This window comes from Microbacter sp. GSS18 (assembly GCA_029319145.1).
In the GTDB taxonomy this organism is placed as follows: domain Bacteria; phylum Actinomycetota; class Actinomycetes; order Actinomycetales; family Microbacteriaceae; genus Microbacterium.
In genome coordinates this window covers 282,734-339,948 of the sequence record CP119753.1, presented here as the reverse complement: position 1 = coordinate 339,948, position 57,215 = coordinate 282,734, and the positions used below count along the sequence as shown (strand labels likewise).

Annotated in this window: 55 protein-coding genes and 2 tRNA genes (2 of these 57 running past the window's edge); 20 read left to right on the top strand and 37 right to left on the bottom strand. The window is 71.2% G+C overall.

What is annotated here, in order from left to right:
- Together P0L94_01585 and P0L94_01580 are read left to right on the top strand one after the other, a co-directional pair.
- A protein-coding gene (locus tag P0L94_01585; GenBank protein ID WES64774.1) for an EamA family transporter crosses the window boundary here: on the top strand, positions 1-725 show its 3' portion. Its footprint begins 199 nt before the window's first position; the window shows 725 of its 924 coding nt (coding positions 200-924); its start codon lies off the left edge, out of view; its stop codon occupies positions 723-725.
- Between the two features lie 23 nt (positions 726-748).
- Positions 749-1,216 (top strand): GNAT family N-acetyltransferase, encoded by a 468-nt coding sequence (locus tag P0L94_01580; protein ID WES64773.1) that lies wholly within the window; start codon positions 749-751, stop codon positions 1,214-1,216.
- A 9-nt stretch (positions 1,217-1,225) separates the two neighbouring features.
- On the opposite strand, the gene ispD is transcribed toward P0L94_01580, so the two are convergent.
- On the bottom strand, positions 1,226-2,434 hold the full coding sequence (ispD, locus tag P0L94_01575) for a 2-C-methyl-D-erythritol 4-phosphate cytidylyltransferase (protein WES64772.1): 1,209 nt from the start codon (positions 2,432-2,434) through the stop codon (positions 1,226-1,228).
- Between the two features lie 22 nt (positions 2,435-2,456).
- Complete coding sequence (locus P0L94_01570) at positions 2,457-2,939, bottom strand: CarD family transcriptional regulator (GenBank protein WES64771.1); 483 nt, start codon at positions 2,937-2,939, stop codon at positions 2,457-2,459.
- Positions 2,940-3,060: 121 nt separating this feature from the next.
- Here P0L94_01570 and P0L94_01565 point away from each other — a divergent pair, with 121 nt between their 5' ends.
- Positions 3,061-3,555: a hypothetical protein gene (locus tag P0L94_01565; GenBank protein WES64770.1), complete on the top strand. Its 495-nt coding sequence runs from the start codon at positions 3,061-3,063 to the stop codon at positions 3,553-3,555.
- A 54-nt stretch (positions 3,556-3,609) separates the two neighbouring features.
- On the opposite strand, the gene P0L94_01560 is transcribed toward P0L94_01565, so the two are convergent.
- Entirely contained in the window at positions 3,610-4,296 is a 687-nt protein-coding gene (locus P0L94_01560) for a response regulator transcription factor (protein WES64769.1), read from the bottom strand.
- 23 nt (positions 4,297-4,319) lie between these two features.
- The gene (locus tag P0L94_01555; protein WES64768.1) at positions 4,320-5,507 is read right to left on the bottom strand and encodes an ATP-binding protein; all 1,188 of its coding nucleotides are present in this window, start codon (positions 5,505-5,507) and stop codon (positions 4,320-4,322) included.
- A gap of 167 nt (positions 5,508-5,674) precedes the next feature.
- Here P0L94_01555 and phoU point away from each other — a divergent pair, with 167 nt between their 5' ends.
- Positions 5,675-6,361 carry a phosphate signaling complex protein PhoU gene (gene phoU / locus P0L94_01550; protein ID WES64767.1) on the top strand — a complete coding sequence of 229 codons (687 nt, stop codon included), beginning with the start codon at positions 5,675-5,677 and terminating at the stop codon, positions 6,359-6,361.
- An 89-nt stretch (positions 6,362-6,450) separates the two neighbouring features.
- On the opposite strand, the gene P0L94_01545 is transcribed toward phoU, so the two are convergent.
- Positions 6,451-7,200: a phosphoglyceromutase gene (locus tag P0L94_01545; protein WES64766.1), complete on the bottom strand. Its 750-nt coding sequence runs from the start codon at positions 7,198-7,200 to the stop codon at positions 6,451-6,453.
- Positions 7,201-7,283: 83 nt separating this feature from the next.
- Between P0L94_01545 and P0L94_01540 the strand changes: the two genes are divergently transcribed.
- The gene (locus P0L94_01540; protein ID WES64765.1) at positions 7,284-8,108 is read left to right on the top strand and encodes a class I SAM-dependent methyltransferase; all 825 of its coding nucleotides are present in this window, start codon (positions 7,284-7,286) and stop codon (positions 8,106-8,108) included.
- A 1-nt stretch (position 8,109) separates the two neighbouring features.
- Here the strand turns inward: P0L94_01540 and P0L94_01535 are convergent, their stop codons facing one another.
- From P0L94_01535 to P0L94_01520, 4 genes are all read right to left on the bottom strand, one after another.
- Positions 8,110-9,216 carry a hypothetical protein gene (locus tag P0L94_01535; GenBank protein WES64764.1) on the bottom strand — a complete coding sequence of 369 codons (1,107 nt, stop codon included), beginning with the start codon at positions 9,214-9,216 and terminating at the stop codon, positions 8,110-8,112.
- Between the two features lie 19 nt (positions 9,217-9,235).
- Positions 9,236-10,348 carry a glycine cleavage T C-terminal barrel domain-containing protein gene (locus tag P0L94_01530; protein ID WES64763.1) on the bottom strand — a complete coding sequence of 371 codons (1,113 nt, stop codon included), beginning with the start codon at positions 10,346-10,348 and terminating at the stop codon, positions 9,236-9,238.
- A gap of 5 nt (positions 10,349-10,353) precedes the next feature.
- On the bottom strand, positions 10,354-10,959 hold the full coding sequence (locus P0L94_01525) for an FABP family protein (GenBank protein WES64762.1): 606 nt from the start codon (positions 10,957-10,959) through the stop codon (positions 10,354-10,356).
- 133 nt (positions 10,960-11,092) lie between these two features.
- Positions 11,093-11,383 (bottom strand): hypothetical protein, encoded by a 291-nt coding sequence (locus P0L94_01520; GenBank protein ID WES64761.1) that lies wholly within the window; start codon positions 11,381-11,383, stop codon positions 11,093-11,095.
- Positions 11,384-11,516: 133 nt separating this feature from the next.
- Here P0L94_01520 and P0L94_01515 point away from each other — a divergent pair, with 133 nt between their 5' ends.
- From P0L94_01515 to P0L94_01500, 4 genes are all read left to right on the top strand, one after another.
- Complete coding sequence (locus P0L94_01515) at positions 11,517-12,215, top strand: response regulator transcription factor (GenBank protein ID WES64760.1); 699 nt, start codon at positions 11,517-11,519, stop codon at positions 12,213-12,215.
- Between the two features lie 73 nt (positions 12,216-12,288).
- Entirely contained in the window at positions 12,289-14,454 is a 2,166-nt protein-coding gene (locus P0L94_01510; protein WES64759.1) for an RNA degradosome polyphosphate kinase, read from the top strand.
- A complete protein-coding gene (locus P0L94_01505) occupies positions 14,451-15,389 on the top strand; it encodes an NUDIX domain-containing protein (GenBank protein WES64758.1) in 939 nt (312 codons plus the stop codon). Before P0L94_01510 ends, P0L94_01505 begins: the two co-directional genes overlap by 4 nt.
- 11 nt (positions 15,390-15,400) lie before the next feature.
- Positions 15,401-15,928 (top strand): hypothetical protein, encoded by a 528-nt coding sequence (locus tag P0L94_01500; protein WES64757.1) that lies wholly within the window; start codon positions 15,401-15,403, stop codon positions 15,926-15,928.
- 16 nt (positions 15,929-15,944) lie between these two features.
- Here P0L94_01500 and P0L94_01495 read toward each other — a convergent pair whose 3' ends face one another.
- From P0L94_01495 to P0L94_01485, 3 genes are read right to left on the bottom strand one after another with little or no spacing between them, the layout of a single operon-like run.
- Positions 15,945-17,237 carry a M1 family metallopeptidase gene (locus P0L94_01495; protein ID WES64756.1) on the bottom strand — a complete coding sequence of 431 codons (1,293 nt, stop codon included), beginning with the start codon at positions 17,235-17,237 and terminating at the stop codon, positions 15,945-15,947.
- On the bottom strand, positions 17,234-21,166 hold the full coding sequence (locus P0L94_01490; GenBank protein WES64755.1) for an amino acid adenylation domain-containing protein: 3,933 nt from the start codon (positions 21,164-21,166) through the stop codon (positions 17,234-17,236). The genes P0L94_01495 and P0L94_01490 overlap by 4 nt, the downstream gene beginning before the upstream one ends.
- A gap of 1 nt (position 21,167) precedes the next feature.
- On the bottom strand, positions 21,168-22,136 hold the full coding sequence (locus P0L94_01485; protein ID WES64754.1) for a Rho termination factor N-terminal domain-containing protein: 969 nt from the start codon (positions 22,134-22,136) through the stop codon (positions 21,168-21,170).
- Between the two features lie 199 nt (positions 22,137-22,335).
- Here P0L94_01485 and P0L94_01480 point away from each other — a divergent pair, with 199 nt between their 5' ends.
- The 4 genes from P0L94_01480 (at position 22,336) to pstB (ending at position 26,455) form a co-directional block, all read left to right on the top strand.
- Positions 22,336-23,436: a phosphate ABC transporter substrate-binding protein PstS gene (locus P0L94_01480; GenBank protein ID WES64753.1), complete on the top strand. Its 1,101-nt coding sequence runs from the start codon at positions 22,336-22,338 to the stop codon at positions 23,434-23,436.
- A 129-nt stretch (positions 23,437-23,565) separates the two neighbouring features.
- The gene (pstC, locus tag P0L94_01475; protein ID WES64752.1) at positions 23,566-24,555 is read left to right on the top strand and encodes a phosphate ABC transporter permease subunit PstC; all 990 of its coding nucleotides are present in this window, start codon (positions 23,566-23,568) and stop codon (positions 24,553-24,555) included.
- A 1-nt stretch (position 24,556) separates the two neighbouring features.
- Complete coding sequence (gene pstA / locus P0L94_01470) at positions 24,557-25,648, top strand: phosphate ABC transporter permease PstA (GenBank protein ID WES64751.1); 1,092 nt, start codon at positions 24,557-24,559, stop codon at positions 25,646-25,648.
- A gap of 27 nt (positions 25,649-25,675) precedes the next feature.
- The gene (gene pstB / locus P0L94_01465; GenBank protein ID WES64750.1) at positions 25,676-26,455 is read left to right on the top strand and encodes a phosphate ABC transporter ATP-binding protein PstB; all 780 of its coding nucleotides are present in this window, start codon (positions 25,676-25,678) and stop codon (positions 26,453-26,455) included.
- A gap of 33 nt (positions 26,456-26,488) precedes the next feature.
- On the opposite strand, the gene P0L94_01460 is transcribed toward pstB, so the two are convergent.
- The 3 genes from P0L94_01460 to P0L94_01450 form a co-directional block, all read right to left on the bottom strand.
- A complete protein-coding gene (locus P0L94_01460; protein ID WES64749.1) occupies positions 26,489-27,373 on the bottom strand; it encodes an aminotransferase class IV in 885 nt (294 codons plus the stop codon).
- Positions 27,374-27,683: 310 nt separating this feature from the next.
- Complete coding sequence (locus P0L94_01455; protein ID WES64748.1) at positions 27,684-28,322, bottom strand: hypothetical protein; 639 nt, start codon at positions 28,320-28,322, stop codon at positions 27,684-27,686.
- A gap of 46 nt (positions 28,323-28,368) precedes the next feature.
- Positions 28,369-28,980: an anti-sigma factor gene (locus tag P0L94_01450; GenBank protein ID WES64747.1), complete on the bottom strand. Its 612-nt coding sequence runs from the start codon at positions 28,978-28,980 to the stop codon at positions 28,369-28,371.
- Between the two features lie 137 nt (positions 28,981-29,117).
- On the opposite strand from P0L94_01450, the gene P0L94_01445 reads away from it, so the two are divergent.
- Together P0L94_01445 and P0L94_01440 are read left to right on the top strand one after the other, a co-directional pair.
- A complete protein-coding gene (locus P0L94_01445; protein ID WES64746.1) occupies positions 29,118-30,569 on the top strand; it encodes a protein kinase in 1,452 nt (483 codons plus the stop codon).
- Between the two features lie 51 nt (positions 30,570-30,620).
- Positions 30,621-30,696 (top strand) — tRNA-Lys (locus tag P0L94_01440).
- A gap of 96 nt (positions 30,697-30,792) precedes the next feature.
- Here P0L94_01440 and P0L94_01435 read toward each other — a convergent pair.
- The 7 genes from P0L94_01435 to P0L94_01405 form a co-directional block, all read right to left on the bottom strand.
- A complete protein-coding gene (locus P0L94_01435; GenBank protein ID WES64745.1) occupies positions 30,793-31,662 on the bottom strand; it encodes a metal ABC transporter permease in 870 nt (289 codons plus the stop codon).
- Positions 31,659-32,399, bottom strand: a complete 741-nt coding sequence (locus tag P0L94_01430) for a metal ABC transporter ATP-binding protein (GenBank protein WES64744.1) — start codon at positions 32,397-32,399, stop codon at positions 31,659-31,661. The genes P0L94_01435 and P0L94_01430 overlap by 4 nt, the downstream gene beginning before the upstream one ends.
- On the bottom strand, positions 32,396-33,328 hold the full coding sequence (locus P0L94_01425; GenBank protein ID WES64743.1) for a metal ABC transporter substrate-binding protein: 933 nt from the start codon (positions 33,326-33,328) through the stop codon (positions 32,396-32,398). Before P0L94_01425 ends, P0L94_01430 begins: the two co-directional genes overlap by 4 nt.
- A 39-nt stretch (positions 33,329-33,367) precedes the next feature.
- The gene (locus P0L94_01420) at positions 33,368-34,066 is read right to left on the bottom strand and encodes a CoA pyrophosphatase (GenBank protein ID WES64742.1); all 699 of its coding nucleotides are present in this window, start codon (positions 34,064-34,066) and stop codon (positions 33,368-33,370) included.
- A 2-nt stretch (positions 34,067-34,068) separates the two neighbouring features.
- Positions 34,069-34,332: a hypothetical protein gene (locus P0L94_01415; protein WES64741.1), complete on the bottom strand. Its 264-nt coding sequence runs from the start codon at positions 34,330-34,332 to the stop codon at positions 34,069-34,071.
- Positions 34,329-34,913, bottom strand: coding sequence for an isochorismatase family protein (locus tag P0L94_01410; protein ID WES64740.1), 585 nt, complete (start codon positions 34,911-34,913; stop codon positions 34,329-34,331). Before P0L94_01410 ends, P0L94_01415 begins: the two co-directional genes overlap by 4 nt.
- A 161-nt stretch (positions 34,914-35,074) precedes the next feature.
- Complete coding sequence (locus P0L94_01405) at positions 35,075-37,417, bottom strand: MMPL family transporter (GenBank protein ID WES64739.1); 2,343 nt, start codon at positions 37,415-37,417, stop codon at positions 35,075-35,077.
- Between the two features lie 69 nt (positions 37,418-37,486).
- Here P0L94_01405 and P0L94_01400 point away from each other — a divergent pair, with 69 nt between their 5' ends.
- On the top strand, positions 37,487-38,455 hold the full coding sequence (locus P0L94_01400; GenBank protein ID WES64738.1) for an EamA family transporter: 969 nt from the start codon (positions 37,487-37,489) through the stop codon (positions 38,453-38,455).
- On the opposite strand, the gene P0L94_01395 is transcribed toward P0L94_01400, so the two are convergent.
- A complete protein-coding gene (locus tag P0L94_01395) occupies positions 38,456-38,857 on the bottom strand; it encodes a hypothetical protein (protein ID WES64737.1) in 402 nt (133 codons plus the stop codon).
- A gap of 294 nt (positions 38,858-39,151) precedes the next feature.
- On the opposite strand from P0L94_01395, the gene P0L94_01390 reads away from it, so the two are divergent.
- Positions 39,152-42,247, top strand: a complete 3,096-nt coding sequence (locus P0L94_01390) for a family 78 glycoside hydrolase catalytic domain (GenBank protein ID WES64736.1) — start codon at positions 39,152-39,154, stop codon at positions 42,245-42,247.
- Between the two features lie 90 nt (positions 42,248-42,337).
- On the opposite strand, the gene P0L94_01385 is transcribed toward P0L94_01390, so the two are convergent.
- Positions 42,338-43,216 (bottom strand): AraC family transcriptional regulator, encoded by an 879-nt coding sequence (locus P0L94_01385; protein ID WES64735.1) that lies wholly within the window; start codon positions 43,214-43,216, stop codon positions 42,338-42,340.
- Positions 43,217-43,374: 158 nt separating this feature from the next.
- Between P0L94_01385 and P0L94_01380 the strand changes: the two genes are divergently transcribed.
- Positions 43,375-43,665, top strand: coding sequence for a helix-turn-helix transcriptional regulator (locus P0L94_01380; GenBank protein WES64734.1), 291 nt, complete (start codon positions 43,375-43,377; stop codon positions 43,663-43,665).
- Between the two features lie 26 nt (positions 43,666-43,691).
- Here P0L94_01380 and P0L94_01375 read toward each other — a convergent pair.
- The 11 genes from P0L94_01375 to P0L94_01325 all read right to left on the bottom strand — a co-directional run bounded on the left by P0L94_01375 (position 43,692) and on the right by P0L94_01325 (position 53,446).
- Positions 43,692-43,767 (bottom strand) — tRNA-Thr (locus tag P0L94_01375).
- Between the two features lie 84 nt (positions 43,768-43,851).
- Entirely contained in the window at positions 43,852-45,405 is a 1,554-nt protein-coding gene (locus P0L94_01370) for an alpha/beta hydrolase (GenBank protein ID WES64733.1), read from the bottom strand.
- Positions 45,402-46,580 carry a DNA polymerase III subunit delta' gene (locus P0L94_01365; protein ID WES64732.1) on the bottom strand — a complete coding sequence of 393 codons (1,179 nt, stop codon included), beginning with the start codon at positions 46,578-46,580 and terminating at the stop codon, positions 45,402-45,404. The genes P0L94_01370 and P0L94_01365 overlap by 4 nt, the downstream gene beginning before the upstream one ends.
- A gap of 10 nt (positions 46,581-46,590) precedes the next feature.
- Positions 46,591-47,262 carry a dTMP kinase gene (gene tmk, locus P0L94_01360; GenBank protein ID WES64731.1) on the bottom strand — a complete coding sequence of 224 codons (672 nt, stop codon included), beginning with the start codon at positions 47,260-47,262 and terminating at the stop codon, positions 46,591-46,593.
- A complete protein-coding gene (topA, locus tag P0L94_01355) occupies positions 47,259-49,955 on the bottom strand; it encodes a type I DNA topoisomerase (protein WES64730.1) in 2,697 nt (898 codons plus the stop codon). The genes tmk and topA overlap by 4 nt, the downstream gene beginning before the upstream one ends.
- Positions 49,956-50,105: 150 nt before the next feature.
- A complete protein-coding gene (locus P0L94_01350) occupies positions 50,106-50,438 on the bottom strand; it encodes a hypothetical protein (GenBank protein ID WES64729.1) in 333 nt (110 codons plus the stop codon).
- A 115-nt stretch (positions 50,439-50,553) separates the two neighbouring features.
- Positions 50,554-50,871, bottom strand: coding sequence for a hypothetical protein (locus tag P0L94_01345; GenBank protein ID WES64728.1), 318 nt, complete (start codon positions 50,869-50,871; stop codon positions 50,554-50,556).
- Entirely contained in the window at positions 50,871-51,173 is a 303-nt protein-coding gene (locus P0L94_01340) for a TadE family type IV pilus minor pilin (protein WES64727.1), read from the bottom strand. Before P0L94_01340 ends, P0L94_01345 begins: the two co-directional genes overlap by 1 nt.
- Before the next feature lie 34 nt (positions 51,174-51,207).
- Positions 51,208-51,402, bottom strand: a complete 195-nt coding sequence (locus P0L94_01335; protein ID WES64726.1) for a DUF4244 domain-containing protein — start codon at positions 51,400-51,402, stop codon at positions 51,208-51,210.
- A gap of 80 nt (positions 51,403-51,482) precedes the next feature.
- Positions 51,483-52,454, bottom strand: coding sequence for a type II secretion system F family protein (locus P0L94_01330; GenBank protein WES64725.1), 972 nt, complete (start codon positions 52,452-52,454; stop codon positions 51,483-51,485).
- On the bottom strand, positions 52,442-53,446 hold the full coding sequence (locus tag P0L94_01325; protein ID WES64724.1) for an ATPase, T2SS/T4P/T4SS family: 1,005 nt from the start codon (positions 53,444-53,446) through the stop codon (positions 52,442-52,444). Before P0L94_01325 ends, P0L94_01330 begins: the two co-directional genes overlap by 13 nt.
- Positions 53,447-53,958: 512 nt before the next feature.
- On the opposite strand from P0L94_01325, the gene acs reads away from it, so the two are divergent.
- Positions 53,959-55,926 carry an acetate--CoA ligase gene (acs, locus tag P0L94_01320; GenBank protein WES64723.1) on the top strand — a complete coding sequence of 656 codons (1,968 nt, stop codon included), beginning with the start codon at positions 53,959-53,961 and terminating at the stop codon, positions 55,924-55,926.
- 256 nt (positions 55,927-56,182) lie between these two features.
- Here acs and P0L94_01315 read toward each other — a convergent pair whose 3' ends face one another.
- Complete coding sequence (locus P0L94_01315; GenBank protein WES64722.1) at positions 56,183-56,650, bottom strand: RidA family protein; 468 nt, start codon at positions 56,648-56,650, stop codon at positions 56,183-56,185.
- Positions 56,647-56,868: a hypothetical protein gene (locus P0L94_01310; GenBank protein WES64721.1), complete on the bottom strand. Its 222-nt coding sequence runs from the start codon at positions 56,866-56,868 to the stop codon at positions 56,647-56,649. Before P0L94_01310 ends, P0L94_01315 begins: the two co-directional genes overlap by 4 nt.
- Positions 56,869-56,978: 110 nt before the next feature.
- Between P0L94_01310 and P0L94_01305 the strand changes: the two genes are divergently transcribed.
- On the top strand, positions 56,979-57,215 hold the 5' portion of the coding sequence (locus P0L94_01305) for a transglycosylase domain-containing protein (GenBank protein ID WES64720.1). Its footprint extends 2,415 nt past the window's final position; 237 of the gene's 2,652 nt are visible here — the first part of the coding sequence; the start codon lies at positions 56,979-56,981; its stop codon lies off the right edge, out of view.

Below are 57,215 nucleotides of genomic sequence, written 5' to 3'. Positions count from 1 at the left end.
TCGGGGCCGGGACCGTCGCGCTCATGGCCCTCACCGGCGTCTGTCTGGCGGTGTACCAGCCCCTGTTCTTCCTCGGCACGGCCCGCAACGGCGTCGCGGTGGGGACCGTCGTGGCGCTGGGCTCAGCCCCGATCCTCGCCGGGGTGCTGGAGTGGCTGCTCACCCGCCGTCGGCCGAGCGCCGTGTGGATGTCGGCGACGGCCGCCGCCACCGCCGGTGTCGTGCTCCTCGGCTTCGGCGGCTCCGCCGGCGGATCGGGCACGGATGCCCTGGGCCTGGTCGGCTCGATCGGCGCGGGGGCGTCCTTCGCGGTCTTCGCCAATGTGCAGCGCCGTCTGCTGGACGCCGGCTGGGATCCGTTCACCGTCGTGGGCGCGATGGGGGCGAGCTCCGGTGCCGTCGCCCTCGCAGCGCTGCCGTTCGTGGACGTCTCGTGGCTGGACTCGGCGCGCGGCTGGGCGATGGCCCTGTGGCTGGGTCTGGCGACGATCGCCGTCGCGTACGTGCTGTTCACATGGGGGCTGTCGGGGCTCACGGCGGCCACGGCCGCGACGTTGACGCTGTTCGAGCCCCTCACCGCGGGCCTCCTCGGCGTGTTCGTGCTGGGCGAGCGTCTCGCCCCGCTCGCCATGGCGGGACTGCTCGTGCTCGGCGCGGGGCTCGCGCTGCTCGCGTGGGGATCCCGGGCGCCGCGCGACCCGGCACCGTACGCCGTCGAGGGGTGAGTGCACGTGAGACGATCTGGGGCGTGAGCCAGCGCGTGCGCATTCGAGTCGACGACCTCAGCGGTGCGGCGACCCGCTCGCTCATCGCGCACCACCTCGCGGACATGCGCGCGACCTCTCCCGAGGAGAGCTGCCACGCTCTCGGCGTGGAGGGGCTGCGGGACCCGTCCGTCACCTTCTGGTCGGCATGGGACGGCGATGAGATCGCCGGGATCGCCGCGCTCAAGGATCTCGGCGGCGGCCGCGGAGAGCTGAAGTCGATGCGCGTCGCCGATGCGCACCGCGGGCGCGGCATCGGGCGCGCCCTGCTCCATCACGTCATCGCGGAGGCACGCGCGCGCGGGATGACGAGTCTGTGGCTCGAGACGGGCACGCCCGCGTCGTTCGCGGCGGCGCAGCGGCTGTACCTCGATGAGGGCTTCGCGCCCTGCGGACCCTTCGGCGACTACACGCCCGATCCGTTCTCGGTCTTCATGACGCGCGGGCTCTGAGCGCCGGCGTCACACGGGGACGACCAGCGCGACGGCGAAAGCCGCGACGCCCTCGGTGCGCCCTGTGAAGCCCAGTCCGTCGGTCGTGGTCGCCGACACCGACACGGCCGCTCCCCCGAGCGCCGCCGAGAGGACCCGCTCGGCCTCGGCGCGGCGCGCGGCGAAGCGTGGCCGGTTCGCCTGCACCTGCACCGAGACGTTGCCGATCCGGAATCCGGCCTCGCCCAGGAGCGCGTGGGTGCGGGCGAGGAAGGCGCTCGCGTGCGCACCGGCGTATTCGGGCTGGTCGGTGCCGAAGTGGGTGCCGATGTCGCCGAGCCCGGCCGCGGCGAGCAGCGCATCGACGATCGCGTGCGCGACGGCGTCGCCGTCCGAGTGTCCCGACAGCGCGCTCTCCCCCGGCCATTCCAGCCCGGCGAGCCACAGCGAGCCGTCGCCGCCGAACGCGTGCACATCGGTCCCGACGCCGACGCGCGGGACGGGCGGTGGGGCGTCGAGTGCGGCGGTGACCGGCGCGACCGGATCGTCCGCGACGAGGGCGCGCGCCCGCTCGAGGTCGGCCGGAGTGGTGATCTTGAAGGCCTGCTCGTCCCCGGCGACGGTCCGGATCGGATGCCCGGCATCGGCGACCAGCGCCGCGTCGTCGGTGAACTCGTGCGATGCGACCGCATATGCCGTCTGCAGCACGTCCCGCCGGAACCCCTGCGGAGTCTGGGCGGCGGCGAGTTCGGAGCGGTCGACGGCGCCGAGGACGCTCGGTCCGGACACGCGCTTGAGGGTGTCGACGACCGGCAGCACCGGGACCACCCCGGCGGCGCCGGCGGCGACCGCGTCGCTCACGCGCGCGAAGACGTCCGGCGGGGTCAGCGACCGCGCCGCGTCGTGCACGAGCACCACCTCGATGTCGCCCCACAGCGCCGCCAGGCCCGCGGCGACGGAGTCCTGCCGCGTGGCTCCGCCGGTCACCACCGACACGAGGTCGCGACGGTCGCCGGCGGCCTCGCGCGCCTCGGTCCGCGCGTCGCCCTCACGGCCTGCGGGGGCCACGACGATGACCTGCGCTCGCGGCGCCGCGAAGACGCCGCGCAGGGCGTGCCGGAGGATCGTCGCATCGTCGATCCCGACGAACGCCTTCGGCCCGCCTGCTGCCAGGCGCGTTCCCGATCCCGCCGCCACGACGATGACGGCCACGCGCGGTACGGGGGTGATGGTGCTCACCCCCCGAATCTACCTGCTGAGGTCAGCTGGCGAGGACCTCGTCGAGCAGGACGCTGGCCTTGTCCTCATCGGTCTTCTCGGCCAGAGCGAGCTCCGAGACGAGGATCTGCTTGGCCTTGGCCAGCATGCGCTTCTCGCCGGCCGAGAGGCCGCGGTCCTGGTCGCGCCGCCACAGATCGCGGACGACCTCGCTGACCTTGATCACGTCGCCGGAAGCGAGCTTCTCGAGGTTCGCCTTGTACCGCCGGGACCAGTTCGTGGGCTCCTCTGTGAAGGGAGCGCGCAGCACCTCGAAGACCCGGTCCAGGCCCTCCTTGCCGATCACGTCGCGGACGCCGACCAGGTCGACGTTCTCAGCGGGAACCTCGATGACGAGGTCGCCTTGCGTGACGTTGAGCTTCAGGTACTTCTTCGTCTCGCCCTTGATGATGCGGTCCTTGACTTCGATGATCGTCGCCGCCCCGTGGTGGGGGTAGACCACCGTTTCGCCAACCTCAAAAAGCATGGAGTTATGTCCTTTCGGCAACCTCCAGGGTACCACAGGCGACATACGCTAAGGTTCTCCGCCGCAGCCCCGCGCGGGGGTGGACACGTGCGCGGCCGACGTTCCCTCTAGAATGCAGAGGATGCCGTCATCCGTGCTGGGAGGATCTGTGAATTCGCGTCATTTCGCGTCGATTGCCATCGGCGCCCTCATCGTCCTGGGCACCACCGGGTGCAGCATGATCTCGCCGCAGGCGACCACGATCGAGTACAACGCGTCCGACGGCGTCGCCGTGAATGCGGGCGACCTCGAGATCCGCAACGCTCTCATCGTCGCCGACGAGAGCGGCGCCGCGGGCAACTTCCTCGCGGCCATCGTCAACGACAGCGACAGCACCGCGCGGCTCGACCTCGAGTTCGGCGAGGGGGCGACCGTCTCCGAGACGATCCTCGTCCCGGCGAACACCGTCCTGAGCCTGGGCGTGGACGGCGAGGAGCCGATCCTGATCGAGGGTCTCGACACGATGCCCGGCGCGGATCTGCCGGTCTACTTCGCCTCGGGCGGAGCCGAGGGATCGCTCATCGACGTCCCGGTGCTCGACGGCTCGCTCGACTACCTCGCGCCGTTCGTCCCCTGAGCGGCGAGCACCGCCGAAGACCCTGAGTGAGGCCCCGCCGCGGCGGGGCCTCACTCATGCTTCGAAGCGGTAGCCGAGTCCGCGTACCGTGACGAGCATCACCGGGTCGCCCGGGCGCTCTTCGATGCGCGACCGGATGCGCTTGATGTGCACGTCGAGCGTCTTGGTGTCGCCGTAGTAGTCGCTGCCCCACACGCGGTCGATGAGCTGGCCGCGCGTCAGCACGCGGCCGGCGTTGCGCATGAGCACTTCGAGCAGCTCGAATTCCTTGAGCGGCATGTTGATCTCGCTGCCGTCCACGGCGACCGTGTGCCGGTCGATGTCGAGCACGACGCGCCCGCCGTCGAGCACGCGCTCCTCCAGGTCCGCCTCCGCCGGCGTGTGACGGCGCAGCACGGCCCGCATGCGCGCCAGCAGCTCCCGCGACGAGTAGGGCTTGGTGACGTAATCGTCGGCGCCGAGCTCCAGCCCCACGACGATGTCGACCTCGGAGTCCTTCGCCGTGAGCATGATGATCGGCACCGTCGAGGTGGTCCGCACGATGCGGCAGACCTCCGTGCCGGGCATGCCCGGGAGCATCAGGTCGAGCAGGATGACGTCGGCGCCGCGCTCGCGGAACGCGACGAGGGCGGCCTGGCCGTCCTCGGCGATCTCGACGTCGTATCCCTCGCGCCGCAGCAGGTAGGCGAGCGGGTCGGCGAGGTCGGGCTCGTCCTCGACGATCAGGACGCGGGTGGTCATGGATCTCCGTTCCGGCGCGCCGCCTAGGCGACGCTCTTCTTCTTTTTCTTCTTCTTGTTCTTCTTGTCCCGCTTGTCGCGGGGAAGATCATCGGGCGCGGCCGTCGCAGGCAGACGCACGGTGAACGTCGACCCGCGCCCGGGGCGGGACCACAGCCGGACCTCGCCGCCGTGACGGCCGACGGCGTGCTTGACGATCGACAGTCCGAGCCCGGTGCCGCCGGTGCGACGGGACCGCGCCTGATCGGCGCGATAGAAGCGCTCGAAGATGCGCCGCTGATCCTCCTCGGCGATGCCGATGCCCCGATCGGTGACGGCGACCTCGACGATCCCCTCGACGAGCCGCACGCCGACGCCGACATCGGATCCCGCGGACGAGTAGGCGATGGCGTTCGAGATGAGGTTGCCGATGGCGTCGATGAGGATCTGGGCGTCACCGCGCACGTAGAGTCCGCGCTTGCCGCCCCGGACCACGGTCACCCCCGCGGAGGCGGCCTGGAGGGCGTGCGCCTCGAGGGCGGCGGCGAGGACCTCGTCGATCGAGACGTCCGCGTCGGGCGTGTTGTCATCGGACTGCAGCCGCGACAGGTTCATGATGCGGTTGGTCAGCGCCGCCAGGCGCGCGGCCTCAGCGGTCAGCCGGCTCGCGAAGACGCGCACCTGCTCCGGGTCGTCGGCGGCGGACTCGATGGCCTCGGCGAGCAGGCTCACCGCGCCGACGGGCGTCTTCAGCTCGTGGCTGGTGTTGGCGACGAAGTCCCGCCGCATCTGCTCGACCCGCTCGCGCTCGGTGATGTCGCGCATGACCACGAGCGTCAGTCGCGGCGAGATGCGGGTCGCGCGCACCACGACCAGACGCGCCTCGGCGGGCGGCTGGCCGCGCTCCACGCGGAGCGTCTCTCGCGCCGAGTCCGCGTGCCGCGCCTGACGCACGACCTCCCGCACGTCCTGATCGGGGAGAGTCGACCCTTCGGTGAAGCCGAACGGGACGGCTGCTCCCGACGCCGCGTGCACGCGGTAGGAGTTGTCGACGACGATGGCGGCGTCGTCCATCCCATGGAGAACCTCGCGCACCCCGTCGGGGATCTCCGATGCGGCGTCTGCCCGGACCTTGTCGCGCGCGAGGATCGCGGCGACGACGAGCAGGGTGATCGCGCACCCGATGATGACTCCGGCCAGGAGTGCGAGCAGCGCGAGCTGCGTCGAATCCATGCACTCACTGTAAACGGACCGGGGACCCCGATTCGGACGGCGGCCGATCCGTTACGGCATCGCCGTCGGTAGTATTCACCGTCAGGGCACCATCCGTTAACCTTCGGTCTTCACAATCGCGAAGGGTCCTGCCCGCTCCCCCCGCACCCCGTCGAAAGGTATCCGGCATGCGCGAAGTCTTCCACCAGTCTCTGGAGGATGTGCAGACTCGCCTGATCGACATCTCCGGTCTCGTCGCCATCGCGATGGACAAGGCGACGCGTTCGTTCTCCACCGGCGACGTCGCGCTGGCCGAAGAGGTCATCAGCGAGGACGCGGTCATCGATGAGAAGACCGTGGCGCTGGACGAGCTCGCCATCGAGCTCCTCGCTCGGCAGCAGCCGGTCGCAGGCGACCTGCGCATCGTCGTCGCCGCGCTGCGCATGAGCGCGTCGCTCGAGCGCATGGGCGACATCGCCGAGCACATCGCCCAGTTCACGCGTCTGCGCTTCCCCGCCCGCGCCGTCCCCGACGGGCTGAAGAAGACGTTCACCCGCATGGGCGAGCTCGACGTCGAACTGGCGCGAAAGCTGACCGAGCTCCTGGAGACGCAGGACCTCGAGCTGGCCGAGGAGATCCGCACGGCGGACGACGAGATCGACGAGCTCCACGTCAGCGTGTTCGAGAAGGTCCTCGGCGACACCTGGACCGGCGAGGCCACCCAGACCGTGGACGCCACGCTCGCGAGCCGGTTCTTCGAGCGCTTCGCCGACCACGCCGTCTCCATCGCGAAGAAGGTCCACTACCTCGCGACCGGCGACTGGGACACCCACACCGAGGACCCCATCGTCGAGCCCCACTACCCCAACCACTGAGCGGACCGCGTCGTACGCGGGCCCGCCCGCGCGAAGAGGAGCGGATGCCTCACGGCATCCGCTCCTCTTCGCGCGGTAGGGGCTCGTCCCTACTTCTTGCCCTGAGCGGCGACGGCGGCGGCGCCCGCCGCGGCGGCCTCGGGGTCGAGGTACTCGCCCGGGCCGAGGGGCATCATGTCCTCGCCGAGCTTGTAGACCAGCGGGATGCCGGTGGGGATGTTCAGCTCCGAGATGTCGGCGTCGCTGATGCCGTCGAGGTGCTTCACGAGGCCCCGCAGCGAGTTGCCGTGAGCCGTGACGAGGACGGTCTTGCCCGCGCGCAGGTCGGGGATGATGTCGTTCTCCCAGTAGGGCAGCATGCGGTCGATCACGAGCTTGAGCGACTCGGTGTGCGGCACGTCGCCGTCGATGCCGACGTAGCGCGGGTCGCCGACCTGGCTGTACTGGTCGTCGGCGGGAAGCGGGGGCGGCGGCACGTCGAACGAGCGACGCCACAGCATGAACTGCTCGTTGCCGAACTCGGCGAGGGTCTGGGCCTTGTCCTTGCCCTGCAGCGCCCCGTAGTGGCGCTCGTTGAGACGCCACGAGCGCTTGACCGGGATCCACAGGCGGTCGGCGGTGTCGAGCGCGAGGTTCGCGGTCTGGATGGCGCGGCTGAGCACCGAGGTGTGCAGGATGTCGGGCAGGATGCCGGACTCGGCCATCAGCTCGCCGCCTCGGCGGGCCTCGGCCTCTCCCTGCTCGGTGAGGCGGACGTCGACCCAGCCGGTGAACTGGTTCGACTTGTTCCACTCGCTCTGGCCGTGGCGGAGGAGGATCAGCGTGTAGGGCGCGGTCATGGGCCCATGATATCGGCGGATGCGCTCTCGTTTCGGGTCGCCCGCGCGGTCGCATGATCCGGGCCCGCTGGCATCATGGAGGCATGCCCGCAGGCCGCTCCCCCGTCGGACAGGTCACCCGCGGCACGACCGGCACCAACCGGCTGCGCCGCGTCGACCGCTGGATCGCACGGCACCCTGCCCTGCGCACCGCGGCCGATCCCCTGGTGGTCGATCTCGGCTACGGCGCGAGCGGTGTGACGGCGCTGGAGCTGCACGCCCGCCTGTCACGGACGCGACCCGACGTCGAGGTGCTCGGGCTGGAGATCGCCCCCGAGCGCGTGGAGCGCGCACGCGCTCAGCTGGTCGACGTGCGTGCCGGCCGGTCCCCGTTCGCGGCCGACGCGCGGGTGTCGTTCGCGCGGGGCGGCTTCGAGGTCCCGCTTCCGGGCGGGAGGCGACCCGCCGTCATCCGTGCCATGAACGTGCTGCGGCAGTACGACGAGGCGGACGTCGCGGCCGCGTGGACGCAGATGACGGGACGCCTCGGCGCGGGCGGCCTGCTCGTCGAGGGCACGTGCGACGAGATCGGGCGCGTCATGACGTGGGTGGCCGTGGATTCGGACGGCGCCCCGCACTCGTTCACCGTCTCGCTGCGGCTCACCGGCCTCGAGCAGCCCTCCGTCGCCGCCGAGCGGCTGCCCAAGGCGCTCATCCACCGCAACGTCCCCGGGGAGCGCATCCACGCGTTCCTGGCCGCGCTGGACGCCGAGTGGGAGCGCGCAGCGGCGGTGTCGCCGTTCGGGCCGGTGCACCGCTGGCGGACGGCGCTGGCGTCGCTCGCGTCCGCCGGATGGCCGCTGCGCGAGCGTGGCCGCTGGGCGCTGGGCGAGGCCACGCTCCCGTGGGAGGCCGTTGCGCCGGGGTGACTCAGATGCGCGGCACGGCTGCGCGGGCCTCGGCCGCCGGCATCCCCGTGGCCGTCAGCAGGTCCACCACCAGCGGGCGCAGCGACGCGATGAGGTTCTGGTCGCCCAGCGACGCATCGGGGACGATCTGCTCGGGGTCGAGGCGGCCGGCCACCGCGACGAGCGCGGCGCGCGCCGCGGGGGCGTCGGAGATGTCGTCGAGGGAGTGGGCGATGAGCCCGCTCGCCCGAAGGAGCTCGGACATGAGGTCTGCGGCCACGGGGCGCGCGACGCCGTCGTCGACGAGGTAGGCGGCGCGGCGCGCGATCACACGCAGGTTGCGCGAGGCCAGGTCCATCGACTGCAGGACGCGCTCGTGGCGATCCAGCTCCGCCCGCTGGCGGCGGAGGAACGGCGAGATCCGGGCGATCCCGAGCCCGGTGTCGAGCGACTCGCGCCACGCGTCCAGCAGCGGCTGGATGCCGCGGGCCTTGGTGAGGCCCCGCTCGCCGCGCAGACGGTCGCCGCGGCGCAGCCCCTGCACCACGGCGGCCCCGGCGGAGTCGAACGCCGCGAACAGCGCCGCGCCGTCGCGCCGGGCCGACCGGACCGCGTCGCGCGGAATGAGGGCGGTGACCAGCAGCGCCGCCACTCCCCCGATCGCGCCGTCGGTGAGCCGCTGGAACGGCGAGCTGGCGGGAATGATCATGACGATGAGCGACTGGATCGCGGCGGCCATGGCGAACCCGGGCTGGGCCGACACCAGACGTGCGACGACGAGCGTCGTCCCGAGCGCCAGCGCGAGCTGCCACCACCCGGTCCCCATGAGCGTGAACAGGAGCTCCGCGACGGCGATGCCGAGCACCATGCCCACGACGGTCTCGAGGACGCGCCGGGGGCGGGCGTCGCGCACCAGTCCGAGACTCGAGACCGTGACCGTGGCGGCCAGCAGCGGAACCTCGTGACCGAGCACGTAGTGCGCGAACGAGAACGCGGCGGTCGCCGCGACCACGATCTGGACGATCGCGATGCCCGATGCCCGCAGCCGCGCGAAGGCCGGCCTCGGATCCAGCCGCGTCCGCCACGTCGTGGGGACGGCGGCGGTGACGGGAGGCGGGTCGGTGCTCACGGAAAGCGATCCCGTCGGATCACGCGGACGACGCGGACCGGCGCGACAGACGCGGCATCCGCGGCACACCCGCCGTCGCGCCGGCGTCGGGCGGCACGATGACCTCCTGCGCGGCGGCGACGGGTCCGTCCGCGGTGTCGACCGTCAGCTCGGCGTCCACCGGCGTGGTGCGCCGCACCAGAGCGAGGGCGATCGGCCCCTGCTCGAAGTGGCGCGCGATCGACGTGATCGCGCCCACCTCGGTCTCGCCCGCGCGCACGGCTGCTCCGGGCTCGGGCAGGACGCTGCCGCTGCCGTCGAGCTGCAGGGCGACGACGCGACGCGGCGGATGACCGAGGTTGTGGACCTTGGCCACGGTCTCCTGTCCGCGGTAGCAGCCCTTGTCGAGGTGGACGGCCGTGCGCAGCCAGTCGAGTTCGTGCGGCAGGGCGCGGTCGTCGACGTCGAGTGCGCGGCGTGGCCGCCACGCGGCGATCCGCAGCGCTTCGGCCGCGTCGCGTCCGGCGAGCGCGATCTCGCCCGACGCGGCGCGCTCGACGAGGCTCCCCAGCTCGGCGCGCGTGACGATGGCTTCGGCCCACGCGCGCTCGGCACCCGGGTGGACGTCGATCTCGGCATAGCCATGCCCGCCGATGCCGACGCCCGGCCACGGATCGCGCCACACGAGCGGCATCCCGGCGGGAGCCGCGGCGGCGACGACGGCGAGCGCATCGGGCGTGCCGCCCACGACGGCGAACTCGTCCGAGGCGTCGCGCAGGTCCACGCGCAGGCGGAAGCGCATGCGTGTGAGCCACGTGAGCAGTCCGTCGGCGTCGGCGAGATCGGTGATGAGCCACGTCGTCTCGCCGTCGTCGAGGACGGCCGCCGCATGCTCGATGTGGCCGCGGGGATCGAGCACGAGCGTCTCGGTGCTCTCGCCGGGAGCGAGCGTCTTCAGCGACTGCGACGTGAGCGAGTCCAGCCACGACAGGCGGTCCTCACCGGCGACGGCGAGGACGCGGCGGTCGTCGAGCGGGGCCACGGCGCCGCCCGCGGCGAGCGCGCGCTGCTCGGCGGCCGGATTGCCCACGTGCACCAGCGCGCCGTCGTCGTCGACGACGGCGGCGGGGATGTCGGTGTAGATCGTGCTCACGGCGCTCACTCCACGCGCGCGAGCCGCGCGGAGGCGTGGGAGGCCAGCTCGCCGCCGAGGGCGGCGATGTCCCACGCCCACAGCAGGTGGCCGTCGACGAGGCCGTACATGCGCGTCGCCGCGGCGTAGTGCTTCGCACCGGCGGTGCGGACCACCGCGTCCGTCGCCAGATCGATGCGGGGTCCGCGGACCTGGCCGAGGTACAGCTCGCTGACCCCGTCGGAGTGGACGATCGGCGCCGCGATGTCGAAGCCGCCCTCGGCGTTGCGCAGGGCCTCGACGTCGTCGGCGGTGCGCGCGGGCGCCGCGACCGTGGCCGGCAGCAGACCCGGGCCCGCGTCGGCGTCGGTGGCGGTGCGCGCCAGTCGCCAGAATCCGGTCTCGGCCACGAGCGGTCGCGCCGGCTCGTCGGCCGTGGGGTCCAGCCACGCCGTGGCGGAGTAGTTCAGGTAGTCCCCGCCGTCATGGCTGAAACTCACACGGTGCGTGAACTCGCCCGAGAAGTGCGTGTCGGCGGCGTCGTAGTCGATGACGCCGCTGCCTTCCCAGACGCCGAGCAGCCACGACAGGGGCACGAGGTCGGCGGGCAGATCGGTGGGCAGTTCGATCACGGCGCCTCCGTCAGCGCTGGCCGCGGAACAGGTTCCAGACCACGACGCCCGACGTGAAGACGATCGCGAGGGACGCCAGGCCCAGAAGGCCCACGAAGAAGAGTTCGAGCGCGACGAGGTTCATGCCCCCACCTTAGCCGGGAACGACGGCGGCGAGCGCGAAACCGAGGCTCACGAAGCCCATCGTGACCATGGCGCCGAGCACGCCCGCGGCGACGCGCTGCGTGAACCCGTGCGAGCGGCCGGTCGCCAGCTGCAGCCCGAACGAGAGGATGAGGCACACCCCCAGTCCCACCCCGAGCCACATGGTGCGGTCCACCGCGGGCACCGCCACGCCGATCGCGACCGCGATGACGGCGGCGGCGACCCAGACGGCGATGATGCCTCCCAGGAGCCGGCGCGGTGCGAGATCGGGCGTGGACATGCCTCCATTCTCACCTACCGGGACGCGACGCGCACGTGTTCCTCACGATGCCGCGCAGGAGGGAGGGGAGCGCTCCCCCCGGACCCCCTACACTGGTCAGCACGGCGCGCGCCTGCGTCGGGAGGACATCGTCTTGGCACAGCTTCTGGTTCTGAGCTCCACGCACGGAGGCTCCTCCGTCCTGCCCGCCCTCGAGCTCCTCAGCCACCGCGTGCGGCAGATCCCGGCCGAGCCCGCGCAGCTGGTCAACGCCCCCAGCGCCGACGTGATCTTCGTCGACGCGCGCGCGGATCTGGTCGGCGCGAAGTCGCTGTGCAAGATCCTCAACACCACGGGCCTGGACGCCCCGCTGATCCTCGTGGTCACCGAGGGCGGCCTGACGGCGGTGTCCACCGACTGGGGCGTGGACGACGTCATCCTGATGAGCGCCGGCCCCGCCGAAGTGGACGCGCGCATCCGGCTGGCGATCGGCCGGCTGTCGAAGGACCACGTCTCCAGCCGCATCCAGACCTCGGGCATCACGATCGACGAATCGTCGTACTCGGCCAAGGTCCACGGCAAGCCGCTGGATCTGACCTACAAGGAGTTCCAGCTCCTGCACTTCTTCGCCACGCACCCCTCACGCGTGTTCACGCGCGAGCAGCTCCTGAGCGAGGTGTGGGGCTACGACTACTTCGGGGGCACCCGGACCGTCGACGTCCACGTGCGTCGACTGCGCGCGAAGCTCGGCGACCTGGAGCAGCTGATCGGCACGGTCCGCAACGTCGGCTACCGCTTCAACGTGTACGAGGACGACCAGCTCCCCACGTCGCGCGAGCGCTCCGGGGCCTGACGGCCGCCGCCATCGCGCGGCCGCGGCGACATCCGTTCACACTCTCGTCACGACTCCCTGCAATGATGAGGGCATGATCGAACACGAGGTCCTCGACACCGGTCTCGGAGACGAAGACGACGACGACTTCGAACTCGAGGAGGCCCCGGACGACCAGCTTCCCGATCAGCGGTATCTCGACCGCGAGCTGAGCTGGCTCGCGTTCAACCAGCGCGTGCTCGAACTGGCCGAGGACCAGACGCTGCCGCTGCTGGAGCGGGCCAACTTCCTGGCGATCTTCGCGAGCAACCTCGACGAGTTCTTCATGGTGCGCGTGGCCGGGCTCAAGCGCCGCATCGTCACCGGGCTCGCGGTCCCCACCAACGTGGGACGGGCTCCCGCCGATGTGCTGGCCGACATCTCCACCCTCGCCCATGAGCTGCAGGTGCGGCACGCCGAGGCGTGGCGGAGCCTCGTCAAGCCCGAGCTGGCCGAGGCGGGCATCGCCGTCGTCCACTGGAGCGACCTCACCGACGACGAGCGGGCGCGGCTGTACGACCACTTCCACTCGCAGGTCTTCCCCGTGCTGATGCCGCTGGCGGTCGACCCCGCGCACCCGTTCCCCTACATCTCGGGCCTGTCGCTGAACCTGGCCATCCGTATCCGCAATGCGCGCACCGGCCGCCAGGAGTTCGCGCGCATCAAGGTGCCGTCGATGATGCCGCGGTTCGTCGAGGTGTCGCGCGACGACACCGGCGTACGCTACCTGCCGCTCGAGGATCTGATCTCGAACAACCTCAGCGACCTGTTCCCCGGCATGGAGGTGCTCGACCACCACGCCTTCCGACTCACGCGCAACGAGGACATGGTCATCGAGGAGGACGAGACCGAGAATCTCATCCAGGCGCTCGAGGCCGAGCTGATGCGCCGGCGCTTCGGTCCGCCGATCCGGCTCGAGGTCTCGGAGGACATGGACGAGCTCACGCTCGAGCTGCTCATCAGCGAACTCGACATCACCGCTCAGGAGGTCTACCGGCTTCCGGGGCTGCTCGACCTTCGGGGTCTGTTCGATCTTTCGCGCATCGACCGCCCCGATCTGCACTACAAGCCCCACGTGCCCATCACGGCGCTGGCGTTCCAGCCCGGCGACACCACCGAGCGCTCGGACATCTTCGCGGCGATCCGCAAGGGCGACGTGCTCGTGCACCACCCCTACGAGTCGTTCACGACGAGCGTGCAGGCCTTCCTCGAGCAGGCCGCCAAGGACCCGCACGTCCTGGCGATCAAGCAGACCCTCTACCGCACGTCCGGCGACAGCCCCGTCGTGCAGGCGCTCATCGACGCGGCCGAGGCCGGCAAGCAGGTGCTCGCGCTGGTCGAGGTCAAGGCGCGGTTCGACGAGGCGAACAACATCGTGTGGGCGCGCAAGCTCGAGAAGGCCGGCGTCCACGTCGTCTACGGCCTCGTGGGCCTGAAGACCCACTGCAAGCTCGTGAACATCATCCGCGAGGAGGACGGGGTCCTGCGCAGCTACAGCCACGTCGGCACGGGCAACTACAACCCGAAGACGAGCCGCATCTACGAGGACTTCGGCCTGTTCACCGCCGACCCGCAGGTGGGACGCGACCTGACGCGCCTGTTCAACGAGCTGAGCGGCTACGCGATCGAGAAGAAGTTCAAGCGTCTGCTCGTCGCCCCGCTGCACCTGCGCAAGGGACTGCTGAAGCTGATCGAGGGCGAGCGGCGCAATGCCGTGGCGGGCAAGCCCGCCCGCATCCGCATCAAGGTCAACTCGATGGTCGACGAGCAGATCATCGACGCGCTCTACCGCGCCAGCATCGCCGGCGTCCCCGTGGAGGTGTGGGTGCGCGGCATCTGCTCGCTCAAACCCGGCGTTGCGGGCATGAGCGAGAACATCACGGTGCGCAGCATCCTCGGCCGGTACCTCGAGCATTCGCGCATCTTCGCGTTCGAGAACGCCGGCGACCCCCAGATCTACATCGGCAGCGCCGACATGATGCACCGGAACCTCGACCGTCGCGTGGAGGCCCTCGTCAGCGTCGTCGACGCCGCGCACCAGCGCGAGCTGCTGACGCTGTTCGACGCCGCCATGAGCCCCGAGACCAGCTCGTGGCACCTCGGACCGGACGGCGTGTGGACGCGCCATGCCCTGGATGCCGACGGCGCGCCGCTGAGGGACATCCAGGACCGCATGATGGCGCAGGTCCAGCGACGTCGCCGCTCGCGGGCGGTGCGATGACCGAGACCGCCGTGTACGCCGCGGGCGGCGTCGTGTGGCGCGTCGTGGACGACAAGCTGCGCATCCTGCTGATCCACCGCACCAAGTACCGCGACCTGACCCTGCCCAAGGGCAAGGTCGACCCCGGTGAGATGCTCGCCGAGACCGCCGTGCGCGAGATCCGAGAGGAGACCGGCATCCGGGTCTCGCTCGGCGTCCCCGTCGGCGTATCGCGCTACGTGCTGCCGAGCAAGCGCACCAAGATCGTCCACTACTGGGCGGCCGAGGCCACCGATGCCGCGATCCGCGTGTCGGCGTTCGTGCCGAACAAGGAGATCGCGGCGCTGGAGTGGATGACGCCCAAGAAGGCGATCAAGAAGCTCAGCTATCCCGTCGACGTCGAGATCGTGCGCACCTTCATGGCCCTGGTCGACCAGGGGATCCTGGGGACCTTCCCTCTCGTGGTGCTGCGCCACGCCAAGGCGCTCGACCGCGAGGAGTGGGACAAGGCCGATGCGCTGCGTCCGCTCGCGCCGCGCGGGCGCAAGCAGGCCAACGCGATCGTCGGTCCACTCCTGGCGTTCGGCGTGCGCAAGATCGTCTCCTCTCCGGCCGAGCGCTGTGTCAAGACCGTCAAGCCGCTGTCGGCCGTGCTCGGGCGCAAGATCGACAAGACCCCGCTGATCAGCCAGGACCTGTGGGAGGAGGGCGACTCGGACGCGCGGACGGTCGTCGGCGAGCGGGTCCGCGCGCGCAAGCCCGCCGTCGTGTGCAGCCACGGTCCCGTGCTGCCCGACATCCTGCGCGAGCTGGCTCTGGCCACCGGCACGCTCAAAGGGTCGTACCTGGGCAGCGCCTCGAGTCTGGAGCCGGCCGGGTTCTCGGTCGTCCACCTGTCGGCCGACAGCCCGGGGTCGGGGATCATCGCGATCGAGACCCACGAGCCCAAGGTCTGATCGATCCGCCGGTGACGCCGCGCCCCGAGCCCGCCGTCGCGCTCGCGTGGGCGCGGGTGCCGACCGCGGCCGCACGGCGCGAGGCGGCATGGCGCCTCGTGCGCGAACTCGCGGGAGCGGATGCCGCGATCGCCAACCCGTGCCCGCGCTGCGGCGGTCCGCACGGGCCGGTCGTCCTCGCCGGCGACGAGCGGCGCGTCTCGGTGGCCTACAGCGGCGATCTCGCCGTCGCGGCCCTGGCGGCGCCGCCGGTGGTCGCTCTGGGGATCGACGCCGAGCCCGCTGATCGCGATGTCACCGGACTCGGGTTCGGCACCGGCCCCGCGACGGCCGCGACCGTGCGCGACTGGGTGCGCGCCGAGGCCGTGCTCAAGGCCGACGGGCGGGGGCTCCGGGTGGACCCCGCCGCCGTCGGCGTCCGCGTCGCCGGGGACGGGAGGATGCTGGCGCGCGTGGGCGCGGACGGTGAGGAGTACCGCGTCCTGGACCTCGCCGGGCCCGACGGTCACGTCGTCAGCGCGGCGCTCCTCGTGCGGTGAGCGAGTTCCGGCGGGGTCAGGCCGGCGCCGGGAGCTCCTCCTCGTCGAGCCACGAAGCGAGCAGGTGCTCGGCGGCTGGTCCCCCGATGCCTGTCGCGAGCTCTCGGAAGTCGGCGTCGGTCGCGGTGTGGTGATGGCGCAGGCGGCACCACCGCCTCAGCAGGTCGAAGAACGTGGCGTCGCCGAGGTGGGCGCGCAGCGCGTGCAGCGCGAGCGCGCCCCGCTTGTACACACGGTCGTCGAACATGAGGTCGGGTCCGGGATCGGAGATGACGAGGTCCTGCGGCAGCGCCGCGATGCGCTCGTAGTGGTTGGCGGCGCTCTCGGCCGCGGTCGGACCGCCCGCCGCCTCGGCCCAGATCCACTCGGCGTAGCACGCGAAGCCCTCATTGAGCCAGATGTCGCGCCAATGCGCGACGCCGACGCTGTTGCCGAACCACTGATGCGCCAGTTCATGCGCGACGAGGCGCTCGTGCGCCGGGCCCAGGTGGTTGGCGCCGAAGACCACGAGCCCCTGGGCCTCGAGCGGGATCTCGAGCTCGTCGGGGGTCACCACGACCGTGCAGTGCTCCTGCGGGTACGGTCCGAAGGCGCTCACGAAGGTCTGCAGCATCCGCTCCACCGGCGCGAACGTGCGCTTGACGGCCGCGCGCAGGTTGGGCGGGTGGCTGATCGTGACGGGGATCCCGCCCACCGAACCGAGCTCGGTGGTGGTGTAGCGGCCGATGTGGACCGCCGCGAGGTAGGTCGCCGTGGGCACGTTCGACGCGAAGCGCCACGCGCGCAGACCGCCGGCGCGATCGCGCGAGACGAGGCGCCCGGTGGCGGCGACGGTGTATTCGGGCTCGACCGCGATCGACATCGTGTAGCGCGCACGGTCGTCGGGGCGGTCGTTGCACGGGAACCACGTGGGCGCTCCGGTCGGCTGCGCCGCGACGAGGGCGCCGTCGGCGAGCTCCTCCCAGCCGATGAGCCCCCAGCGGGAGCGACGCGGGCGGGGAGCGCCGCCGTAGGCGACGTCGATCGAGAACCGCTCCCCCGCCTCCATGGGGCGCGGCAGGGTGACGCGCACCTTGCGACCGTTCTGCGCGTAGCCGCGCGCGATGCCGTCGACGCTCAGCTTGGACACACGCAGGCCGACGAGATCCAGCGTCACCGAGCGGGCGGGCTCGGTGAGCTCCGCGTTGATGACCGCATGACCGTCGAGCCGGTTCGTGCGCACCCGGTAGCGGATGTCGAGGTCGTAGGACTCGACGTCGAAGCTCGCGTCCCCGCTCCCGGGCGCATAGGCGTCGTGGTGGGACGTCACGATGTCGACTGGTAGGCGCGGACCTTGACGGCGCGCCACGGGCCGATGGGGTTGCCGCTCCAGCGGGACCCGACGGGCACGCCCTCGCCGCGCATGACCAGCGACGCCGGCCCCACGGTGGCGTGCGCTCCGATCGTGGCGCCGGGAAGGACGACGCTGTGCGGGCCGAGGGTCGCCCCGGCTTCGAGTTCGACGGTGTCCATGCTCATGATTCGATCATGGAAGAGGTGCGTCTGCACAACGCAGCCGCGGTTGACCGTCGAGCCGTCGCCGAGGGTGACGAGGTCCGGCTCTGGGAGCCAGTAGCTGTCGCACCACACCCCCCGGCCGACCTTCGTGCCGAGTGTGCGCAGCCACATCGCCAGCGCGGGGGTTCCGGCCGCGGACCGCGCGAACCACGGCGCCGCGACCATCTCGGTGAACGTGTCCGACACCTCGGTGCGCCACACGAAGCTCGACCACAGCGGATGCTCGCCCGCCCGGATCGCGCCGATGAGGACCCATTTGGCAGCCGTCGTCAGGAGCGCGGCGACGGCGCCGGCCGCGAGCATCACCACCCCCGACAGCAGGAGCGTCCAGACCGGACCGACGCCCTCCCACAGGGCGGCGAGCGCGAAGATCACGCCCAGCCCGATGGCGCAGCCGACCACCACCGGGATGCACCGGAGCAGCTCCCACCCGGCGCGCGCGAGCTTGAGCCCGAACGGCGGGTCGTAGGTGCGCCCGGTGTCGCCGGATGCCGTGACGCGGCGCAGGCGCACGGCGGGCGACCCCAGCCATGACGACCCCGCCTTGGCCTTGGCCGGCGCCGCCGAGAGCACGGCGACGAGGCCGTCCTTGGGAACGCGGTGGCCGGGGGCGGCCATGCCGGAGTTGCCGAGGAACGCGCGCTTGCCGATGCGCACCCGCCCGAGGCGCAGCCATCCGCGGTGCAGCTCGTAGGAGGCGACCATGGTGTCGTCGGCGAGGAACGCGCCGTCGGCGATCGTGGTGAGCGACGGGATCAGCAGCACCGTCGACGCCTCGACGTCACGGCCGACCTTCGCGCCCAGCATCCGCAGCCACACCGGCGTGAACAGGCTCGAGTACAGCGGGAAGAGCATCGTGCGGGCGGAGTCGAGCAGACGCTCGATCGACCAGGCCTGCCAGCCGATGCGGCTGCGCACCGGGTGCGTGCCCTCGGTCAGTCCGATCGAGAGCAGGCGCACGAGCAGGACGACGGATGCCGCGAAGACCACGCCGACCACGAGCACCGCCGGGACGAGCCAGGCGAAGGCCTGTCCGGCGGCCGACGCGAGATCGGGGGCGCCGCGCATGCCCTGCGCGAGGACGAGCGCTCCGACGGCGAACGCGGCGATGGGCAGCAGCCCCAGCGCGACGGACGACGCCGCGTACGCCCACAGCCAGCGGCGCGGGACCGCCGCGCGGTGGTCGGGCCAGTCTCCCGTCAGCTCGCCCACGCGCACGGCGGGCGACCCCGCCCAGGCCTGGTCGGCCTTGACGCGGCCGAACACCGCCGAGCCCGGGGCGATCTCGGCCCGGCGGCCGATGCGCGTGCCGGGCGCGAGCGTGCTGCGCGCGCCCACCGTGGCGTCGGCGCCGATGCGCACTTCGCCGATGCGCACGACGTCGCCGTCGATCCACGTTCCGGTCAGGTCGACCTCGGGTTCGATGGCGGCGCCGTCGCCGATCTCGAGCATGCCGGTCACCGGCGGAAGCGTGTGCATGTCGACGTCGCGGCCGATCTTCGCGCCGAGCGCGCGAGCGTAGTACGTCACCCACGGCGCGCCGGCGAGCCCGACGGCGTCGATCTGGTCGGCGATCTGCTCGGCCAGCCACAGACGCAGGTGGACGGCGCCGCCGCGCGGGTAGTCGCCGGGGCGGACGCCGGACAGCAGCGCCCGGGCGCTCAGCGCGGCGATCGTCATGCGTCCGAACGGCGTCGCGAACACGACCAGACCGATCACGAGCACCCACCACGGGACGTGCGGGAGGCCGTCGAAGCCCGGGGTCAGCTGCAGCAGCGTCGAGGCGGTGAGCAGGTACAGCAGCCATCGCACACCCGACAGGATGAACAGCGGCACCCCCAGGAGCGTCTGGATCCACTGCGTGCGACGGGGCGTCGGCTCGGGTCTTCGGTAGCTGTCCGGCGCGTCCTCGTCGATGTCGCCGAGGGCCTTGGCCATGCTCCCCAGACGCGACATGTCGTAGACGTCGGCGACGGAGAACTCCGGCACGCGGGTGCGCAGGCGCGAGACGAGCTGAGCCGCCGACAGCGAGCCGCCGCCGAGGTCGAAGAAGTCCGCCTTGCGGTCGGACGGGGCGACCCCGAGCACGGCCTGCCACTGCTCGGCGATCCAGGCCTCGGCCGGAGACAGCGCCGCGGCGGCGGTCTCGACGCCCGCCAGCGGCCAGGGCAGGGCGGCCCGGTCGACCTTGCCGGACGTGCGGACGGGGAGTTCGTCCACGACGGCGATCAGGGGCACGATCGCCGCAGGGAGCCGGTCGGCGAGGAGCGTCCGCGCGAACCCGCGGTCGAAGGACTCGTCTCCCCCGGTGACGAGGTAGCCGACGAGGATCGGCACGCCCGCCTCGGTCGTGCGCACGGCCGCGGCCGCGGCGGTGACGCCGGGCAGATCCTGCAGCGCGCTCTCGACCTCGCCGAGCTCGATGCGGCGCCCGCCGACCTTGACCTGGTCGTCGGCCCGGCCCTGGAAGACGAGGCCCGCGGGCTCGTAGCGCACGAGATCGCCCGAGCGGTAGGCGCGGTCCCAGCCGAGCGTCGGCATGGGCGCGTACTTCTCGGCGTCCTTCTGAGGATCGAGGTAGCGGGCCAGGCCCACGCCGCCGATGATCAGCTCGCCGACGCCGCCGTCGGGGACGTGATGGCCCTGCTCGTCGACGACGGCGAGGACCCAGCCGTCCAGCGGCAGCCCGATCCGCACCGGACCCTCGGCGCCGAGCGGCGCGGCGCACGCGACGACCGTCGCCTCGGTGGGACCGTACGTGTTCCACACCTCGCGGCCGTCGGCGGCCAGACGCGCGGCGAGCTCGGGCGGGCACGCCTCGCCGCCGAAGATCAGCAGGCGGACGTTCTCGATGGCCTCCTCGGGCCACATCGACGCCAGCGTGGGGACGGTGGAGACGACCGTGATCCCCTGCCGGATGAGCCACGGCGCCAGGTCCTCGCCCGAGCGCACGAGCGAGCGCGGCGCCGGCACGAGGCACGCACCGTGCCGCCACGCCAGCCACATCTCCTCGCACGAGGCGTCGAAGGCGACCGACAGGCCCGCGAGCACGCGATCGGCGGGGCCGAGGGGCTCGCCCTGCAGGAACAGGGCCGCCTCGGCGTCGACGAACGCCGCCGCGCTGCGGTGGGTGACGGCGACCCCTTTGGGCACGCCCGTCGACCCCGACGTGAAGATGATCCACGCGTCGTCGTCCGGGGTCGGGGGCAGCGTCAGCGCGATCGGCTGCGTGGCCGGGTGCGGCGCGTCGCCCGCGAAGAGCCCGGCGTCGTCCGACGCGGCCGCCGGGGTGTAGACGCCGCCCGCGCCGATGATGCCGCGCACGCCCGCCTCGCCGAACACCAGCCGCGCCCGCTCGTCCGGATCGTCGGCGTCGACCGGGACATACGCGGCCCCGGCCGCGAGCACGCCCAGGATCGCGATGTAGAGGTCCTTCGAGCCCGACGGGATGCGGATGCCGATGCGATCGCCGCGCGAGACACCGGATGCCGCGAGCCGCTGCGCCGTGCGGCTCACGCGCGCCAGCAGCTCGGCGTAGCTGAGGGCGCCCGATCCGTCGTCGAGGGCGGACGCCTCGGGGTGGCGCGCGGCGGTGGCCCACAGGATGTCGACGAGCGTGCGCGCATCCGATGCGTGCTCCGAGCGGTCGAGGACGCCCTGCGGCGCGGACGATCCGGACACGTCAGCCGAGGAGTTCGATCAGCTCTGCCTTCGTCAGGCGCGAGTACCCCGTCTTGCCGAGTTCGCGCGCGCGGGCCCGCAGCTGCGCCACGGTCAGGGCGGCGAGGTCGTCGGTCGCCGGCGCGGGAGTCGACGTGGGCTTCGTGGTCGGCTGCGACTTCGGTGCCGCCGTCGGCTTCGGAACTGCCTTCGGCTTCGGAACTGCCTTCGGCTTCGCAGCCGCCTTCGGCTTCGCAGCCGCCTTCGGCTTCGCAGCTGCCTTCGGCTTCGGCTTCGGCTTCGGCTTCGGAGCAGGCTTCGGCTCGGGTGCAGGCTTGGGCTCGGACTCCGGTGCAGGCTTGGGCTCGGACTCCGGTGCAGGCTTGGGCTCGGACTCCGGCTCCGGCGCGGTCCCCGGTTCGGCGGCGGTCTCCGGTTCGGCGGAATCCTCGGGTGCGGCGGCGGTCTCCGGTTCGGCGGCGGTCTCCGGTGCGGCGGCGGTCTCCCGTGCGGTGGAAGCCTCGGGTGTGGTGTCGGCTGTCAGCTCCTCGGCGAGCGCGGCCTCCGCGGCCTCGGCTTCGCGCTCGGCCGCATCCGCCGCCCTCGCGGCCTTCTTCGCCGCCTTCTTCATGGCCTTGGCCTCGGCCTTCCGCGCGGCGGCATCCGCCTCGGCGCGCTCGGCGTCGACGGCGACCACCTCGGCGGCCGCCTGCAGGCGCGCCTTGCGCTCGGCCTTCTCGACCGTCAGACGCGTCGCGCGGCGCAGCCGGTCGGCGACGGAGCCGGCGAACTTGGCGATCCGCTTGGGGTGCTTGCGCACCTTCTTCTTGGACACATCCGCCGCCTCGGCAGCCTCGTCCGCCAGGCCCTTCAGCTTCCGTGACGGCTTGGGGGGAAGCGCCTTGGCCGCCTTCTTCGCCTTCTTCGCCGCAGCGGCGGCATCCTCCATCGCGTCGTACGCCTTGCGCTCGGCCTTGCTCGTCTTCGCCATGGCACCAAGGCTAGAGGCCGGGAGCCGCCGAAACACGATCCGAACCGATTCGATGCCCGGAAATCCGGGCCTTGCGAATGCAGGGTGCGTTCACCTTCCGTTCACCCTCACAGCGCAGTCTCTTAACGATGCGCACTTAGCGTCACATCGAACCCTGCACCGGGTACCCGATATCCCTGACAATCGAAGGATTCACACTGTGAAGATTTCCCGCATCGCCCAGGTGGGCGCTCTCGCCGCTGTCGCGGCCCTCACGCTCGCCGGCTGCACCGCGGCCAACGAGTCGACCGATGGCGGCACCACCGACGGCGGTTCGACGCTGTCCGGCGTGCTCGACGCCACCGGCGCTTCGTCGCAGACCGCGGGCCAGGAGGCCTGGGTCGCCGGCTTCCAGAGCGCCAACCCCGACGTCACCGTCAACTACGAGCCCACCGGCTCCGGCACCGGCCGCGAGAACTTCATCGCGGGCGCCAGCAACTTCATCGGCTCGGACCGCGCGTTCAACGAGGAGGAGCTCGCAGGCTCCTTCGGCGCGTGCGCCGCGGACGGCGAGGCCGGCATCGTCCAGCTTCCGCTGTACATCTCGCCGATCGCCGTCGCCTTCAACCTCGAGGGCATCGACTCGCTGAACATGACCGCCGACACCATCGCGGGCATCTTCGCCGAGGAGATCACCAACTGGAACGATGAGGCCATCGCCGCCGACAACCCCGACGTCGAGCTGCCCGACCTCCCGATCTCGCCGGTGCACCGCGCCGACGACTCGGGCACGACCGACACCTTCACGCTGTACCTCTCCGAGGCAGCGCCCGACGTCTGGACCTACGAGGCCGACGGCGTGTGGCCGCTCGAGAGCGGCGAGTCGGCGCAGGGCACCTCGGGTGTCGTCGACGCGACCCGCAACGGCGACGGCACGATCGTCTACGCCGACGCGTCGCAGGTCGGCGACCTCGGCACCGTCTCGGTGGGCGTGGGCGGCGAGTTCGTCCCCTACTCGGCCGAGGCCGCCGCGATGATCATCGACTCGTCGCCGTTCCTCTACGACCCGGCCGAGGGTGACCTGTCGCTCGAGGTGGACTACACCACCGCCGAGGCCGGCGTGTACCCGATCGCCCTGGTCAGCTACCTCATCGCCTGCAAGGAGTACGAGGACGCGAACATCGCCGAGCTCGTTTCGGCGTACTTCACCTACATGGCCAGCGCCGAGGGCCAGCAGGCCGCTGCCGAGAACGCCGGCTCGGCTCCGATCTCGGACTCGCTGCGCGAGCAGGTCGACGCCGCGATCGCGCTGATCGGCTGAAGCTGAACATTGACTGTTCTCGCCCTGCCCGGAGCATGATGGATGCATCGGGCAGGGCGGGTTCAGCGAAGGAGCCGCCCCCGCGGCGGAGCCTCCGCTGAGCCGACAGGTCTCACAGTAAGGAAACACATGGCGACGACCAGCACGGACTCCCCCACCCGAGGATCCGCACCCGAACAGCCGCCGACTCCCTCGCGACGCACCACCCGCAAGCGTCCGGGCGACGTCGCGTTCTCGAGCACCGCCCTGGCTGCCGGCATCACAATCCTGGTCGTCCTCGCCGCGGTGCTCGTCTTCCTCGTCGCCGAGAGCATCCCCGCCTTCACCGGCGATCCCGCCGAGAACCCGATCCTCCACGGCGAGTCCTTCCTCGCCTACGTGTGGCCGCTCATCTTCGGCACGATCTGGTCGTCGATCCTCGCGCTGATCATGGCGACGCCCCTCGCCATCGGCATCGCCCTGTTCATCTCGCACTACGCGCCGCGCCGCGCGGCATCCGTCCTCGGCTACATCATCGACCTGCTCGCCGCCGTCCCCTCGGTCGTGTTCGGACTCTGGGGCGGCATCGTGCTGTCGGGCATGGTTCAGCCGCTCTACGTGTGGCTCAACGAGAACCTGGGCTGGATTCCGCTGTTCAGCGGGCAGGTCTCGGCGACCGGCCGCACGATCCTCACCGCGGCGATCGTGCTCGCGGTCATGATCCTGCCGATCATGACCGCTATCAGCCGCGAGGTGTTCCTGCAGACGCCGACGCTCCACGAGGAGGCGGCCCTCGCCCTCGGCGCGACGCGGTGGGAGATGATCAAGATGGCCGTCTTCCCGTTCGCGCGCGGCGGCATGGTCTCGGCCGCGATGCTCGGCCTCGGACGCGCGCTCGGCGAGACGATGGCTGTGACGATGGTGCTGTCGGTCTCGGGCGCCGTGACGTTCGAGCTGCTGACCTCCACCAACCCGACGCCGATCCCGGCGAACATCGCGCTGCGCTTCCCCGAGGCCTACGGCGACGGCGTGAGCGTGCTCATCGGCACCGGCCTGGTGCTGTTCGTCCTGACGTTCGCCGTGAACGCCCTCGCCCGCTGGATCGTCTCGCGGCGTGCCGAGTTCTCTGGAGCCAACTGACATGACCTCCACCACTGTCGCGCCGCCCAGTCAGGCGCTCTCGCTCACCGCCGGCCGGCTGCCGAAGTGGGCTCCGTGGGGCCTGCTCGCGCTGTCGCTGGCCATCATGGCGACCGTCTTCGGCATCCTGAACGTCGGGAACCCGATGGCGGACTTCAACATCGCCGGCACGGTCTTCCTCGCGGCGATCTTCTACATGATCGCCATCTACGTCGTCTCCTCGATCGTCGAGGGTCGCCGCAAGGGCGTCGACCGGTTCCTGACGGCCCTGGTGACGTCGGCCTTCGCGATCGCGCTGCTCCCGCTCATCTCCGTCGTCTGGACGGTGATCGCCAACGGCGTCGCGCGCTTCGACGCGGAGTACTTCACGTACACGATGCGCAACATCGTCGGCGAGGGCGGCGGCGCGTACCACGCGATCGTCGGCACGCTGCTGATCACGCTGGCGGCGACCGTCATCTCGGTCCCGATCGGCCTCATGACCTCGATCTACCTCGTCGAGTACGGCGCGGGCAAGAAGCTGGCCAAGGCCATCACGTTCTTCGTCGACGTCATGACCGGCATCCCGTCGATCGTGGCGGGTCTGTTCGCCTACGCCGCGTTCGTGATCTTCTTCGGCCCGGGCATCTCGATGGGCATCATGGGCGCCGTCGCGCTCAGCGTGCTGATGATCCCGGTGGTCGTGCGCTCCTCCGAGGAGATGCTGCGTCTGGTGCCGAACGAGCTGCGCGAGGCGTCCTACGCCCTCGGCGTGCCGAAGTGGCTGACGATCGTCAAGGTCGTGCTGCCGACCTCGATCGCCGGCATCACGACCGGCGTCATGCTCGCCATCGCCCGCGTCATCGGCGAGACCGCGCCGCTGCTGCTGACCGCCGGCTACACGCAGAGCCTGAACTGGAACCTGTTCGACGGCAACATGATGACGCTGCCGGTGTTCGTCTACAACCAGTACATGAACCAGGGCACCAACCCCGATTCCGCCATCGCTCGCGCATGGACGGGTGCCCTGGTCCTCATCATCATCGTCATGCTGCTGAACCTGGTCGCCCGCATGGTCGCGAAGTACTTCGCGCCCAAGACCGGCCGCCGCTGACCCGACAGCCCGAAAGAAAGATCCCCAGTGTCCAAGAGCATCGAAGTCAACGACCTCAACGTCTTCTACGGCGACTTCCTCGCCGTGGAGGGCGTCTCGATGAGCATCGAGCCGCGCAGCGTCACGGCGTTCATCGGCCCGTCCGGCTGCGGCAAGTCCACGTTCCTGCGCACCCTGAACCGCATGCACGAGGTCATCCCGGGCGCCCGCGTCGAGGGTGAAGTGCTGCTGGACGGTGAGGACCTGTACGGCTCGAACGTCGACCCCGTGCTGGTTCGCCGCCAGATCGGCATGGTCTTCCAGCGCCCGAACCCGTTCCCGACGATGTCCATCAAGGAGAACGTGCTGGCGGGCGTCAAGCTCAACAACAAGCGCATGGCCAAGTCCGACGCCGACGACCTGGTCGAGAAGAGCCTGCAGGGCGCGAACCTGTGGAACGAGGTCAAGGACCGCCTCGACAAGCCCGGCTCGGGGCTGTCGGGCGGCCAGCAGCAGCGTCTGTGCATCGCGCGAGCCATCGCGGTCTCGCCCCAGGTCATCCTGATGGACGAGCCCTGCTCGGCGCTCGACCCGATCTCGACCTACGCGATCGAGGAGCTCATCGGCGAGCTGAAGAACGACTACACCGTCGTCATCGTCACGCACAACATGCAGCAGGCCTCGCGCGTGAGCGACAAGACGGCGTTCTTCAACATCGCCGGCACCGGCAAGCCCGGCAAGCTCATCGAGTACGACGCGACGAAGACGATCTTCACCACCCCGTCCGTCCAGGCCACCGAGGACTACGTCTCCGGCCGCTTCGGCTGATCCGCCCGCCGGGCATGTGCCCGGCGATGCCGGTCAGTCCCGCGGGCTCAGCAGGTACGCGTTCATCGCGGCGGTGAGGTCCGCGTCCACGGCCATCGGAGCGCCGTCGATCGCGGTGACGGGCGCGGCGAGGCGCACGCTCGACACGAGCCAGGCGGCATCCGCCTCGCCGAGGGCGCTGACCGGCAGGGTCTCGTACCCCGTCGCGTGCCCCTGGCGCGAGAGTTCGTCGAAGAGGCTCATCTGGGTCGTCCCGTGCAGGATGCCCGCCCCCGGCGCCGGCGTGAGGAATCGTCCGTCGATCCGCAGGATGAGCGACGACGTCGGTCCCTCGAGCAGGTACCCGTCGCTCGAGACGAACACGGCGTCGTCGGCGCCGCGGCGGCGCGCCTCGCGGATCGCAGCCATGTTGACGGCGTACGACAGCGTCTTGGCGCCGAGCAGCAGCCACGGCGCACGGGCCGGGGCCTCGCTGTCGAACCCGCGGTCCAGGGTCACGACGCGGATGCCGCGGGTGCGCGGAACCGAGAAGTCGGCGGCCTCGGCCACCGTGATCCACGCCGTCGGCGCGGGGCCGTGCTCGACACCCCGGCTGAGGATGAGCTTCATGACCGACTCCCCTGCCGGGGCCTCCGCCGCCGCCGCGACGACGGCCTGCCGCCACTGCTCTCGATGCGGCACGGGAAGGTCGCACAGGACCGCGGAGTGCGCGAGCCGGTCGAGGTGGGCTTCGACCTCCTGCGGATGGCCGTCGACCATGCCGATCGACTCGAAGATCCCGTCACCGCGCTGGGTGCTGAGCTCTCCGACGCTGAGCGCCGGGGCCGCGGGGTCGATCGGGGTGAAGGTGGAGCCGAAATGGATGCGCGGATCGTTCTCCGCGACCGGCTCGATCACGAGCGCATGCCGCCAGGTCATTCCTCGAGCCTAGCCCGGCGGCGGCTCCCGCGCCCGGCACGCCCGGGGGGATTCCGCCTCTGGGAATCGGCGCAGAGATCGCGCGGGATTCCGGGTGCATCCGGCATCCGGGAATGCACGCCCGGGAACCGCCGTTACACTGGTTCGTGCCGGGCCGCAGTAACCCCGGGCTCCAACTTCTGCCGCTGCGAGCGGCCTCACGCCGAGAGGCGTTCTGCGGCCCGGCACCTACTTCTCTCCGACGAAGACGCCGTCCCGTTCCCGGGCATGGCAGAGACCGTCGCCGGCGATGCGCCGCCCCGGGAGCGCCTCAGGCCAGCGCGTCGCGGCGCCACAGCGCGGCGCACGCCGACAGGTCGGTCGCGTAGTCCGTGAGCCGCAGGGCGCGGGTCGTCAGCTCGCTGGAGCGCTCGGGCTCGGTACGCTCGTGATCGTCGGCGAGGTGGGTCGCTCCGGATGCCTGAACGCGGCAGAACGAGGCTGCACGGTCCAGCGCCACGGCGAAGTCCCCGTCGAACACGCCCCGCATGATGGCATCGATCAGGGCGACCAGCTCGTCGGGTCCGGCGGGTGTCGGGGCGCCGGCCACCAGGTCGTCCGGCGAGCGGAGCTCGACGCGGCCGCGCTCGTACAGCAGAGCAGCCGTGCGCGGGTCGTGGTGGATCATCAGCTGCAGCAGGTACAGCCGCCACAGGGCGCCAGGGAGCGTCTTGGCCGGCGACCGCGACCACAGCTCGGCGATGTCGTCGATGCCGTGGCTGTCGGTGAAGGCGACGAGGCGCTCGATGACGCGCGCGTCGGGCTCGGCGCGCACGCGCGAGAGCAGCGCCTGCGCCGTGGAATGGGCGACGCGCGAGACCTCGGCCGGGTCCTCGGCGGCGAACAGTCGGTCGAAGAGCTCGGCCGGGCGGCGCACGGGCTTGTGGAATCCTCGGGACGCGTCGCTCACCCCATCCAGGGTACCCGCGGACGGACCGTGCTCCGCCCGGACGGCGTCAGGAGGTGGGGATGGTGACGACGGCGTCTCCGCTGCGCTCGTCCGGGGCCTCGGAACCGGATTCGATCGTGAGCGCGATGAGATCGCCGGCTTCGACACCCTGATCGAGCTGCACCACGACCTCACGGCCGTCGACCGCGAACTGCGCGACGACGGTGTCGGAAGCGCCGCGCGTGAGCCACAGAGCGAAGGTCTCGCCCTCGTCGAGTGCCGGCAGATCCTCCGAGAAGAACACCGCCGTCCCGAGGGATTCCGACCACGCGACCGTCGCCGTGCCGCCCTCGACGAGCTCGGCCGTCATCGACTGCTCGTCGGCCGAGGCCTCGATGTCGGCGAGGGCCACTTCGGCGGGCGACCGCATGAGGTAGTCGTTGAGCCGTGCGGCGCCGAAGCCGAGTCCGACGAGGAGGATGAGCGCGACGGCGAACGCGATCAGGCCGCGCGTCCAGTTGCGTCGCGACACCGCCTGGATGACGGATGTCGTCGGCGCGGGCTCCGCCGCGGGCGCCTGGCTCGGCGGATCGCTCTCGGGATCCGCCGGCTGCTCGTCCGGCGGATCGGCCTCGAGGTCGACCCGCGGATCGCTCGGCTGCGGCTCCTGTTCGCTCACGTATCCCCCCGTCCGTGCCGGCCGCCCCCGCGCGCCGGTCGCATCCCTTCCAGCATGCACCATGCATTCGCGAAGCACCTTTCTGCACCACCGTCAAGCCCCCGGGACGTCCAGGCGGTCCCGGATACCCTCGCCGGATGACGACACCCGTGAGTCTCGGCCACACCACCGGCGAGGTGCTCGACGGCCGCTACCGGCTGGTCGACCGCATCGGCGAGGGCGGCATGGCCCGCGTCTACCGCGCCGAGGACCTGCACCTCGAACGCACCGTCGCCGTCAAGATCATGCGCGGCCCGGCCTCGGAGCTCGGGTCCATCGAGCGGGCCCGGTCGGAGACGACGCTGCTGGCCTCACTGAACCACCACGCCCTGGTGACGCTCTACGACGCGGAGCTGTCGAGCGACAACGTCACCTACCTCGTGATGGAGCACGTCGACGGCATCACGCTGCGCGATCTCATCGCGCGCGGTCCCGTCGATCCCGCCACGACGGCGAAGCTCGCGGCGGAGCTGGCGGAGGCGCTGCACGTCGCGCACTCGGCCGGCGTCGTCCACCGCGACATCAAGCCCTCGAACGTGCTGCTGTCGCCGTCGCCGGTGCCCGGAGCGCCGTGGCGACCCAAGCTCGCGGACTTCGGCATCGCGTACCTGCTCGACTCGCCCCGCGTGACCACGCCCGGGCTCATGGTGGGGACCATCGCCTATCTCGCGCCCGAGCAGGCCGACGGCGCGGCGCCGGCACCGCCCGCAGATGTGTACTCGCTCGGGATCATGCTCATCGAGGCGCTGAGCGGCGCGCGGCCGTTCCCGCACGCCGAGGGCATCGGGGCTCTGCTCGCACGGATGTCGACACCGCCGCCGATCCCCGAATCGCTGCCCGAGCAGTGGCGCCAGCTGCTGCGCGGCATGACCGCACAGCGTCCCGACGATCGTCCGACCGCGCTCGAGGTCGCGACGACCGCGTCTCAGCTCGCCGGGAGGACGGATGCCGCCGCCGCGGTCTCCGTCCCGGTGATCGACGTGACGACGGCCGCCGTCGCCGCTCCGCTCCTGTCGGAGACGATCGCGGGCAGCCGGAACCTGCCGGAGCCGACGCGAGCCTCACGATCGCCGGCACCCGAGTCGCCCACCGAGCGCACCGCGGTCCTGCCGCCTCTCCCGCCTGCTCCTCCCCTGGCGACGGACGTCGCGCCGCCTGAGCCGGGAGCTCCGCGCGCACAGGCGGCCACAGGCCCGCGCCGCGTCTCTCTGGTCGCGGTCGTCCTCGTCGGCGCGCTGCTGGCCGCGGCCGCGGTCCTCTTCGGGGTCTGGAGCAGCGCGTCCGCCACGGGACCGGAGCGCGCGGTCACGCGAACCCAGGCGCCCGCACCGACGACCGCACCGACGACCGCACCGGCCGAGGACACCGAGTCGACCAGCGCCGACGAGCCGGCCGACACCAGCGCGCCCGCCGACACGACGAGCGGCACAGGCGGATCCCCCGCGGGCGGCGGCAGCGGGGGCTCGAACCCGAACAGCGGCCCCGGAAACAACAACGGCGGCGGCAACGGGAACGGAAAGGGCGGCGGCAACGGGAACGGAAACGGCTGAGCCGACGCGTGGCGATCCCGGCTCGCCGGCGGCATTAGGCTTGAGCGTCGAGGGCCTCTAGCTCAGTCGGTAGAGCATCGGACTTTTAATCCGCGGGTCGTGGGTTCGAGCCCCACGGGGCCCACCACACGCGAACACCGCACTTCTCATCCGCGGGTCGTGGGTTCGAGCCCCACGGGGCCCACCACACGCGAACATGGCGTTTCTCATCCGCATGACGCGGTCATCGCTCACCGACAGCCACGGCGCGGCGGGTCGAGAGCCGCTTGCCGAGAAGGCCGTGCCGGGGGCTGAAGACGTAGACGAGGGCGAACACGACGCCCTGCACGACCACGACGAGACCACCCGAGGCGGCATCGAGCCAATAGCTCAGGTAGATCCCGACGACCGAGCTGAGGGCCGACAGCACCGGGGCGATGATCAGCATCCGTCCGAATCGATCCGTCAGCAGATATGCGGTGGCGCCCGGGATGATGAGCATCGCGACCACCAGGATGACGCCCACCACCTGCAGGGCCACGACGGACGTCAGAGCGAGCACACCGAGCAGGAGCGCGCCGAGCAGGCGCGGCGACAGGCCGATCGCATGCGCATGCGTCGGGTCGAACGCGTACAGGGTGAGATCGCGGCGCTTGATGATCAGGACGGCGAACGCGACGGCGGCGAGCGCGCCGATCTGGATGAGCTCCGCCTGAGAGACCCCGAGGATGTTGCCGAAGATGATGTGGTTGAGATCGGTCTGACTCGGCGTGACGGAGATGAGCACGAGGCCGAACGCGAACAGCGTCGTGAAGACGATCCCGATCGCGGCGTCCTCTTTCACGCGACTCGTGCCGCGGATGGCGCCGATGAGGGCGACGGCGAGGAAGCCGAACACGAGGGCGCCGATCGCGAAGGGCGCCCCGAACACGTAGGCGAGCACGACGCCCGGCAGCACCGAATGCGACACGGCGTCACCCATGAGCGACCAGCCCACGAGAACCAGCCAGCACGACAGCACCGCGCACACCACCGCGGCGACCACCGTCGTCGCGATCGCCCGGATCATGAACTCGTACTGGAGCGGCTCCAGCAGCAGGTCGAGGATGCTCACGCCGCGTTCCCCGCGTCGAACACGTCGAGCCCGAAGGCCCGGGCGAGGTTCTCGGGCTCGAGCGCCGCCGCCACCGAACCATGGAACAGGATGCGATGGCGCAGCAGCACAGCCTCGTCGGCCAGGTTCGGGAGGGCGTGGAGGTCGTGGGTCGACACGAGCACGGCGGTGCCGTCCGCGGCGAGTTCCTTCAGCAGCCGCACGATCGTCGCCTCCGAGCGCTTGTCCACTCCGGCGAACGGCTCGTCCAGCAGGAGGATGGCAGCATCCTGCGCGATGCAGCGGGCGACGAACGCGCGCTTGCGCTGACCTCCCGACAGCCGGCCGATCTGCCGGTCGGCGAGGTCGGTCAGCCCGACGCGCTCGAGCGCCCGCTCGACCGCGTCGCGGTCGGCCGGGCGCGGGCGCCGGGTGATGCCGAGGTGCCCGTATCGCCCCATCATGACGACGTCGCGCACCGACACCGGGAAGGCCCAGTCGACCTCCTCGCTCTGCGGCACATAGCCGACCAGACCGCGCCGGCGAGCGCGCGCAGGGTCGGTCCCGCCCAGGTGCACCGACCCGCGGTCGGGACGGATGAGCCCCATGATCGACTTGAAGAGGGTCGACTTGCCCGAGCCGTTCATGCCGATGAGGCCCGTCACGCGCCCGTGGGCGACGGTGAGTGACACACCGTCCAGCGCGACCACCTCGCCGTAGCGGACGGAGACGTCCTCTGCCTCGATCGCCGCCGTCACGACCCCGACCCCGTCAGCCCGGCGACGATGACCTCGGCGTCGTAGCGGATGAGCTCGAGGTAGGTCGGCACCGGCCCGCCTTCTTCGGAGAGCGAGTCGACGTACAGGGTGCCTCCGAAGACGGCATCCGTCCCCTCGACGACCTGCTGCATCGGCTTGTCGGACACCGTCGACTCGCAGAAGACGGCCGGCACGTCGTTGGCGTCGACGAACTCGATCGCCGCCGCGATCTGCTGGGGGGTCGCCTGCTGCTCGGCGTTGACCGGCCAGATGTAGGCCTCGGCCAGCCCGGCGTCGCGGGCCAGGTACGAGAACGCGCCTTCGCACGTGACCAGCGCGCGCTGGTTCTCGGGGAGCGCGCTGAGCGCCGCGACGAGATCGTCGTGAACCCGCTGCAGCTCGGCCTTGTACGCGTCGGCGTTCGCCGAGAAGTCGTCGGCGTGCTCGGGCGAGAGATCGGCGAACGCCTCGGCCATCCGGTCGACGTAGACCCGCGCATTGACCGGGCTCATCCACGCGTGCGGATTCGGCAGCCCCGCGTACGCGTCTGCGGCGATGTCGATGACCTCCACACCGTCGGACACCACGACGTGCGGCGCATCGGCGGTCTCGACGAACTGAGCGAACCAGGCCTCGAGATTCAGCCCGTTGTCCAGGATGAGGTCGGCCTCACTCGCTCGCGCGATGTCGCCCGGCGTCGGCTCGTAGCCGTGGATCTCGGCTCCGACCTTCGTGATCGAGGCCACCTCGAGATGCTCGCCCGCCACGTTCCGGGCGATGTCGGCGAGGACGGTGAAGGTGGTGAGCACGACGGGGCGCTCGTCGCCGGTCGCCGCCGCGTCGTCGGACGCCGCGCACGCGGTCACGGCCGCGGCGGCCAGCGCGGTCGCCGCGAGCGCGATCGGGATACGGAGAGAATTCTTCGGCACGCCGAGAAACTATCTTTTCGGCGCCCCGAAAACAAGCGCTCAGGTGTTGACGCCGTCCCCCGTCGGGCGGTCGATCACGCGGTGCACATCCCACGGCTCGTCCCAGCCGAGCTCCTCGAACATGCGCGAGAGGACGATCGCGGTGAAGCCCCACACGGTGCGACCGCCGACGGCGAACGCCGGTGCGCGGTGGAGGGAGCCGCCGAGGGGATGCTCGGTGCTGCCGCGGTTGGCGGGGTCGAGGAGGTCGGCCACCGGCACCCGGAACACGTCGACGGACTCGGCGTGGTCGACGGCGGCGACCTCGCTCGGACGCGTCCACCACGCCGGCACCGGGGTGACGATGTGGTTGCTCACCGGCACCGGGATCGCCGGAAGTGTCCCCAGCGGGTCGACGCCGGTCGGATCGACCCCGGTCTCCTCAGCGGCCTCGCGCAGCGCTGCGGCGATGGGGCCGCCGTCGGAGTCCTCGATGCGTCCGCCCGGGAACGCGATCTGCCCGGGATGGCTGCCGAGCGTCGCCGCCCGGCGCAGCAGCAGCACGTCGAGGTCTCGCCCCACGGGGCCCGGGACGGCCGCGGGGACGTCGTCCAGCACGCCGAACAGCACCAGGACGGCGGCGGGGCGCCCGCTTCCCGCGTTCGGGTACGCGCGACGGATGCCCGAGCGCCAGTCCATCCCCCGGGCGCACAGCTGCTCGAGCTCGGCGCGGGCGGTCATCATCGATGCGGCCGGCATGTCTACATTCCGTTCAGTGCGAAGTACAGCGAGATGAGCGTGGCGGCCCCGCCGATGACGAGTCCGGCGGCGGCCGGCATCCGTCCCACGCGGTAGACGCGCCACCAGTACCAGCCGACGCCGCTCAGGATCACCGCGACGACGCCCACCACGAAGCTCGCAGGGAAGCTGAAGACGCCGAGGACGATCGCGACGGCGGCCGCGATCAGGCCCGCGAGGCCGAACGGGTTGCTGCGGACATCGCGTGCCTCGGGGCCGCGGTTCACGACTCCGACGCGTCCGCGAGCTCGGCACCCGCGTGGGCGAGCTCGGCCAGCGCGGCGTCGCTGCTCTCGGGGGCGACGCCGGCGATGAGGTGGGTGAGCACGCGCACGTGACGACCGTGCTCGACGGCATCGAGGGCCGACGCGCGCACGCAGTAGTCCGTGGCGATGCCGGTGACGTCGACGTGCACGACGCCGTGCTCTTCGAGGAGGCTCGAGACCTTCCTCCCGTCGTCGGTGACGCCCTCGAAGAGGGAGTACGCGGGAACACCCTGCCCCTTCTTCACGTGGTGCGTCACGGCGTCGGTCACCAGTCTCGGGTGGTACTCGGCTCCGGGTGTGCCGGCGACGCAGTGCACGGGCCACGTGTCGACGAAGTCGGGCTCGCCCGCGGCGAAGTGCCCGCCGTTGTCGTTGTCCGCGTCGTGCCAGTCGCGCGACGCGACGATGAGGACGTACTCGCTCGCATGGGCCTCCAGGTACAGGGAGATGCCCTCGGCGACGGCTTCGCCGCCGTTTACGCCGAGCGCGCCCCCTTCGGTGAAGTCGTTCTGGACGTCGACGATGAACAGCGCCTTGCTCATGCTTCGAGGGTACGCCCGTCCGCGGGCGACGTCTGCGCGCGCGGCCGGTCTGAGCCGACCGTCAGGCATCGGTCACCCGACCCGCTCGGCGGACCCCGGTCCGCGGCGCGCGCTCGAGGCTGTCGTGTCCGACCCCGCCCGAGCGCGCGCCATGCCGCATATCAGTCGCGGACTGAGGCCCGGTACTCGGCACGAGTGAGCGCATGGCCGTCTTCGGGGTCGGTGACCTCGGGCGCGGGCTCCGCGTGCGGAGTCTCGCCGGACCCCTCCGGCGCATCGCCGTCGCCCCGCCCGAGGGCGGCCGCGGGCTCCTGCGTCTCGGGCCCGGCCCGCCACAGCTTCGAGGGCCACCAGATCGCTCGCCCGATGTCGTACGACAGGGCCGGCACCAGCAGCGACCGGACGACGAACGTGTCCAGCAGGACGCCGAACGCCACGATGAACGCCAGCTGCGCGAGGAACAGGATCGGGATGACGCCGAGCGCCGCGAACGTCGCCGCGAGCACGAGGCCCGCCGAAGTGATGACGCCGCCGGTGGCGACCAGCCCCCGCAGGATGCCCGGGCGCGTGCCGTGCTTCAGCGACTCTTCGCGCACCCGCGACATGAGGAAGATGTTGTAGTCCACGCCGAGCGCCACGAGGAACACGAATCCGTACAGCGGCACGGCCGGATCGGCGCCCGGGAACTGGAACAGCCCGTTGAACACCCACGCGCTGACGCCGAGCGCCGTGCCGAAGGACACGATGACGGTGAGGATCAGCAGCACCGGTGCGACGACAGCTCGCAGCAGGAGCATGAGGATGATGAGGATCACCGCAAGCACCACCGGGATGATGACCGTCCGGTCGCGGATCGAGGTGGCGTTGGAGTCGACGTCGGTCGCCGTCTCGCCGCCGACCAGCGCGGTTCCCGCGCCGAGCGCGTCGTCGAGGTCCGTGCGCAGCTCGCGGACGGTGTCCTCGGCGGCCACCGAGTCGGCGGCATCCGTGAGCGTTCCGATCACCAGCACGTCGCCGCCGGACACGGTCGGCTCGGGAGCCGGGGTGCCGGGAGGACCGACGGCGACGAAGACCGCCTCGCCGTCCTGGATCTCGACGGACGCCTGCCCGGTCGGGGAGTCCTCGGAGGCCACCGACACCGAATCGACGCCGTCGGCGTCCTCGAGCGTCTCGACGACGGTCACCAGCTCGTCCTGATCGACGACGACGTAGACGGGGCTGCCCGAGCCCGCCGGGAAGTGCTCGCCCAGGACGTCCTGCCCGTCGCGGGCCTGGCTGGTGCCGAGCACCAGGTCGCTGGAGGGCACGCCGTCGGCCTTCAGCTGCGTGATGCCCACGGCGCCGGCCAGCAGCACGACGGTGCACACGATCCACACGGCCCGGGCGTGACGCGCGACGAAGCGCGCCTGCCGCGGCCACAGACCCTTGACGGGCTTCGACAGGTCGTCGGGGATGGTCGCGATCGGATGCTTCGGAATGAACGGCCAGAACGCGACCCGGCCGAAGATCGCCAGCAGCGCCGGCAGGAACGTCAGCGCCGACAGCATCGAGAAGAGGATGCCGATCGAGGCGATGGGCCCGAGCGCGCGGTTGGTGGCGAGGTCCGACAGCAGCAGGCAGAGCAGACCCGCGATGACCGTTCCGCCCGAGGCCAGGATCGGCTCGAACGCACCGCGCCACGCGCGCATCGTGGCGGCCCACCGGGTGTCGCCCGCGCCGATCGCCTCGCGGTAGCGCGCGACGTACAGCAGCGCGTAGTCGGTGGCCGCACCGATCACGAGGATGAACAGGATGCCCTGGACCTGGCCGTTGAGCACGAAGATGTCGGCGTACGCGAGCCACCACACCGTCAGCAGCGCGACGCACAGCGCGAACACGCTCGTCAGCAGCACGAGGACCGGCAGCAGGGGCGATCGGTAGACGACCACGAGGATCAGGAACACCGCGATGAGCGCGACCGCCAGCAGCAGTCCGTCGATGCCGAGGAAGCCCTCGACGAGGTCGGCCGTGAACCCGGCTGGGCCGGTGACCCAGCCCTCGAGGCCCGCGGGCAGGTCGTCGGCGATGATCTCGCGGATCTCGCCGACGACGAGGTCCACCTCGCCGTCGGCGTCGATCGGCACGAAGATCTGCACCGCCTCGCCGTCCTCGGACGGGATCGGGGGCGACACCCCGTCGGAGACCTCGTCGAGGGCTGCGATGTCGTCTGCGACCGCCTGGACGTCGGCGAGCTCGTCGGTGCCCAGCTCGCCGTCGCCCTCGATCACCACCACGGCGGGGATGCTGTCACCGCCGAGGAAGTCCGGCAGCTGCTCGCTCACTTGCGTGGCGTCCGCACTGGAGGGGAGGAAGCTCGAGCGGTCGTTGCTGGAGACCTCGTCGACCTTGCCGAAGTACGGGCCGCCGATAGATCCGCCGGCCAGCCAGACCAGCACGAGGAGGACCGGGATGCCGATGCGCAGCCATCGCGTGGGCTCGCGTCGCGCGTGGTGGGGATTCGCCATATTGCTAGCTTAGCTAGCGAAATCGGTCGGGAGCAACCTGGCGCTCCAGCCGTCCCTATGCTGGTGCGGATGCTCTCCGCCGCCCTCGCCCTGCTCGGGGCGTTCACCTACGGCGCCGCCGACTTCCTGGGCGGCCTGGCCGCCAAGCGGCTGCGCTCGATCGTGGTGACGGCCGTGGCGGCGACGTCGGGTCTGATCGCCCTCCTCGCGGCGGTCCCGCTCGTGGGCGGACAGTGGTCGGTGCCCGATCTGCTGTGGGGCGTCCTGTCCGGCGTCTTCGGCGCCGTCGCCATCGTGCTGCTGTACGCGTGCCTGGCGATCGGCCCCATGAGCATCCTCTCGCCGCTGACCGCGGTCGTCTCGGCGATCGCCCCCATGCTGTGGGGGCTGATCGTCGACGGCGAGCAGCTGTCGGCCCTCGGCTACGCGGGTCTCGGCGTCGCGCTCGTGGCCGTCGTGCTGGTCGGCTTCATCCCGGGAGAGAAGGTCGTGCGTCCCAGCACGCGCGGCCTCGTGATGGCGGTGGGCGCGGGGCTGGCCATCGGTGGCTTCCTGATCGTGATCGCCCAGACCAGCGACGCCAGCGGGCTGCTGCCCCTCGTCGGCAATCGCGCGACGAACGCGCTCATCACCGCGACCGTCGTGGTCGCCCTGATGGCGGCAGCGGTGCGCCGCGGGCGCCGCGCGGCATCCGTCCTCGACGCGCGCTCCCCCGCGGTCGGCGCCGCGCCGAGCGGGCACGCCGACCTCGAGCACGCTGTCGGAACGGGCGCCGCCGCCGAGGCGCGTCAGGCGACCTCGCGGTCGCGCGCGTGGCTGCTGGCGATCGCGTGCGGCATCGGCGACGCCGGCGCGAACGCGCTGATCCTGCTGGCCCTGCGCGAGGGTCAGCTGTCGGTCGTCTCCGCGCTGACGGCGCTGTATCCGGCGGGCACGATCCTGCTCGCGGCGCTCATCCTGCGCGAGCGCGTCGCGGCGGTGCAGTGGGTCGGCCTCGCGCTCGCGCTGGGCGCAGGCGGCATGCTGGCGCTGGCGTGATCAGCCGCGCGCGACCAGCAGCGTGATCGAGACGGCTGCCGTCACGACCCCGAGACCCAGGAATCCGCCCGCGAGCATCGCCACACCGCGCACAAGACGACTGTGACGGGTCAGCCGCAGCCGGTGGCGCGCGCCGCTGCGGACGAACACGTCGGCGCTGTCGCGTCCGGCGAGGGCGGCGTCCTGTTCGTCGGTGAGATGGGCCTGACCCACTCCCCCGCGGTCCGAGAACCATCGTGCTGTGCGGCCGCCGGCCGCATCGTCGTCCTCGATCATGACGCGCATCGGGAGCCACGTGCCGTCGGTGACGTAGAGCACGAGCGCGATGCCCGCGAGGAGCGCACCGACGCCGAACCCGATCCACGAGAAGATCTCGACCACGTGGCCCACCCGCGGATCCATGGAACCTCTTGCCTCTCGCAGCTGCCGCACCGAGACGCACGCCTCGATTAACCGGGCCGCATCTGGGGTTTCATGTTTCCTGATCCACCTGGTTTGGTCACGAGCCTACCGGACCCCGCGGGCCGCGCGGACCGCTTCGCCACGTTCTGCGGAACCGCCTCGCCAGGGCATCCCGGACCACTTCTCCGCTCCCCGCCGATGGCCGGATGCGGCCAACCTTCGGCGTGAACCTTGCCACCTGTCAGCGGCTCCGGCTGAACTGTTTGAATCATTTCAATGACGAAGGAGTGGCCAGTGTCCAGCCCACGAACGCTCAGAACGATAGCCCTCACCTCAGCGCTCGCGCTGGGGTGCGCTGTCCTCAGTCCCGCCGCGGCCTCCGCCGCTCCGGCAGCCGCCGTCACCCATCTGACCACCGAGCACCGCGTCGCTCCGATCAACATCGACGTCGAATCCCCCCGCTTCGGCTGGAACATCACCTCGACGCAGCGCAACCAGGGTCAGACCGCCTACCAGATCATCGTGGCCACGAGCGAGGCGGGCCTCAGCAGCGGCCGGGGTGTGGTCTGGGACAGCGGCAAGGTCATGTCCGACCGGCAGATCGCCGTCTCGTACGACGGCGACGCGCTGGAGCCCTCGACGGAGTACTTCTGGAAGGTCGAGGTGTGGGACGCCGACGGCCGCCTCATCCGTCCCGGTTCCGAGGTCGCGTCGTTCGAGACCGCTCTGCTCAGCGATGACGGCGAGACCAACTGGGACGGCGCCGAGTGGATCTCGATGGAGGGCAAGGAGCCCAACTCCGCCGGCCAGCCCATGCTGCGCACGGAGGTCGAGCTCGAGAAGCCGGCCGTGACCGACGCCCGCCTCTACATCAGCTCGCTCGGCGTCTACGACGCCTACATCAACGGCGAGCGCGTCTCGGTCCCCCAGGGCGACGGTGAGACGGTCGAGCTGCTGACCCCGGGCTGGACGAACTACGACGTCACCGTCAACTACATGACCTACGACGTCACGGACATGGTCCAGGCCGCCAAGCAGGACGGCGGGCAGCTCGCCGTGGCCGCGGTCCTGGGCAACGGCTGGTTCAACAGCGGCATCTCCAACGGCGCCAACTACTACTCCCGCAGCGGCAACCCGCTGGGTCTGAAGGCCAAGCTGCTCGTGGAGTACGCCAACGGGAACACCGAGTCCATCGTGACGGAGGCGGGAGACGAGTGGCGTGCCACCGACACCGGCCCGTACCGCTTCGACGGCGTGTACGACGGCCAGGACTACGACGCGACCATGGAGATCCCGGGCTGGAACGACGCCGACTTCGACGACTCCGACTGGGCCGGCACGGTCGAGAGCCCGTACGACGAGACGTTCCCGGACGCCACGCTGACCGCCTACCCGGGCGAGACGGCGCGCATCATGGACGACGTGTCGCCCGAGCCCGTGTCCCTCACGGTGCACACCGGCGTCACGAACGAGGAGTCGAGCCCCAACGGTCTCGGCGAGGTCGTCGTCGACGAGTCGCGCTCGGTCTCGGGTGACGCGGCCAAGGACGCCGAGGTGACGCTGGCCTCCGGCGAGACCGCGGTCTACGACCTCGGTCAGAACATGGTCGGCGTGCCGAAGTTCACCGTGAGCGGCGACGAGGGCACGGCCATCCGACTGCGCTTCAGCGAGTTCCTCAACGACGACTCCGACGGCGCCGACGGACCCGCAGGATCGGTCTACCTCGAGAACCTGCGCGGCGCGCGGGCGACCACGAACTACATCCTCTCGGGTGATGGCGAAGAGACGCACCAGGACAGCCTGAGCTTCTACGGCTTCCAGTACGTCGAGGTCACCGTGATGACCGAGGGTGCCGAGGTCACGCTCCACGACGTGCAGGGCAAGGTCGGCACGTCGGCGATCAAGGACACCGGGCGCGTCTCGACCAACGACCAGTTCATCAACAAGCTGTTCGAGAACACCCGGTGGGGCCAGCGCGGCAACTACCTGTGGATCCCGACCGACTGCCCGCAGCGCAACGAGCGCCAGGGCTGGACGGCCGACACGCAGGTCTTCGCCAACACCGCCCTCTACAACGGCGACTCGTCGTGGTTCCTGAGCCACTTCATGGACAGCTTCATCGACACCACCGAGCTCTACGGCCCGGACGGCGCGCAGTTCACGGCGGTCGCGCCGGGTGCGGCGTTCTCGTTCCTGTCGCAGCGGGGCATCAGCGGCTGGTCCGACGCGGGCGTCGTGCTGCCCTGGACCGTCTGGCAGATGACCGGCGACGACACGATCGTCGAGGACAGCTGGGACGCGATGGTGAAGTACCTGGACTGGATCCACGAGCAGACCGGTGACACGTGGGCCGGCCAGGGCGCCGTCTTCGGCGACTGGCTCTCGTTCCAGCACACGACCAACCAGCTGACGAGCGACTACTACTACGCGTACTCGACGTCGCTGATGAGTCAGATGGCCACGGCCACGGGGCGCGACGCCGAGGCGGCGATGTACGACGAGTGGTTCGCCAACCAGAAGCAGGCGTTCCTGGACAAGTACGTCGTCGACGATCCCGTGGCGGGCGTGCGGATCCTCTCCTCGCTCCCCACCAGCGGCTTCGCGCTGACCAACGGCGGGATCCCCGAGGACGACACCCAGACGGCACTGCTGTGGGCGCTCAAGCTCGGGTTCTACGAGGACGACGAGCAGCGCGATCAGATGATCCGGCTGCTGGCCGACAACATCAACGCCACCGATGAGTTCGTGGCCAACCACGGCCCGACCGCCACCCAGACCATCGAGACGACGCGGGCGGACTACCCGGCCGACACGATCTCCGTGGGCTTCCTCGGCGCGAACATCATCAACCCGGTGCTGACCGACGTCGGTCGCGGCGACCTCGCCTACACGCTCCTGCATCAGGACGAGATGCCGTCGTGGCTGTACTCGGTCAAGAACGGCGCGACCACGATCTGGGAGCGCTGGAACTCGTACTCGATCGAGGACGGCTTCGGTCCGGCAAGCATGAACTCGTTCAACCACTACGCCTACGGCGCGATCGTGGAGTGGATGTACGAGGACATGGCCGGCATCGCCAAGGACACGGCCAACCCCGGGTTCAAGCACTTCTTCCTGCAGCCTCAGCTCGACCCCACCGGGAAGATCACCGAGGTCGAGGGCGAGTACCTGAGCCCGTACGGCAACATCTCCAGCGCGTGGAGCGTTGACGGCGACGCGTTCTCGTACGAGTTCGACATCCCCGCCGGCACCACCGCGACCGTGCGCGTGCCCGCCGCCTCGGCCGAGACCGTGGGCGTGGACGCGGACGTGGACGTGGAGTACGCCGACGGCGTCGCCGAGTTCACGCTCGGCTCGGGCAGCTACTCGGTGACGAGCACGCTCGACTGATCCCCACCTCACACCGCTGCGGTGCAGCGTCCGATTCGGGCGCTGCACCGCAGTCTTGTGTGACGGTCCGTGCGAGGACGTGCCCCGTCGTCAGGTGTTGTCCAAGCGGTAGGCGCGCGGGCTCTGACCGTGCACGGCCGTGAAACGCTTCGAGAAGTGGGCGGGGTCGGGATACCCCACCTTCGCGGCGATCGCGGCGATCGGCTCGTCCGTACCGCCGAGCAGCGCCCGCGCCCGTCTCATCCTCAGGTAGGTCCGGTACTGCATCGGCGATCGCCCCGTCTCGGTCTTGAACAGCTCGCTGAGGTACGAGACCGAGAGGTTCACGCGGGCCGACAGTTCGAGAAGGGTCAGGGAGTCGCCGAGGTCGGTGGCCAGTGCCTCCTTGATGCGCTGCACCGGTGCGTCACGCGCATCCCGCCGCCTCTCGGATGCGATCGTGGCGAGGATGTGGACCACGGCCCCCGAGGTCGCAGTCAGACTCGCGAGGGTCCGGTCGTGCTCGAGCCGGTCGATGATGCCCTCGGTGAGGGCGAGACACAGCGAGAGCGAGCGGATCGGGACCACGGGACGGCTCACGCTGACACCGCACGCATCGAAGTGCTCACGGAGGTCGCCGCCGCCCAGGTGGAGCCAGCTGATCGTCCACGGATCGTCGTCGTCCGCGCCGTACGCGTGCGGAACGCGACGCGGAAGCACGAGGACGTCACGAGGGCCGACGTCGTGCCTGGCTCCGTCGACCTCGACCCAGCCTCTGCCGTCCGCGCACATGATCACGATGTCTTCGTCGGCGCCTCTCGGCCGCTCGCTCCGATGCCGTGTCGTGGAGGGGTAGCGCCCGCAGGCGGTCACGACGAGACGTCGCGTGATCGGCGCATCGAGCGCCGCCCGAACGGGTCCCAGAGGGATGACGATGTGTCGCGGGCCGGTGAAGCCCGCCTCGCGGGACACCGGAGCCGCAGGAGCCATGCTCGGAAGAATATCCAAGTTGTGAGGAAGCTATGGCCTTTTCGTCCCACCGCCCCGTCAGTAGGGTCGGATCACGGTTTGAATCCATTCAGTCGTTTCAATCGACTGTTCATCACTGTTCGGCGGTGACGTGGAGACCGACCACAAGGGGGTGTCGGGTGCAGGACGATGCTACAGAGGACGACCGCCGCACGCTCGGTCGGGCGGCCGGAGTGTCGGCTCGCGGGGTCGACGATCGTGCCGCACAGACGCCGACCCATCCGCTTTCCGTCGAGGAGCGCAGAATCCTCGCGCTGCTCGCCGCGGGGCTCACGTTCGGACAGGTGGCCAGACGCGCGGGCCTCTCGGAGCGGACGGTCCGCCGGCGCGTCGAGAACGCCGGGCGGATCCTGGGCACGCAGACGACGATCGAAGCCGTCGTCGTCGCGGTGCGGTGCCGCCTGCTCTGACGATGGTCGAGCAGGCTCCGTGAAGGTGGAGCCACCTAAGGGAATCGAACCCTTGACCTATTCATTACGAGTGAATCGCTCTGCCGACTGAGCTAAGGTGGCGGGCGCCTCTTGCGCGAGGCACGATGAATGATCTTACCCTGTCGCGACGGGTGTCGCGAACCGGGGCGACGACCGGGCGCGCCGTCAGTCGCACGTCAGGCCGTCGTCGGGGACGCTCTGGGCGAGGAAGTACGACTCCACGGCGTCGTCGACGCAGCTGTTGCCCTTGTTGAACCCGGTGTGACCCTCGCCCACGCGCGTGATCAGCACGCCGGAGCTCAGCTGGTCGGCGAGCGCCGCCGACCACTCGTACGGGGTCGCCGGGTCACCGGTCGTGCCGATGACGAGGATCGGTGCGGCCCCCTCGGCGGTCAGCTCACCGCGCGTGCCGGTGGGCGGCGCGGGCCACGCGTCGCACAGGTCGGGTCCGCCCCAGTAGGGCGCGATGGTCGGAGCCTCGGCCTCGACGCGCGCCTCGGCGGCCTCCTCCTCCTCGGCGGTGCCGGGCGGATAGTCGACGCAGTTGTAGGCGAAGAACGCCTCGGTCGAGTTGTCGACGTACACCCCGCCCTGGCGGTTGTAGTAGAAGTCGACGAGCGCGAACGCCAGTGAGGCATCACCCTGCAGCACGCCCGTGAGCGCCTGGGACAGGAACGGCCAGCTGTCCTGCGAGTAGAGGGCGGCCAGGATCCCGGTGATCAGCGAGTCGGCTCCCAGCATCCGTCCGTCGGCGTTCGGGATCGGGTCGCGGTCGACGCTCGCCAGCAGAGCGCCGAGATCGGCCATCGCGTCGTCGACCGTTCCGCGGAAGGCGCAGTCGCTGCCGGCCAGGCAGTCGGCCATGAACGCCCGCAGCGCCTTCTCGAACCCGGCCATCTGGGTCGCGCCGACATCGGTCGACGGCACGGACGGGTCGATCGCGCCGTCCAGCACGAGGTGCCCGACTCGCTCGGGATACAGCTGCGCGTAGGTGGCACCGAGGAACGTGCCGTACGAGTACCCGAGGTAATTCAGCTTCTCGTCGCCGAGCACGGCGCGCAGCAGATCCATGTCGCGCGCCGACTGCTCGGTGGAGATGTAGGGCAGGATGCCGTCGCTGCCGGCCTCGCACGCCGCCGCGAGGGCGGCGTTGCGGTCCTCGAGCTCGGCCGTCCAGCCGTCGCTGCCGCGCGGGTCGGCCGGGATGTCGAACAGGTACGCGTCCATGTCGGCCGCGTCGAAGCAGCGGACCGCCGTCGACGAACCCACGCCGCGCGGGTCGAACCCGATGATGTCGTAGCTCGCGCGCAGGCGCGGCGTGACGACGTACGACAGAGAGTCGCGCACGTAGTCCACGCCGCTCGCCCCCGGGCCGCCGGGGTTGGTCAGCAGGGACCCACGGGGCTCGCCGCTCTCGGCACGGCTTCGGATCACAGCGAGGTCGATCTCGCCCTCGGACGCGTTGTTCCAGTCCAGCGGAGCCGTCACCACGGTGCAGTCCATGCCGACCCCGCAGTCGCTCCAGGTGAGCGTCTGGGTGTAGAAGGGCTGCAGCTCGGCGGCGACGCCCGAGGCGTCGGGCGCGGGGCTCGCGGTGGACCGCGGCCTCTCCTCGGGGATCATCGCGTACAGGCAGCCGCTGAGCGAGACGGAGGCCGCGACGAGTCCGGCGATGACGGCGAGCACGCGACGGGCGCGGCGGGGCGGGGCGGCGTTCACGGAGTCCTTCCGCTCGCAACGGTGACGAGCATGCTCTCGATGGCGAGGGTGGGGGCGACGTTCTGTTCGAGATTGCGTCGGGTCTCGGCGATGCGGTCGACGACGACCAGGGTGCGCTGCGGCGACCATGTCTCGGCGAGCCGGCGCAGCTGCGGCTCGAGCTCGCGATTGATGAGCGCGTCGTCGCGGCCGAACTGCAGCATGAGCACATCGCGGTACAGCGACTGCAGGTCGGTGAGGACCCGGTCGATGCCGTCGCGGAGGCTCCGCGTCGCACGGCGCTTCTGCTCGTCCTCGAGCGCGCTCAGCTGCGACCGCACGGCAGGCGGGAGCGCGGCGCCGTCGGCGATGCCGAGCGTGCGGCGCAGCTGCGTGCGCTCGGCCTCGTCGCGCTCGGCCGTGAGGGCCTTGGCGTCGTCGGTGGCGGCCTGCACGATGTGGCCGGCCGTCTCGACGGCGTCGGTGACACTGCGCACGCCGAGCACGGCGCGCAGCGTCTCGTCTCTGCGGGTTCGCGAATCGGCATCCGTCGCCAGCCGCTGCGCCATGCCGATGTGACGCTGGGCCAGCCGCGCGGACTGCTCGGCGACGGCCTGCGGGACACCGGTGCGCTCGGCGATGAGCCGCGCGACATCGGCGACCTCGGGCTCGCCCAGCCTCAGCGTGCGCACGCGCGAGCGGATCGTGGGGAGCAGATCGGCGTCGCTCGGTGCGCACAGCACCCAGACGGTGTGCTCGGGCGGCTCTTCGAGGGCCTTGAGCAGGACGTTCGAGGTGCGCTCGGCCATGCGGTCGGCGTCCTCGACGACGATGACGCGGTGCCGCCCGATCGACGGGGCGAAGTAGGCGCGCTCGACCAGGCGCCGGGCCTCGTCGATGCGGATGATCACCTGCTCCGTGCGCAGCGACGTCAGGTCGGGGTGGGTGCGCGCGAGCACCTGGCGCATCGCCGCCTCGTCGCCCGGCTCGGCGATGAGCGCCGCCGCGAACGCGTAGGCGAGGTTGGACCGTCCCGATCCGGGCGGGCCCGTGATGAGCCACGCGTGGGTCATGTTGGCGGGGTGCGCCGCCGCCGCCTGGAGCGTCCGTACCGCTGCGTCCTGACCCCATACGTCCGTCCACGGGAGGTCGCGCAACGCCGGCGCCGTCACGGACGCGTCGGCCTCGGAACCCATGGGGCCCAGCCTAACCGGCGCGGCCGACACCGCCGGCCGCGGTCAGGAGCGCCGAGACCCGCTCGCGCACGACGGCGGCGAGCGCCTCGGGCTGCTCCAGCGCGTCGAGCACGAGGAACCGATCGGGTTCCGCCGCCGCCAGTTCGAGAAACTCGGCGCGCACCCGCGCGTGGAACGCAGCCTTCTCGGCCTCGAGGCGGTCGAACGGCTTGTCGTCGGCATCGAGCCGCGCCCGGGCGACCTCGGGGGCGAGATCGAGCAGGACGGTCAGGTCGGGCAGCAGCCCCTCGGTCGCCCACAGCGACAGGTCGCGCACCTCGTCGCGCCCCAGCACGCGCCCCGCGCCCTGGTAGGCGACCGACGAATCGAAATAGCGGTCCTGGATGACGACGTCGCCTCGTTCGAGGGCCGGACGCACGACCGTGGCGATGTGGTGGGCGCGATCGGCGGCGTACAGCAGGGCCTCGGCGCGCGGCGCGACCTCGCCGCGGTGGTGCAGCACGATGTCGCGGATGAGCAGTCCGACCTCTGTTCCGCCGGGCTCGCGCGTGCGCACGACGGTGCTGCCGGCGCCGGTGAGCCATGTCTCGAGCATCGCCGACTGCGTGGTCTTGCCCGCGCCGTCGCCGCCTTCGAACGTGACGAAGAGCCCGGGATGCGGATGCCGGCGGCCGGCCGTCACTTCTTCGCCGCGGTCTTGCGGGTCGTCGTCTTGCGCGCCGTGCGCTTGGGCGCGGGGCCCTTCGCGCGCTTGTCTGCGAGCAGCTGCACGGCCCGTTCGAAGGTGATCTCCATGGCGTCCTCACCGCGTGGCACCGTCGCGTTGATCTCGCCGTCGGTGACGTACGGACCGAACCGGCCGTCGCGCAGCTTGATCGGCTTGCCGCTGGTGGGGTCGGCGTCGAACTCCTTCAGCGCGCTCGAGGCGCGGCGTGCGCCGTACTTCGGCTGCGCGTAGATCGCCAGCGCCTGCTCGAGCGTGATGTCGAAGATCTGCTGCTCGCCGTCCAGCGAGCGGGACTCGGTCCCCTTCTTCAGGTACGGCCCGTAGCGGCCGTTCTGCGCGGTGATCTCCTCGCCCGACTCGGGGTCGGCGCCGACGATGCGCGGCAGGTCGAGCAGCTTCAGGGCCGTCTCGAGGTCGATCGTGTCGACCGACATCGACTTGAACAGCGACGCCGTGCGGGGCTTGGGCGCCGCGTCCTTCTTGGCGCCGCGCTTCTTGGGCGCGGGGGCGGCCTCGGCGACCTCGCCGGTCGCGGCGTCGACGGCATCCGGGTCGACCGGGTCGGTCTCCTGCACGTACGGGCCGTAGCGGCCGTCCTTGACGACGATGATCTTGCCGTTGGCGGGGTTCTCCCCCAGCACGCGGTCACCGGCGACAGGGGCGTCGATGAGCTCCTGCGCCTTGGCGATCGTCAGCTCGTCGGGGGCGAGCTCCTCGGGGATGTTGACGCGTCGCGGGTCCCCCTCGGGGTTCTCGGCGTTGGGCACCTCGAGGTAGGGGCCGTACTTGCCGAACCGCAGCGTGGCGATGTCGCCGATACGCGTCGCGTTGATCTCGCGTGCGTCGATGTCGCCGAGGTTGTCGACGATGTTGCGCAGTCCCACGTGGGCGTCCGAGCCGAAATAGAACTCGTTGAGCCATTCCACGCGCTTCTGCTCGCCGCGCGCGATGGCGTCGAGGTCGTCCTCGAGGGCCGCGGTGAAGTCGTAGTCGACGAGATCCGAGAAGTGCTGCTCGAGCAGTCGGGTCACGCTGAAGGCCAGCCATGACGGGATCAGCGCCTGACCGCGCTTGCTGACGTACCCGCGGTTGAGGATCACGTCGATGATGCTCGCGAACGTCGACGGGCGGCCGATGCCCTTCTCCTCGAGCGCCTTGACGAGGCTCGCCTCGGTGTAGCGGGGCTTGGGAGAGGTGGCGTGGCCCTTCGGCTCGACCTCCTTCAGCCGCAGCGTGTCGCCGACGGACAGGGCGGGCAGCTGCTGGTCGTCGGCCTTGTCGGCATCCGAGCGCTTCTCGTCGCTTCCCTCTTCATAGGCCTCGAGGAAGCCCTTGAACGTGTAGACGGTGCCGGATGCCGTGAACTCGGCGGCGCGCCCGTCGGCGTCGACGGCGAGGGTGACGGTGGTCGTCTCGTACTTGGCGTCCGACATCTGGCTGGCCATGGTGCGCTTCCAGATGAGGTCGTACAGCCGCTGCTCGTCGCGATCGAGGTCGGAGGCGACCTCGGACGGCTTGCGGAAGACGTCGCCCGAAGGCCGGATCGCCTCGTGGGCCTCCTGCGCGTTCTTGGACTTGCTGCGGTAGCTGCGCGGGTTCGGCGGCACCGCCTTGTCCCCGTACATCTCGACCGCCTGCGCTCGGGCCGCCTGCACGGCCTGCGCGCTGAGCGACGTCGAGTCGGTGCGCATGTAGGTGATGTACCCCTTCTCGTACAGCCGCTGTGCGACGCCCATGGCGTGCTTGGCGCTCATCGAGAGCTTGCGACCGGCCTCCTGCTGGAGGGTGGACGTGGTGAAGGGGGCCTTCGGGCTGCGCGTGCCGGGCTTGGACTCCAGCGCCGTGACGGATGCCTCGCCGACGGCCTCGATCGCGCTGGCGAGCGAGCGCACCGCGTCCTCGTCGAGGACGACGACGGCCTTCTTCAGCTGGCCGCGGTCGTCGAAGTCGGTGCCCCGCGCGAGCGCCGCGCCGTCCAGGCGCGCCAGGCGCGCCCCGAACGCGTCGGTGCCGCGGGCCGCGATGGTCTCGATGTCCCAATAGGACGCCGACACGAACGCCATGCGCTCCCGCTCGCGGTCGACCACGAGTCGCGTCGCTGCGGACTGCACGCGGCCGGCCGACGTGCCCTGCTGGACCTTGAACCAGAGGACGGGGCTGACGTCCCATCCATAGAGACGGTCGAGGATGCGGCGGGTCTCCTGCGCATCGACGAGCGCGAGGTCGAGCTCACGGGTGTTCTCCGCAGCGGCGCGGATGGCATCCTTGGTGATCTCGTGGAAGACCATGCGCTTGACGGGGACCTTGGGCTTCAGGGTCTCGAGCAGGTGCCACGCGATGGCCTCGCCTTCGCGGTCTTCATCCGTGGCGAGGATGAGCTCGTCGGCCTCCTTGAGCGCGCGCTTGAGTTCGGCGACGGTCTTCTTGCCGCGCTCGCTGGGGACGTAATAGGGATCGAATCCGTTGTCGACGTCGATCGAGTACTTGCCGTAGGCCTGCTTCTTCTCGGCCGGGATGTCCTTCTTGTCGGCCAGATCGCGGATGTGCCCGACGGAGCTGAGCACCTCGTAGTCATCGCCGAGATAGCCCTGGATCGACTTCATCTTCGTCGGAGACTCGACGATGACGAGCTTCTTGCCTTCTGCCAAGAGTGGCGTCCTTTCTTCGATGCACACCATACACACCGTGTCAAGAACCGGCGCTGTGAGGAAGCCGAGCGAAGAGCGGGAAGGGGCCCGCGCCGCGAGCCGCATCGCCCGCCTGCGCGGACCCCTGCCCGCTCGGCCTCCCTCCTGGTGTCAGTGGCCTCGGCAGCTCGTGCCGGGAGACATCGGGATGACGTCCTTCAGGCCGGCCTTGACGAAGATGCCGTAGCTCTGCACCCCGTGGTAGCGGTCCTTCCCGCCCGGCGACTGGTTGCCCACCATCGCGAGGGCGTCGTCGTCGAACTGCGGCGGATTCATCTCGATGGAATCCAGCGTGTCGAGTCCCGAGTAGACGCACTCGGAATGCGCCTTGTCGGGGGCGGGGATCGGGTCCCCCTTTCCGTTGACCTCTCCCGCGTTCGCGGCTCCTGCGCCGGCGAACACGAGCACGAGCGCGGCGACGCTGCCGACGATCATGCGCTTCATGAGACCTCCTCGATCGGGCCGCGGGTCGGCCCTCCGGTGCGCACGTTACGCCTCGCCCACGTGCGCCGAAAGGCCTCCGCCGGCCGCTCGGCGACGGGTGCGGACGCGCCGCCCGTCACGGCGGCGGGCCGGCGCGCGAGGTGGCCACGACCCGCATCGCCCCGGATCCGCCCGAGACCGCGATCGTCGCCACGAGACCCGCGAGGTCGCATTCGAGCACATCGGCACCCAGCGCACGCGCGACCTGCGTCGCCCGTTCGCACGGGTACCCGGTGATCGCACCCGACGCGGCGTCGGCGGCCGCGAGGGCCGCGGCGTCGGCCGCCGCCGCGACCCGCTGACCGTGGCCGGCGGCCGCAGCGACGGCGACCAGCGCCACGGCGCATGCCCCCACGGCGGCCGCCACCGCGAGCGAGGACGCGGCGCCGGCCATCAGCGGACCTCGCCGATCCCGCACCCCGTGGCGCTGAGGGGTCCGAGCACGGCGGGCGCGGCGGGAGCGATCACCGTGATGCAGATGAGCTCACCCCGCCGATCGGACACGATCCGCGCGTCAGGCACGGCCCGGTGGACCGTCTGCTCCACCCGTTCGCCGGTCTCGCCGCGCGCGGCGAGGCGCGCGGCGTCCGCGGCGGCGTCCTGAAGCACCACCTGGCGCGCACCCGTCACCAGTCCCCCGATGCCGAACGCCAGCACCAGGGCGATGGCGGGCAGCGCGATCGCGAACTCGGCCACGACGGCGCCGACGTCGGAGTCGCGGCCGGCGGGTCTACTCGACCGTGAGCGCACGTCGCACCAGGTCGGTGAGGATGCCGCGCACTTCGTCGCTGCGCATGATGACCACGAGGAGCCCGGCGAACGCAACAGCGGCCATCGTGGCGATGGCGTACTCGGCGGTGGCGGCACCGGCGTCGTCGCCGAACAGGCGTGCGGCGCGACGCCGAGTGAGGCGGGGAATGGTCATGACTGCTCCGTTCTCTGGGTTCTCTCGGGGTTCGGTGTTCTCGGTCGGTGTTTCGGGCGGGCGCTGGGTGGAAGGGACAGTCACGGCACGGACGCGCCCATGAGCGGCGGCGATGGCCCGACCGCGCCCATGACGCTCAGCAGCATCGGTGCGACGCCGAGCAGCAGGAAGGCCGGCAGCGTGCACACGCCCAGCGGGAGGAGCAGCCCGGTCGCGAGGCGCGCGGCCCTCAGGCGCGCCTCGACGCGGGCGCGATGGCGTTCGAGCGATGCGGCCGCGCGCAGCAGCTCGACGGCCGGCACGCCCGCGCGCTGCGACAGGCCGAGCAGGTCTCGGGCGACCTCGGACGGCTCCGCGCCGAGCCATCGCGAAGTCAGCGAACGTGCACGCTCGACCGAGGCGCCGGCGCTCAGGGCGATCGCCAGCACCTCGGAGCCGAGTCCCGGCACGGCCGCAGCCGCACGGGCGCGCGCCACGAGCCGGGCGGTCCACCATCGGGCGACGAGCATCAGGACGGCGCCCACGACCACGCAGACCGTCCCCGCCGGGGTCGCGACGAGCACGCCGAACGTGTCGAAGCCGAGCGCCATCCCGAGCGCGACGCCGACCAGCGGCAGCCACGTCATGAGCCGTGCCGTCGCGGCCGGCTCGGCGAGCGCGACACGCACCTCGTCCCGCGCCTCCTGCGTGTCGCGCAGCGCCGCGGCGATCGCCCGGAGGCTGTCGGCCAGCGGCGCCCCGACCGTGGTGGCGACACGCCATGCCCCGGCCACCTCGCGCCACACCGCGCCGGAGTGCGCACCCGCTTCGGGGGGCGTGCGCGTCTCGTCCGGGGCGCGTCCGGCGCGCTCGATCGCATCGGCCGTCGCGAGGCCGTCCGCGACGCCCGTGAGCACGCGCTCGGCGATCGGGTCGCCGAGCTCGGCGAGCCGATCCCAGGCCCGGCCAGGGGCGATGCCCGCCTGGAGCAGAACCGCCAGCCGAAGCAGGGTGTCGGCCGCGACGGAGGCGTCGTCGCCCGTCCGCGCGGACCGGCGGATCAGACGGCGCACGGCACCTCCTCGATCGTGAGTCGCCCGTCTGCGGACACAGCGGGTCTACCGACGCCCACGAGGCTCCGAGCGCCGTCGTGGCGCCTGCCGACGTGGACCACGAGATCGATGGCGCTCGCGGCCTGGCGCGCGACCGCGCGGTCGTCGAGACCGGCGAGCGCGCCCAGATTCTCGAGCCGGGCGGGGACGTCGGCCAGGCCGTTGGCGTGGAGGGTTCCCGCCCCGCCGTCGTGACCCGTGTTGAGCGCGGCGAGGAGGTCGCGGATCTCCGCGCCGCGGCACTCCCCGACCACGAGGCGGTCGGGGCGCATGCGCAGCGCCTCGCGCACGAGACGCGACAGCCCGACGGCGCCCGCACCCTCGAGGTTGGGCTGGCGCGCCTCGAGGCGGATGTGGTGCGGATGCCTGAGGCGGAGCTCGGCGACATCCTCGACGGTGACGATGCGCTCGCGTTCGTCGGCCGCGGACAGGAGGGCCGCCAGCAGCGTCGTCTTCCCCGCGCCGGCCGGGCCGGTGACCAGGACGTTGTCGCGGCGTGCCACCATCGCCTCCAGGCTCCGGCGCGCGGCGGCCGGAAACATCCCCCGCTGCTCGAGCTCGACGAGGGTCGGCTGATCCCGTCGCGGGACCCGGATCGAGATCGCCGTGCCGTCGACGGCGACCGGCGGGAGCACCGCGTGCACGCGCAGCCCGCCGTCGAGCGCACGTCGACGGCGGGCGAGGCGTCGTCGATGTGACGCCCGCCGAGACCGATGAGCGCCACCGCGAGCTCGCGCACCTCCTCCTCGCCGGCGCTCCAGCCGGGCACCGGCTCGGCGCCGCGTCCCCGATCGGCGAACAGGCCCTGTGAGCCGTTGACGAACACGTCCGAGACATCGGGGTCGTCCAGCAGCGATCCGAACCGCTCGAGCGCGGCCGGGCGGGGCGCGGGCGCCTCGGCGACGACCTCGTCGAGCGGCTCGGGCTCGGGCTCGGGCGCAGTCACCGCCCACCGTGCAGGGGTCGCGAGGGAGCCGGCGGTGGAGAGCGACGAGGCGCGAGGCCGGACGACGAAGGGCTCGGACATGCCCCCGAAGGTAGGTGCCTTCGCTCGCCCACCGGGCCGGTGCCCCAGCACCCGTGGACGGTGCGCCTGTGCCGGGGACCTGGGGAGGAGAAGAGTGCCGAGACGGCCGCTCCGCGCGATTCTTGGAACCCGTCCAGAAAAAGTAAGGGGCGGCATCCCATGGGGGGAATGGGATGCCGCCACGCGCGGCACCGCACTTCGGGGGGTGACTCGGGTGCCGCAATGCCAGAATCAGATGTTCGGCCGCTCACGAGCATAGGCGAGAACCGCGCGGGAGGACAAACAGAAGAGCGCTTGCCGAACTGATATATCGGTTGTTCGGGTTCGCGTGGACCCCCCCACTATCGGAGGTAGTGCGTCCGCAGGCGGATCGGTACCCTCGCATCTCAGACTCGCCGAACGTCGGCTTCCCCGTCTGCACGCAAAGGAGCGCGCCGCATGAGCAGCCAGATCGACCACCTTCTCAATGAGACCCGGCACTTCGCCCCCAGCAGGGAATTCGTGGCGCAGGCCGTCGCCGATGGAGACCTCTACGACCGGGCGAAGGTCGACCGTGAGGGCTTCTGGGCCGAACAGGCCCGTGAGCTGCTGCACTGGCACACGCCGTTCACCGAGGTCCTCGACTGGTCGAACCCGCCGTTCGCGCAGTGGTTCGCCGACGGCGAGCTCAACGTGTCGTACAACTGCCTCGACCGCCACGTCGAAGCCGGCAACGGCGACCGCGTCGCGCTGCTGTGGGAGGGCGAGCCCGGCGACGAGCGCCGCGTCACCTACGCCGAGCTGACCGACGAGGTCAAGCGCCTCGCGAACGTCCTCGAGGGCCTCGGGATCGGCCACGGCGACCGCGTCGCGATCTACATGCCGATGATCCCCGAAGCCGTCGCCGCCATGCTCGCCGTCGCCCGCGTCGGCGCCATCCACTCGGTCGTGTTCGGCGGCTTCTCGGCCGACTCGCTGCGCGCGCGCATCGACGACGCCGGCGCGCGCCTGGTGATCACCGCCGACGGCGGCTGGCGCAAGGGCAAGGTGTCGCCGCTCAAGCCGGCCGTCGATCAGGCCCTCGCCGATCGCGGCTCCGGCGCGCAGGAGACCGTCGAGCACGTCATCGTCGTCAAGCGCGGCGAGAACGAGGTGGCCTGGACCGAGGGCCGCGACCTGTGGTGGCACGACGTCGTGCCCGCCGCGTCGGCCGACCACGAAGCCCAGCCGTTCCCCGCCGAGAACCCGCTGTTCATCCTCTACACGTCGGGCACGACCGGGAAGCCCAAGGGCATTCTGCACACCTCGGGCGGCTACCTCACGCAGGCGACCTTCACCAACCGGGTCGTGCACGACATCCACCCCGAATCCGACGTCTACTGGTGCACCGCCGACATCGGCTGGATCACAGGGCACTCCTACGTCACGTACGGCCCGCTCGCCAACGGCGCGACGCAGGTGCTCTACGAGGGCACCCCCGACACGCCGCACCCGGGGCGCTGGTGGGAGATCATCGAGAAGTACGGCGTGAGCGTCTTCTACACCGCGCCGACCGCCATCCGCTCGTTCATGAAGCTGGGCCGCCAGATCCCGCAGTCCTTCGACCTGACGAGCGTGCGTGTGCTCGGCTCGGTGGGCGAGCCCATCAACCCCGAGGCGTGGGTCTGGTACCGCGACGTCATCGGCGAGGACCGCGCGCCGATCGTCGACACGTGGTGGCAGACCGAGACCGGCGCCATCATGATCTCGGCCCTGCCTGGCGTCACGGTCACCAAGCCGGGTGCCGCCCAGGTCGCCGTGCCCGGCATCTCGGTCGACGTCGTCGACGAGGCCGGCGTCCACGTCGGCACCGGCAACGGGGGGCTGCTGGTGATCACCGAGCCGTGGCCCAGCATGCTGCGCGGCATCTGGGGCGACCCCGAGCGGTTCGTCGAGACCTACTGGGACAAGTTCGCCCACAAGGGCTTCTACTTCGCCGGCGACGGCGCGCGCCTGGACGAGGACGGCGACGTGTGGCTCATGGGTCGCGTCGACGACGTCATGAACGTCTCGGGCCATCGCCTCTCGACCGCCGAGATCGAGTCGTCGCTCGTCGCCCACGAGGCCACGGCCGAGGCTGCCGTGGTCGGCGCATCCGACGAGACCACGGGTCAGGCGGTCGTCGCGTTCGTGATCCTGAAGGAGAGCTTCCTCAAGGCGCACACCGCCGAAGGTCTCGCGGCGCAGCTGCGCTCGTGGGTCGGCGAGCAGATCGGCCCGATCGCGCGGCCCCGCGACATCTACATCGTCAGCGAACTGCCCAAGACCCGCTCAGGCAAGATCATGCGCCGCCTGCTGCGCGACGTCGCCGAGGGCCGCGAGGTCGGCGACACCACGACGCTCGCCGACACGGCGGTCATGAGCGTCATCTCGGCTCAGGTGAAGTAGCCCGCATCCGCTTCATGTCCCACTTTCTGTCGCCTCGACCGACGTCGAGCGGCAAGAAGTGGGACACGCACGCACAGGCACCGAAGGTGCGGCGCGCACATGGGTCGGCGTGTCCCGATTCTGGTCGCGCGGAGCGCGGTCGGGCGGCAAGAAGTGGGACACAGATGCCTGAGGGGCGGATGCTGCGGGCGGCGGCATCCGCCCCTCAGGCGTGCGAGAGGCTCAGGCGTGCGAGAGGCTCAGGCGTGCGAGAGGCTCAGGCCAGGCTGAAGACGACCTCGACCTCGACGGGGCTGTCCAGCGGCAGCACCGGGACGCCGACGGCGGAGCGCGCGTGGCGCCCGGCGTCGCCGAAGATCTCTCCGAGCACTTCGCTGGCGCCGTTGATGACGCCGGGCTGCCCGGTGAACTCCGGCACCGACGACACGAAGCCCACGACCTTCACGACGCCGGCGATGCGGTCGACGCCGCCGACGACGGCCGCCGCGGCCGCGAGGGCGTTGAGCGCGCACCGGCGCGCGTAGTCCTTGGCGTCGGACGCCGGCACGAGACCGTGCCCGTCGCCGACCTTGCCGGTGGCAGGCAGCGCGCCGGAGACCATGGGCAGCTGGCCCGACGTGTAGACGAGGTCGCCGTGGACCTTGGCCGGGATGTAGGCCGCGACGGGCGGAACCACGTCGGGCAGGTCGATGCCGAGCTCTGCCAGTCGAGCGGAGACGGTCATGCCCCCTCCCCCTCGAACTGCTTGGCGGCCTCGGCCGCGGCGCCGAGCCCGGCGTTGGCGGCACCGCCGCCCATGGGGCGCTTGAAGTACGCGACGAGCCCGCCTTCGGGGCCGGGCACGACCTGCACGAGCTCCCAGCCCTGCTTGCCCCAGTTGTTGAGGATCGCGGCGGTGTTGTGGATCAGAAGGGGCGTGGTGAGGTACTCCCACGTCGTCATCGAGGCTCCTCGGAAGTAGGGCGGGAAGGGGTGGGAAGACGCTGGGAATGCCCGTCCGCGGCAGGCCGCCGTCGGGGGTTCCCCCAGGGTTGTCCCCTACGATCAAGCCTATGCCCGATACGAAACGCACGGCCAGCGGTGTGCTCGGCGGTCTCGCCGGCCTCGTTGGCCTCAGCGCCGTCGCCGGTGTGCTCATCAGCGCCACCGTCACGCCCGCGATCGCCGTCTCCGGCGCCGCCGCGTCGAGCGCCATCACGATGTTCGACAACCTCCCGAGCGTGCTCGACATCGACAAGCTGATGCTCCCCACCACCATCTACGCCAAGGACGAGGACGGCGAGTGGCAG

Coding starts and splice junctions, on each gene's coding strand:
- P0L94_01335 (WES64726.1), bottom strand. CDS start 51,402: ATGACCATTCCCCGCCTCACTCGGCGTCGCGCCGCACGCCTGTTCGGC.
- P0L94_01385 (WES64735.1), bottom strand. CDS start 43,216: ATGGCTCCTGCGGCTCCGGTGTCCCGCGAGGCGGGCTTCACCGGCCCG.
- P0L94_01410 (WES64740.1), bottom strand. CDS start 34,913: ATGAGCAAGGCGCTGTTCATCGTCGACGTCCAGAACGACTTCACCGAA.
- pstA (WES64751.1), top strand. CDS start 24,557: ATGACCTCCACCACTGTCGCGCCGCCCAGTCAGGCGCTCTCGCTCACC.
- P0L94_01545 (WES64766.1), bottom strand. CDS start 7,200: ATGACCGCGCCCTACACGCTGATCCTCCTCCGCCACGGCCAGAGCGAG.
- P0L94_01510 (WES64759.1), top strand. CDS start 12,289: ATGATCGAACACGAGGTCCTCGACACCGGTCTCGGAGACGAAGACGAC.
- P0L94_01445 (WES64746.1), top strand. CDS start 29,118: ATGACGACACCCGTGAGTCTCGGCCACACCACCGGCGAGGTGCTCGAC.
- P0L94_01420 (WES64742.1), bottom strand. CDS start 34,066: ATGCCGGCCGCATCGATGATGACCGCCCGCGCCGAGCTCGAGCAGCTG.
- P0L94_01505 (WES64758.1), top strand. CDS start 14,451: ATGACCGAGACCGCCGTGTACGCCGCGGGCGGCGTCGTGTGGCGCGTC.
- P0L94_01560 (WES64769.1), bottom strand. CDS start 4,296: ATGACCACCCGCGTCCTGATCGTCGAGGACGAGCCCGACCTCGCCGAC.
- pstC (WES64752.1), top strand. CDS start 23,566: ATGGCGACGACCAGCACGGACTCCCCCACCCGAGGATCCGCACCCGAA.
- P0L94_01460 (WES64749.1), bottom strand. CDS start 27,373: ATGACCTGGCGGCATGCGCTCGTGATCGAGCCGGTCGCGGAGAACGAT.
- P0L94_01345 (WES64728.1), bottom strand. CDS start 50,871: ATGGCCGGCGCCGCGTCCTCGCTCGCGGTGGCGGCCGCCGTGGGGGCA.
- P0L94_01520 (WES64761.1), bottom strand. CDS start 11,383: ATGTCCACGCCCGATCTCGCACCGCGCCGGCTCCTGGGAGGCATCATC.
- P0L94_01400 (WES64738.1), top strand. CDS start 37,487: ATGCTCTCCGCCGCCCTCGCCCTGCTCGGGGCGTTCACCTACGGCGCC.
- P0L94_01540 (WES64765.1), top strand. CDS start 7,284: ATGCCCGCAGGCCGCTCCCCCGTCGGACAGGTCACCCGCGGCACGACC.
- acs (WES64723.1), top strand. CDS start 53,959: ATGAGCAGCCAGATCGACCACCTTCTCAATGAGACCCGGCACTTCGCC.
- P0L94_01405 (WES64739.1), bottom strand. CDS start 37,417: ATGGCGAATCCCCACCACGCGCGACGCGAGCCCACGCGATGGCTGCGC.
- P0L94_01395 (WES64737.1), bottom strand. CDS start 38,857: ATGGATCCGCGGGTGGGCCACGTGGTCGAGATCTTCTCGTGGATCGGG.
- P0L94_01315 (WES64722.1), bottom strand. CDS start 56,650: ATGACCGTCTCCGCTCGACTGGCAGAGCTCGGCATCGACCTGCCCGAC.
- P0L94_01310 (WES64721.1), bottom strand. CDS start 56,868: ATGACGACGTGGGAGTACCTCACCACGCCCCTTCTGATCCACAACACC.
- P0L94_01350 (WES64729.1), bottom strand. CDS start 50,438: ATGAAGCGCATGATCGTCGGCAGCGTCGCCGCGCTCGTGCTCGTGTTC.
- phoU (WES64767.1), top strand. CDS start 5,675: ATGCGCGAAGTCTTCCACCAGTCTCTGGAGGATGTGCAGACTCGCCTG.
- P0L94_01555 (WES64768.1), bottom strand. CDS start 5,507: ATGGATTCGACGCAGCTCGCGCTGCTCGCACTCCTGGCCGGAGTCATC.
- P0L94_01565 (WES64770.1), top strand. CDS start 3,061: ATGCCGTCATCCGTGCTGGGAGGATCTGTGAATTCGCGTCATTTCGCG.
- P0L94_01570 (WES64771.1), bottom strand. CDS start 2,939: ATGCTTTTTGAGGTTGGCGAAACGGTGGTCTACCCCCACCACGGGGCG.
- P0L94_01485 (WES64754.1), bottom strand. CDS start 22,136: ATGGCGAAGACGAGCAAGGCCGAGCGCAAGGCGTACGACGCGATGGAG.
- P0L94_01365 (WES64732.1), bottom strand. CDS start 46,580: ATGGGTTCCGAGGCCGACGCGTCCGTGACGGCGCCGGCGTTGCGCGAC.